Raw genomic sequence first — 56881 nt, 5'->3', positions numbered from 1 at the left:
CCGCTGATCGTCAAGGCAAACCGCATCGCCAACGTCCACCGACGCGTACCGCTTGACCTGTTCATGGTCCCGCGGATCGAGAACGGCAAGGTCGTCGCGCTCTCGGTTCACGCTGGCGTATGGACCAGCGCTGCGCTTGCGGCGGCGCCCGATCGCATTCCGCGCCTGCGCACACAGCTTGCCGAGCTGATGGACAAGTTCGGCTTCGCTCCCAACGGACATGCCGGCAAGGCGCTTGTTCATGCGCTCACCGCTCTGCCACATGATCTCCTCGTCAGCTTTGACGACGCCGATCTCGAACGCGTGTCGACCGCAATGATGAGCCTGGTCGACCGCCCTCGCCCGCGTCTTGCGCTGGTCGAAGCTCCACTTGCCCGCCACCTGTTTGCCTTCGTCTGGCTTCCGCGCGACGTGCTTTCGACTGAAGTTCGCCTCGCCATCCGCTCGATGCTTGAAGCCGCAGCCGGGGCGCAGGTGATCGACTGGTCGCTGCAGGTGGAAGGCAGCACGCTCGCCATGCTGCGCTTCGTGCTTGATGTGCGCGAACAGGACATCAGGGCCGACGAGGCAGCGCTCGACCAGCAGTTGCAAGGCATGGTCCGGGGATGGGCTGGAGCGGTCGAAACCGAACTCGCCACGACCGAGGAACCCTCGCGAGCAGCCGCGATTGCCGCGCGATATGCCGATGCTTTCCCGATTGCCTACCGTAATGCATCGGGCGCCGCCGAAGCTGCCCGCGATATTCGCGTGCTGCGCACCCTTTCGGGAAGCAACGCCCCGCGTCGTGCCGTCCGTTTGCACCGCAACGCGGGCGAGGCCGCGCTGCGTCTCAAGCTTTACCAGCGCGAAGGGGCGATCGTGCTGTCGGATGCCGTGCCGGTGCTCGAAAACTTCGGCTTCCGTGTGCTTGAAGAAGTGCCCACTCCACTCGACGGCGGCGGCCTTGGCTACATCCACGACTTTCTCGTGGCTCACCCTGAAGACAGCTCTGTCGAAGATCTGTTAGCCCGCGCAGCTTCGATCGAAAGTTCGCTTTCTGCCGTGCTGAACGGCGCGGCCGAAGACGACGCCTTCAACCGGCTGATCGTCGCAACTGGTTTGACTGCCACCGAAGCCAACTGGCTGCGCGCGTTCTATCGCTACTTGCGCCAGGCCGGTTTGACCTTCGGCATCCCCACCGTGGTCGAAGCGCTCAAGAACGCCCCTTTCGTCACGCGCGGGCTGGTTGACGCCTTTGTTGCGCGACACGATCCTGCCTTCGCGGGCAATCGCGAAGGGGCCTTCGTCACAGCCGAAGATCGCATCAAGACTGGCTTGGCCGGCGTTGCCGCGATCAATGACGACCGTCTCCTGCGCAGCTTCCGCGCGCTTGTTGGCGCCATTTTGCGTACCAATGCTTTTGCTCCAGCCGCTGCGGAGGCATTGGCCTTCAAGATCGATTCCGCACTCGTCCCGGGGTTGCCCAAGCCGCTGCCGTGGCGCGAGATCTTCGTCTACAGCCCCCGTGTCGAAGGCATTCACCTGCGCGCCGGCCCGGTAGCTCGCGGCGGGCTGCGCTGGTCCGACCGGCGCGACGACTTCCGCACTGAAGTACTGGGCCTGATGAAGGCGCAGCGCGTCAAGAATGCCGTCATCGTGCCTACAGGCGCCAAGGGCGGATTCTATCCCAAGCACTTGCCCGATCCCGTCAAGGATCGCGAAGGCTGGCTGGCTGAAGGAAAGGCCAGCTATCAGGTCTTCATCCGCACGCTGCTGTCGATCACCGACAACATCGTGGAGGGCAAGGTCGTCCATCCCGCAGATGTCGTGATCCGTGATGGCGAGGACCCCTATTTCGTCGTTGCCGCCGACAAGGGTACGGCCACCTTCTCCGACGTTGCCAATGCCATCGCAGAATCGAAGGACTTCTGGCTCGACGATGCTTTCGCCAGTGGCGGATCGAAGGGCTACGACCACAAGGCGATGGGAATCACTGCCAAGGGTGCCTGGCTCTCGGTGCGCCGCCACTTCATCGAGATGGGCGTGGACGTGCAGACGCAACCCGTCCGTGTGGCAGGATGCGGCGACATGTCGGGCGACGTGTTCGGCAACGGCATGCTCCTGTCGAAGGCGCTCAAGGTCGTCGCGGCGTTTGACCACCGCCATATCTTCCTCGATCCCGATCCCGATCCGGCAAGGAGCTGGGACGAACGCAACCGCATGTTCGCCTTGCCACGCTCCAGCTGGGACGATTACGACAAGAGCCTGATTTCCACCGGCGGCGGCGTCTTCCCGCGCGCGATGAAGTCCATTCCGCTTTCGGCCGAAGTGCAGGCGATGCTGGGCGTCGAGTTGCCGGAGATCGACCCGGATTCGCTGATCTCGCTGATCCTACAAAGCCCGGTCGACTTGCTGTGGTTTGGCGGCATTGGCACTTATGTGAAGGCTTCGACGCAGAACAACGTCGATGTCGGTGACCCATCGAACGATTCGGTGCGCGTCTCGGCTAACGAAGTCCGCGCGAAGGTCATCGGCGAAGGCGCCAACCTTGGCACCACGCAGGCCGCGCGCATCGAGTTCTCCCTCCACGGGGGAAGGATCAACACCGACTTCATCGACAATTCCGCTGGCGTCGATTGTTCGGACAACGAGGTCAATATCAAGATTGCGCTTGCCGCGGCCAAGCGCTCGGGCAAGCTGACCGAGGACGCCCGCGTCGAATTGCTGGCAGCAATGACCGACGAAGTCGCCCACCTGGTGCTCGAGGACAACCGCCTGCAGGCGCTGGCGCTTTCGATCGCCGAACGTGGCGGTGCCGCCGCCATGCCGGCTTGGTCGCGTCTTATCGATGTGCTCGAGGAAGGCGGAGACCTGGATCGCAAAACCGAAGGCCTTGCCGGTGCCGAGGATCTCGCCCGTCGCGCCGCTGCCGGGCAGGGGCTTACCCGCCCCGAACTTGCAGTGCTGCTGTCGAGCAGCAAGCTCGTCCTCCAGCGCGCGCTTGAGGAAAGCAGCGTGGTCGATGATCCTGTGCTCGAAGAGGAACTCGTTGCCGCTTTCCCGCAGCAGATGCGCGAAGCCTTCGAAACGGAGATCGTTCACCACCGCCTGCGTCGCGAGATCATCGCCACGAAGCTTGCCAACCGCATAATCAATCGCATGGGGCCAGTGATCCCGTTCGAACTGTGCGAAGAGGAGGGCGTTTCGCTGGCTCAGGTGGCGGCAGCGTTCGTCGCGGCAGAGCGCCTGCTCGATCTGCGCAAGACCTGGAACTTGCTCGACACCGCAGACATGCCCGAAACCCTGCGGCTCGACCTGTTCGACCGCATTGCGCAAGGACTGCGCGGCCACGTTGCCGATGTCCTGCGCGCCGGTCGGGGCACGCAATCGCCCGATGACCTGATCGAGGACCTGTTCGGCGGCGTTGCGCTGCTTTCACACACGACTGCAGAACTGCTGCGCGGTGCGGCGCAGGCGCAGGCGCGCCGGATGGCCGACGATCTTGCGACAAGCGGAGTCCCCGCCGAGATCGCCGCGCGGCTGGTGCATCTGTACGACATGGACGGCGCAATCGGTCTTGCCCACCTTGCCGGGGAGCTGAATGTCGATGCTGCGGCGCTCACCGGTGCCTTCGCCGATCTTGGCGCGGCCTTGGGCATTGACTGGGCGCAGCAGGCGGCGCGGCGGATGAATCCGTCTGACCCCTGGGAGCGTCTGCTCGTGGCCGGTCTTGCTCGCGATTTCCAGCAGATGCGCCTGGATTTCCTCGCACGCTCCAAGGGTGGTTCACCTGATGCCTTCGTCAGCGAATGGCTCAACGCAAATGCCGTCGCCGTGCGCCAGTTCCGCAGCCTTGTCGCCCGCGCGCAGGCGGCGCCAGCCGTTGCCCCTGCCATGCTCGCGCAGGTTGCCAGCCAGGCAAGGACATTGCTCGGTCGCTGAATCCCGAGACCGCGATTGCCCGAGCGGCATCATGGTATATACAGCCGAACATAGCTTGTTCCGGAACCATGATGCCGCAGACTCTGCTTCGTGCCATTCTCGCTCTGCTGATCGCGCTGGCTGTAGCACCGCCGGCGCTGGCTCAGGACAGGGGGCCGCTGGTGCTCGCTGCCGCAAGCCTGCAGGAAGCGATGACCGACGCTGCGGATGCCTGGGCCAGAAAGGGCCATGCCCGTCCAGTCCTGTCGTTTGCCGCATCCTCGGCATTGGCGCGCCAGGCCGAGGCAGGCGCGCGTGCCGATCTCTTCGCCTCCGCCGATGAAGAGTGGATGAATTACCTTCAGGGCAAGTCGCTGCTAAAATCGGGGAGTCGCGCCCGTCTCACCGAGAACAGCCTTGTCCTCGTCGGCCCCGCGCGAAGCCGGCTGACCATGCAGATCCACCGCAACTTTCCGCTTGCTGCGGTGCTCGGCAATGGCCGCGTTGCCATGGCCGATCCTGCTGCGGTCCCCGCGGGTCGCTATGGCCGCGAGGCGCTAACCCGGCTCGGCGTATGGCATCGCGTCTCCGGCAAGGTTGCCGCTGCCGAGAATGTGCGCGCGGCCCTTGCGCTGGTCGAGCGGGGCGCAGCGCCGCTTGGCATCGTCTATGCAACTGACGCCTTGGCTTCGCGCGGCGTGCGCGTTGTCGGCAGGTTTCCGCCTGCCAGCCATCAACCGATCACTTATCCGGTCGCCCTACTGGCCACCTCGCGCCACCGTGACGCCGAAGCTTTCCGCCGATTCCTGATCTCGCGCGAGGGCCGCGCCATTTTCCTCAAGCGCGGCTTCGGCCAGCATCGATGAGCGCAGATGAGTGGGAGATCATCCGGCTTTCCCTCAAGGTCGGTGCCGTCGCCGTCATGGCATGCCTGCCGATCGCGTTCGCACTGGCATGGGCGCTCGCCCGCGGCCGCTTTCCCGGCAAGCTTTTGCTCGATGCGCTGATTCACCTGCCCTTGGTTCTTCCGCCGGTCGTGACGGGCTGGCTGCTGCTTCTTGCCTTCGGCCCTGCAGGTCCGGCAGGCGCTTGGCTCGAACGCGCGCTCGGCATCACTTTCATGTTCCGCTGGACCGGCGCCGCGCTCGCCGCAGCGGTCATGGCCCTGCCGTTGATGGTCCGCGCCATGCGCCTGTCGATCGAGGCGGTCGACCGGCGTCTTGAAGCCGCTGCGATGACGCTGGGCGCGTCTCGCTGGCGGGTATTCCGCACGATCACGGTCCCTCTTGCGCTTCCCGGCGTGATCGCGGGAACAGTCTTGGGTTTCGCCCGCTCGCTCGGCGAATTTGGCGCGACAATCACCTTCGTCAGCAACATTCCCGGCGAAACGCAGACGCTGCCGCTGGCCATCTACAGCGCTTTGCAGATTCCCGGCGGGGAAAGCGCAGTGGCCCGTCTCGCCATCGTTTCGGTAGTGCTTTCGGTGGCTGCACTGGTCATCTCGGAAATGCTTGCCCGCCGCATGGGGAGGGGCGCCCATGTCCTTTGAGGTGGCCGTCTCGCGCATGATCGGCGATACGCACATCACTTGCAGCTTCACCGCAAAACCCGGACTGACCGCACTCTATGGTCCCTCGGGCGCCGGCAAGACTTCGATCCTCAACATGGTTTCCGGACTGCTCAAGCCGGATAGGGGCCGGATCGTTGTTGGTGGTGAAGTTCTGTTCGACAGTGAAGCCGGGACCGATGTGCCAGTCCAGCTTCGCCGGGCAGGGTACGTGTTTCAGGACGCTCGCCTTTTTCCGCACCTGCGCGTTCGTGCCAACCTCGCATATGGCCTGCGCCAAGGCGGGCTCATGTCATTGGACGATGTTGTCGCGTTCCTCGGCATTGGCCATCTGCTTGACCGCTGGCCACGGTCCCTGTCCGGCGGAGAGGCGCAGCGCGTCGCCATTGGCCGCGCTCTGCTGTCGGACCCTCGTTTCCTGCTCATGGATGAGCCCCTGTCATCGCTCGATCGCGCTCGCCGGGAAGAAGTGATGCGCACGATCGAACGCCTGCGTGACGAATTGTGCCTGCCCGTTCTCTACGTCAGCCACGAACGTTCCGAAGTCGAACGTCTCGCCGGGACGATCATAGAAATCTGACGCTCGCCCGCATCGGTCTTTTTGAAGACGTTCTGTTGACGCTCGGGCGATTTTGGCCAAACGCCCGTGCAACGATCGGGAGGATTCGAGCATGGAGCACGCAGACGTCATCATCGTGGGTGCCGGGCACGGCGGGGCACAGGCCGCGATCGCGCTGCGGCAGAACGGCTTCGAGGGCCGCATCCTGGTGATCGGCCGTGAGCCGGAAATCCCTTACGAGCGTCCGCCGCTGTCCAAGGAATATCTCGCCCGCGACAAGACGTTCGATCGCATCTGCATCCGCCCGGCGCAGTTCTGGGAAGACAAGGCTGTCGAGATGAAGCTCGGCGCCGAAGTCGTCTCGCTCGATCCTGCCGCGCACACGGTGAAGCTCGGTGACGGCTCGGAGATCGGCTACGGCAAGCTTATCTGGGCCACCGGCGGCGATCCGCGCCGCCTTTCGTGCATGGGCGCTGATCTCAAGGGGGTCCACGCCGTCCGCACCAGGGAAGACGCCGACCGGCTGATGGCCGAACTCGATGCCCTTGATGCAATTGGGGGTGCAAAGCGCGCCGTGGTCGTCGGCGGTGGCTACATCGGCTTGGAAGCCGCTGCCGTGCTGACCAAGTTCGACGTCTCGGTCACCCTGCTCGAAGCCCTGCCGCGTGTGCTGGCCCGCGTTGCCGGTGAAGCCTTGTCCGAATTCTATCAGGCCGAACATCGCGCGCACGGCGTCGATCTGCGCACTGGCGCTGCGATGGATTGCATCGAGGGTGATGGCGTCAAGGTGGCCGGCGTCAAGATGCAGGACGGCTCGGTCATCCCGGCCGACATCGTGATCGTCGGCATCGGCATCGTACCCTGCGTCGGCCCGCTGCTCTCTGCAGGCGCCGCGGGCGGCAATGGCGTCGACGTCGACGAACTGTGCCGCACGTCGCTGCCCGATGTCTATGCGATCGGCGATTGCGCGGCCCACTCGAACGACTTCGCCAACGGCGCGGTGATCCGCCTCGAGTCCGTCCAGAACGCCAATGACATGGCGACCACGGCTGCCAAGTGCATCTGCGGCACCGAAGCGCCCTACAAGGCGACGCCGTGGTTCTGGTCCAACCAGTACGACCTGCGCCTGCAGACCGTCGGTCTCTCGACAGGGCATGACAGCGCCGTGCTGCGCGGCGACCCGGCCACGCGCTCGTTCTCGGTGGTTTACCTCAAGAACGGCAAGGTCATTGCGCTCGATTGCGTGAACATGGTCAAGGACTATGTGCAAGGCAAGAAACTGGTCGAAGCCCGCGCCCAGATCGCGCCTGAGCAGCTCGCCGACGCTACTGTGCCGCTCAAGGAGATGATGGCCTAGGCCAGCCGCGCGGCGGCCCAGCGGGCGGCATCTGCCACCGCAGGATCAGCGTCATCGCAAAGGCCTTGCACCACTGGCAAAAGCGCCTGGCTTCCGCTGTTTCCGGCAGCATAGAGACAATTGCGCACCATCCGGTCCCGCCCGATTCGCTTGATCGGGCTGCCGCTGAACACTTGCCGGAAGGTGGCATCGTCCAGCGCCAGTAGTTCGGCCAGTCTCGGCGCGGTCAACTCGGCGCGCGGAAGGAATGCCCGATTGGCCTGCGCGGCCTGCGCAAAGCTGTTCCACGGGCAGGCCGCCAGGCAATCGTCGCAGCCATAGATCCGGTTGCCCAAGGCGGCGCGAAACTCCTCCGCTACCGGGCCTTTGTGCTCGATCGTGAGGTAGGAGATGCAACGCCGCGCATCCAGCTGATATGGCTTGGGAAAAGCATTTGTGGGACATGCCGTCTGGCATGCGGTGCATGATCCGCAGCGGTCGGCATGTGGAGTGTCCGAGATCAGGTCCAGTGTCGTGTAGATAGCCCCGAGGAACAGCCATGAGCCATGGCTCCGGCTCACCAGATTGGTGTGCTTGCCCTGCCAACCGATTCCGGCCGCTTGCCCCAGCGGTTTTTCCATCACGGGCGCCGTATCGACGAAGACCTTGACCTCAGCCCCCGGCACTTCGGCTACGAGCCAGCGCGCCAGCGCCTTGAGATTTCGTTTCACGACATCGTGATAATCGCCGCCCTGGGCATAGACGGAGATGCGGCCTCGCTCCGGGTGCGCTTCCAGTGCGCGTGGATCTGCCGCCGGAGCGTAGCTCATCCCCAGCGCTATAACGCTTCGTGCATCGGGCCAGAGCGACTGCGGACCGCGGCGGTGATGCAGACGCGTCTCCATCCACTCCATCGTGCCGTGGCATTCCTCGCCCAGCCATTGCTCCAGGCGCTGGGCGCGAACCGGGTCGTCGACTGCAGGCGCAATGCCACAGGCGGCGAAACCGAGGCGGAAAGCCTCAGCCTTTAGCCGTTCATTGACAGTACCTGCGCCGTGATTAACCAAACTTGCTGTCCCGCTCGTTCATCGACTATCGCTTAGCGCATGTTCCATGAAGATCGAGCTAGGGGAATGGCCCGTGACAGGCAACGTTTCGGGCAGGGGCAGTGTGACAGGAAGCCCTGAACTGGCCATAGACGCACGTGGTCTGGTGAAGCGCTTTGACGGCTTTACTGCCGTCGATGGCGTGGACATCGCCGTGCCCAAGGGTTCGATCTATGGCATCCTCGGCCCCAACGGTGCAGGCAAGACCACGACGCTGCGCATGCTGCTCGGCATCATCGATCCCGATGCTGGCTACCGGCGGGTGCTGGGTCATGAACGGCCGACGGAAGTCGCGCGCCGGATCGGATACCTGCCCGAAGAGCGCGGGCTCTACCCGGCGATGAAGGCTTACGAGGCAATCGGCTTCCTTGCCGCCCTGCGCGGTGTTCCGCTGAAGGAAGGGCGGCGTCGCGGGCGCGAACTGCTTGAAGAGCATGGGCTTGGCTACGCGGCAGACCGCCAGATCAGGCAAATGTCGAAAGGCATGGCGCAAACGGTGCAGCTTCTCGGAACCCTCGTGCACCAGCCGGATCTCGTCGTCTTCGACGAACCGTTTTCCGGGCTTGATGCGTTAAACCAGGGCAAGCTCGAACGCATGATTCGCGCGCTTGCGGCGAGCGGCACGACGGTGATCTTTTCCACCCACGTCATCGCTCACGCTGAGCGCCTGTGCGATCAGGTGGCGATCATCGCCGGGGGGAAGGTGCCCTTCGCCGGGCCGGTGGACCTTGCGAGGGACCGCCTGCGTCCGCAAGTCCGCCTCGAAACGCGCGCGCAGGACGGACCATGGCGTGGCGCGCTTCCCGACGATGTCCGGCACGAAGGCGCCTTCTGGCACTTTACCCTGCCCGAGACCGGCGTGGAGCCGCTGCTGCGCGCCTTGATCGAAGGCAATGCCGGCATTCTCAGCCTGTCGATCGAGCGGGCGGGTTTGCACGATGCCTTTGTCGCGATTGCCGGCGAGGCTGCCGCCAAGGCGCTTGAGGAAAGCGAAGGAGAGCCGCGATGACCGGATTTGCCGAGAAGCTGCGCGCTGCTCTTGTCATCGCGCGGCGCGATTTTGTCGCGGTGGTCTTTTCAAAGACATTCATCTTCTTTCTGATCGGCCCGGCCTTTCCGGTGATAGTCGGAGGACTGGCAGGAAACATCGGCGCCAAGGTCCAGCAGAACGTCGAGAAGCCCACCATCGGCCTTGCCATGAGCGCTGCCGATAACAAGCGCATGATCGCCGCGCGCGAGGAACTGGACGGGCGCGTGGCGGGCGGCTTGCCCGACATGATCCAGCTTGCAACGCCAGGGCAGGGCCAAGCCTTCGATGCCAGGGCTGCGCTTTCCAACGCCGACCGCGAGGTTACCGCAGTCGTTGGCGGCACGCTTGCGGCGCCGACCCTGACCGCCACCGCCGATCGTGCGCGGCAGTGGGTCGGTCTTGTCTCGAACCTTGCCGCGCGCGCCCGTGCCGATACGCCGACGGCTTACCCGGACGTGCAGGTGGAAGAGGTCAACACCTCTATCGCCAAGGTCCGTACCGGCCAGGCCTATACCGCGCAGGGCAGTCAGGTCCTGCTGTTCCTCCTCACCATGCTTCTGGCCGGGATGGTTTTGTCCAATCTTGTCGAGGAGAAGGGCAACAAGATCATCGAGGTGCTTGCGGCAGCCGTGCCGATGGACGCGATGTTCATGGGCAAGCTCTTTGCGATGCTCGCCGTCAGTCTGGTTGGCATTGCCGTGTGGGGCACGGCGATTGGCCTTATCGTGCTTGCAGGCGCCAAGAGCATGCCGCCGCTTTCGGCGCCCGCGGTCGGCTGGCCTCTCTTCCTGACGCTGGGCTTCCTTTATTTCGCCATGGCCTATCTGCTGATGGGATCGCTGTTCCTGTCGATCGGGGGCATGGCCGCAACAGTGCGCGAGGTGCAGACGCTGTCGATGCCGGTCTCGATGTTCCAGCTCATGGTGTTCTTCTTTTCTAGCTACGCGCTGAGCATGCCGGGCTCGTGGGTCGAATGGCTTTCGGTGATATTCCCGGTCAGTTCGCCCTACGCGATGCTGGCCCGCGCCGCACAGCAGCCCGAGGTTTGGCCGCACATCCTCGCGCTGGCCTGGCAGGCATTGTGGGTGGTGGTTATCGTGCGGGCAGGAGCGCAACTGTTTCGGCGGACCGTGATGAAATCCGGCCCTGCACGAGGCAAGACCAAGCGTTCCCTGTTCAGGCGCAAAGCTTATTGACACCTATGTAGGTTGTGGCAAGCTACCAAAGTGACGAGGACCGTGCGGGCAACGTGCGGCCTTTCCGGAGGATAGCCATGGCCACGCAGCTTGCACCCGAAGCCCCGCAGTTCACCTACCGCAGCTCTCCCACCGCGATCGAGGCGTTCAGCGCCTGGCTCAGGGACAATCCCCAGGCCTTCCCGGCGCACACGCACAAGTGGGACGTGAGCCGCTCCGACATCTACGTCGAAGACCGCTGGCAGCCGATCTTTGCCGAGATGCGGCGCGAAGCCCCGGTGAACTTCGTCCCGGAATCGCCTTATGGTGCCTACTGGAATGTGGTGAACCACAAGGCGATCCAGCACGTCGAATCGCTCCCGGAACTGTTCTCCTCATCCTGGCAATACGGTGGCATCACCATTGGCGACCCGCCGGCCGATACCGATCCGGCCCTGCTGGCCGAGCGCCAGTTGCCGATGTTCATCGCGATGGACCGGCCGCAACACACCGGCCAGCGCCGTACGGTCGCTCCTGCCTTCACGCCCGCCAAGATGGTCGAGATGGAGCGGGAAATCCGCCAACGCACCGGCGAGGTGCTCGATTCGCTGCCTTGGGGCGAAAAGTTCGATTGGGTCGACAAGGTCTCGATCGAGCTTACCACCGGCATGCTCGCGCTGCTTTTCGGTTTCCCCTGGCCTGACCGGCGCCTCCTGACGTTCTGGTCGGACTGGGCCGGAGACGTGGAACTTGTCCTGGCACGCGAACTGTCGGACATGCGCTTCGGCTTCCTCGGCGAAATGGCGCACTATTTCCAGCGCCTCTGGGGCGAACGCATGCGCAGCGGCCCTTCGGGCGATCTCATTTCGATGATGATCCATTCCGAAGCGATGAACCACATGAGCCCGCAGGAGTTCATGGGCAATCTCGTGCTGCTTATCGTGGGCGGCAATGACACCACCCGCAACACCATGTCGGGCATCGTCCACGCGCTCGACCAGTTCCCGGACCAGCGCGATCTGCTGGCCCGCGATCCTTCGCTTATCCCGAATGCTGTGCAGGAATGCATCCGCTATGTAACACCGCTTGCGCACATGCGCCGGACGGCCACTGCCGACGCGGAACTTTTCGGTCAGGAGATCAAGGCCGGCGAAAAGCTGATCCTTTGGTACATCTCGGCCAACCGGGACGAAAGTGTGTTCGAGAACGCCGACAAGCTTATCGTCGATCGCGACAATGCGCGGCGTCACCTTTCGTTCGGCTATGGCGTGCATCGCTGCGTCGGCGCACGCCTTGCCGAACTGCAACTGCGCATCTTGCTCGAGGAAATGCACGAGCGGCGAATGCAGGTGCGCGTGGTGGGGGAAGTCGAGCGCGTGCGCGCGAACTTCGTCCACGGCTTCCGCAAGCTCGAAACCGTGATCGAAAAGCGGTAATCCTGGCGACAGGATAACATGCTATGATCTTCGTCACGATGGAACCGGCAGGACTGGACTAGATCGAGTCATGTCCTGCCGGCGGGCAATCCGCCCCCCTCGAGGTCCATCCTCCGCCCACCGGCAGGACACCGAAAGGCTCTGGCATGTCTGCTTCTTCCCCTGATCGTCGTCGCTTCCTTGCTCTGCTTGGCGCTGGTGCGGCCTTGCCCTTCGCCTCGGCTTGCACCGCAAAGCCTGCTGCCAAGGGCCGCTTTCCGGTCATGAAGACCGAGGCCGAATGGCGGCGAACCCTCACCGCCGAGCAATTCTATATCCTGCGCGAGGAGGGCACCGAGCGTCCGTTCACCTCACCTCTGCTCAAGGAACACCGCAAGGGCACCTTCACCTGTGCGGCGGATGGCACGGCCTTGTTTGCCTCGTCTACGAAGTTCGATAGCGGCACTGGCTGGCCCAGTTTCTGGAAGCCGCTGCCCAAGGCTGTCGGAACCAGCAGCGACCGTTCGCTTGGAATGTCGCGCACGGAGGTGCACTGCAGCCAGTGCGGCGGGCACCTCGGACATGTGTTTGATGATGGTCCGGCACCGACGGGCTTGCGCTATTGCATAAATGGCGATGCGCTGAAGTTCCGGCCTGCCTGATCATTACTTCGTGCCGTCGGTAACCATGTTTGCCGATTGACGGGCAGGGGCAATCCGATAACGGCGCTGACGTGCGCCGTGCCCTCCCCATCGTTGTCCTGCTCCTGCCGCTGCTGTTCCTTGTCTGGAGTACGGCGCGCGTAGATCCGCTCAGCTTCAATCCTTGGATCGACGTAGCGGACATGACAGCGTCGGTTCCACCGGCTGAACGCCGCGCATTGGGACCGTTCGCTCTTGAAAAGGCGTGGCGCCTGACTGGGCCTGACCAGCGCTTCGGCGGCTATTCGGCCCTTGTCCTGCAGCAAGGCGGCCTCCTAGCCATCAGCGACCGCAACCGTGCGCTGCCACTGCGCTTGCCGATCGAGCCGGGAGCGATGAAGCTGCAGATGCCGCGCCTCATTTCGCAGCACTGGCCGGACGGGCGGGGTTATGTTGGTTTCGATACCGAATCCGCGGTGCGGGACCCATCGGACGGCAGCCTGTGGATCGGCCTGGAAGATGATCCACGCGTGGTACGGGCCGATGCCCGCAGCGGCACCGCGCGCCTTCTGATCGTGCCGGAAACGCGTGATTGGCCAGCCAACGGCGGGGTGGAGGCGATGGCGCGTCTGAACGATGGGCGCTGGATCATGCTGTGCGAATCATGCGGCACGGGGGCTGGCGGACTTCACCTCGGGCTGCTGTTCGCAAGTCAGCCGGCGCGTTCGCGGGCACAGAAGTTTGGCATCACCGTGCCTGCCGGCTTCGATCCGGTAGATGCAGCCACGCTTCCCGACGGACGCGTGCTTATTCTTGTGCGCCGGCTGGCGCTGTTCCCTCCGCATTTCGAGGCCCGCCTGGTCTTGGCAGACTTCGCCGCTTTCGATCCGCGCCGTCCGTTGGCAACCCGGGAGCTGGGGCGCATCGACGGACCCGTCCTGCGCGAGAATTGGGAGGGCATGGTTCTGGCCCCGGCAGGAGATCATCTCGATCTCTGGCTTGTCAGCGATGCGAACGACGCTGCGCTGCAGGAAACGCGCCTGCTCCAGCTTCGCCTTGAGCCGGCAGCATTACCAGCGCCGTAATGCCCGGAGGCAGGCGCAACAAAAGCCCCCGATCCGCTGAGGATGGGGGCCTTGCTGTTTCAACCCTTGCGGGCAGAAGATTAGGCGGCGTTCGCCTTGACCAGCTCGCGCTTCACCTTGAGGGCGCGCGTCGAAAGCTTGGTGTCCGACTGCTTGAGCAGCCAGTTGTCGAGGCCACCGTTATGCTCGACAGAGCGCAGACCGTGCGTCGAAACGCGGAACTTGAAGCTGCGGTCCAGCTTCTCGCTCATCAGCGTGACGTTCTGGAGATTGGGCAGGAACAGACGCTTGGTCTTGTTGTTGGCGTGGCTTACGTTGTGACCGACTTGGCGGCCCTTACCGGTCAGTTCGCAGATACGCGACATGGCTAAAACTCGCTTGTGTTCGATAATACCTATCGGGAAGGCGCGGCTCTTATCGATTCACGGGGCGAAGTCAAGGATTCGGAGTTTGAAAGCGTCAATCCGCTCCTTATACCCCGCATCATGACCCGCTGGCCTCTTCCCGAACCGATGCGACTGGCCTTGGATCAAGCCCGAACCGCTGCCGGTGAAGGCGAAGTGCCCATTGGCGCGGTCATCGTCAAGGACGGAACGCTCATAGCCGCCGCGCACAACCAGCCGCGGACATTGTGCGATCCCACAGCCCACGCCGAAGTGCTGGCGATTCGCGCTGCCGCCGCAGCTTTGGGGCAGGAGCGCCTTGAAGGCTGCGACTTGTGGGTCAGCCTGGAACCTTGCGCGATGTGCGCTGGTGCCATCGCCCATGCCCGCATCGCCCGTGTCTATTACGCCGCCAGCGATCCCAAGGGCGGCGCGGTTGAGCATGGTGCGCGCGTGTTCGACCAGGCCACTTGCCTGCACCGACCCGAGGTCTATTCGGGCATGGGCGAATCGGAATCTGGCGAATTGCTGCGCGGCTTCTTCCGCGAGCGACGTTAGAACGCGAGCCTCAAAAGGAGCGCCAGATCTTCACCGGCACCGTGTCCGGCGGACCGCTATTGCCGATGGGGCAGCGTGCCGGCTTCAGCTTGCGCGAATGGCACAGGTGAATCTCGCGCAGCCAGCCGTCGCGGCCGAGCAGCAGGCGGATCATTTCCGGGCGGAGACGCGGGTTGGCAAGGACCAGCGCCTGCTTGACCTTGCCCACGTCCAGTCCTTCGGTGCGCGACAGGCGCGCCATGTCGCGGAACTCGAAGCTCTGGAAAAGCGCGCGACCCTTGGCGAAGTAGTCGGCCGGGCTGATGCCCATGCAGGTGCCGTGCTTGGCCCATTCATGCATCATCAGGTCAGCCGACGGCGTGGTGCAGAAGTTGCGGCGCAGCGTCGTCGCATCGGGCAGCAGGCGAGACGGGCAGTACTGCGGGAACTTGCCGCCTTGGCCATCGGGCCAAAGGCCGTGGAGTACGAAGCCGAACCTTCCCAGACGGCCTGAACATTGCGTGGCGTGTGCAGGATCGTCCCTGCGCGTGCGGCAGAACTCGGGCGACCAGCTTATTGCCAACGTATAGCCGGTCGTCGGGACGATGCGTGGGGGCGCGTCGGGCGCGGGCGAGGGTGGCACGTTGATCTGCGGCGGCACGTTGCATTGCCACCCCTTCGCCAGGGCCGGGGTTGCCGCCAGCAGTCCAACGGCGATCAGCGTGCCGCGCACCCTCAGTCAGCCTTGCCCTGCTTGAGCCACGCCGTCGAGGCAGGCAGGAACATCAGCACGCCTGCCGCAATCATCAGCAGGATGGCGATCACCGAGAATATGGCGAACGGAATGCCGATCATCGTTGCCACTGCAGGAACGCCGCCGAGACCAAGCACGTCGAGTGCTATCACCGCAACGAGGAACCAGCGCGCTATTGCAAATCGCCCGCGCGACACCGCGAGCGCGAGACCGATGGCAACCAGAGCATTGACGAACGGGCCGATCAGCAGCTCGTTGCGGCCGACTTCCAGCGCAGCCGCCATCGCCCCGGCATTGGCGACGATGTTGACGATGCGGATCAACTGGCTGGCGATCACGCTGATTTCAAAGGCTCGGATAGTGGCGGGACGCATCTTGGGTTTCCGTTCAGGCGATTGGCGTGAAGTCGAGGCCGATATCGGCCGCAGGCGCGCTTTGCGTCAGGCGGCCAACCGAAACGTAGTCCACGCCCGAAGCGGCAATCGCGCCTATCGTATCCAGACGGACGCCGCCCGAGGCCTCGCAAGGCACTCGGCCCGCCACGAGCGCAACGGCCTCGCGCAAAAGGTCTGGCCCCATATTGTCGAGAAGGAGCCGCGTTGCCCCGGCTTCGAGTGCGGGCAGGATCTGGTCGATATGGTCGACCTCGCAGATCACGTCCTTCACCCCTGCGGCCAACGCGCGGCGGACGGCCTCGGCCACACCGCCCGCTACCAACACGTGATTGTCCTTGATCATCGCTGCGTCCCACAGGCCCATGCGGTGATTGGTGCCGCCACCCGTACGCACGGCGTACTTCTCGAGATGGCGCAGGCCGGGGATAGTTTTGCGTGTGTCCAGCAGGCGCGCGTCTGTCTCACCCATCGCGTCCACATATTGGCGCGTAAGCGTGGCCACGCCCGACAGGTGCTGCACCGTGTTCAGCGCGCTGCGCTCGGCCGTGAGCATCGCGCGGGCATTGCCCTCCAGTCGCATGAGGTCGGACCCCGGCGGGACCTGCGCGCCCTCATCAACCAGAATATCGATTTTCATGGCGGGATCGAGCGCGCGGAAGAACGCGGCTGCAATCGGCAGGCCGCAGACCGATATGGCATCGCGGCTGTCCATCACGCCCGAAAAACGGGCGTCTGCCGGGATCACGCTGTCGCTGGTCACATCGTATCCGCCGCCGGGCAGACCCTCTCCAAGGTCCTCGGCCAGCGTTGCGGTGACGAAAGCTTCCAGATCGAAGCCGGGAATGGAGAAACTGCTCATGCGGAGCGCAATACCATTCCCGGCCTTTCTGTCGAGTTCAGTGAACGAAGCGCGCCACCACGTCACGGTACGAACGCGATACCTTCACTTCCGCGCCGCTTTCCAGCACCAGGAAGCATTCGCCATTGGTATGCGGTTTTACCTGGCGCACCTGATCGAGGTTGACGATCTTTGAACGGTGCACGCGCTGGAACACGCGCGGATCAAGGCGGCGTTCGAGATCCTTCATCGTCTCGCGCAGGATCAGAGAATTGTCGCCGGTGTAGATGCACATGTAATCGCCAGCAGCTTCGATGCGCTCGATCGTGTCGACATCGACGCGGAAGATCTTGCCGCGATCCTTGATGTTGATGAGCTTTTCGAAACGTCCAGCCACCGGTTCACCCTCATCCTCGATCTCGGGCAGGGCATCGGGTGCCACTTCGGCAAGGACGTTCTTGAGCTTGTCGGCTTCTTCGCGGCCACGCTTTTCCGAAAGGCGGGTACGGGCGCGGTCGAGCGCGTCGGCAAGGCGGTCTTCCTCAACCGGCTTTAGCAGGTAGTCGACCGCGTTGGCCTCGAACGCCTTGATCGCGTGCTCGGAATAGGCGGTCACGAAAACGAACAGGGGCGGATCGATCTCCATCACGCCCTTGACGACCGAGAAGCCATCGAAGCCGGGCATCTGGATGTCGCAGAACACCAGGTCGGGTTTCTCGGTCTTGATCTTGCGGATGGCCTCACGGCCATTCGAACAGGTGTCGATCACTTCGACATCGGGGAAGGCCTGAAGGCGGAGCTGGAGCCCCTGAATGGCCAGTTTCTCGTCGTCGACGAGGATCGTGCGGATCGTCATGCGGTTCCCTTGGGTCTTGTCCAGACTTGGATCACGTTGCGCCCCCGAAACGGTCCCCCCGTTGGAGTGTGGCTGATGACAGGACGATGAATAGGGCAGTCGGTTCCCGCGATCATGCGCCAACCCCTGCCGGGCGTCGGGCAGGAATTGCCTGAACCGGTTCTGGCTTTGCCTCGAACGGCAGTTCGAGCACGACCTGAAATCCTCCTTCGGGACGGTTTGAAATATCGAATCGCTGGTTCTCGCCATAGGCCTGAACCAAACGATCGCGGATGTTGGCAAGGCCTATGCCGGTGCTGTCACTGCTCACGCCGAACACGCTTGAAGGATCGGTGCCCGGTGACAAGCCCGGTCCGGTGTCGGACACGGTAACCCGCAGCATCGGACCGACGAGTTGCGCTTCAACCGTGATTTCCGCTCCATATTCCAGAGGGCTGACAGCGTACTTGATGGCGTTTTCGACCAGCGGTTGCAGGAGCAGCGAGGGCATCAGGCCACTGCGCACGGCATCGTCTATCCGAAAATCGGTGCGCAGCCGCTCCTCGAAACGCATGCGCTCGATGTCGAGATAAAGCTTCAGCGTCTCGATCTCCTGCGCCACCGTCACCCGTGCAGTTGGTTCGTTGACCAACGTATAGCGCAGGAATGACGACAGACGCGAAAGCATCGCGTTGGCCGGTTCCGTCTGCTTGAGCAGGACCAGCGTCGAGATGGAATTGAGCGTATTGAACAGGAAATGCGGGTTGAGCTGGTAGCGCAGCATGGCCAGCTGGGCCGAGGTCGCCTGCGCTTCCAGCCGCATCAGCTGGTCGTTCTGTTCTTCAACCTGCAGGAAGAAATTGATCGCGTAATAAAGGCCGGTCCACGATATGACGAGCGTGAGATCAAGGTAGAACACGCCGAGGAACAGCTGCGCAAAGCTGGCGTCGCCACCCTGCCGGTAAAGACTGATTACCCACGAGTCGATGAAAGCATACAGGCCCACGGCGACCGACATGGTCACTGCGGTTACGCCCCACGTCACGATTGGCCGCCGGTTGATCAGCGCGCGGTAGATCACCGACAAGATCAGCGAGATCGAGAAGCCGGTGATTGTGGCAATGACGACGATGACCAGGAATGACCATGGCTGCGCATTGGCGATGGACGACATCGCCCGCAGCAGCATCGCGCCGCCCCAGCCAAGGAACTGCAGGCGCCAGAAGGCGCGGTTCTTGTTGCCGAAGAACGGCGTGGGTCTGAACGGCAGCGCTGCCATGAAACGGTTTGTAACCTTTAGCGGTGGGTTAGGCTAGCCTTGCAGGCTTTGGTCCGCAAAGGCCATGATCCACGTGACAGCAACGGGCTGCAACGCAATTGGTGCCAGCACGCCGGAAATCGGCGATCAGCGCTTGCGGGCAGCGTCGATTGCGGCCTGAAGGTCTTCCTGCGGTACTGCGCCGTGGACCAGCTGTTCGCCGATGACCCATGCCGGCGTACCGTTGATGCCGAGCTGGCGCGCCATCTGCAGATTGCGCTTGAGCTCCTCTTCCACATCGGGCCGCGCGGCAAAGCTGCGGGCCGAGGCAAGATCGAGGCCTGCTGCCGTGGCCGCAGCCGTTATGCTGGCGTCGGACGGGCGGGGGCCTTCGAACATTGCCTTGTGATAAGCGGGGTACTTGCCCTGCTCTGCCGCTGCCAGCGCCATCCGGGCTGCCGGCGCGCTTTCGGGTGCAATGATCGGCAACTCGCGCACGACCACGCGCAGATCCGGGTTCTTGGCCACCAGGGCGTCGATCGCCTTCACGCTCTGCCGGCAATAGGTACAAGCAAAATCGGTAAATTCGACCAGCGTCACCTTGCCGTTGGGGTTGCCGAGCACGGCACCCGGGAATGCGGTTTCCAGCGCGCCGCGCATGGGCGCGATCTGTGCCGATGCCTCACGCTGCTGCAACCGCTCCATCGCCTCGGGCAGGACTTCGGGGTGTTCGAGAATGTAGGTGCGGATCAGCCCTTCGATTGCGGCCCGCTCCTTGCCGTCGATGCCTGCGCTCGAAAGCGAAGCCTCCAGCTGCTGGTCACCCTCGGCGGGACGGGATTGCGAATGGGCATACCACCAGCCAGCGCCCGCACCCCCTGCGGCAAAGAGCAGGGCAAGGGCAGCAAATGCTCCGAAGCGGCGAGGTGTTTGATCAGCCATGAATGCGTGCCTAGCGCGATTTCTTCTGGCGTTCCATGGTGGCGCGTGCCGACATCGCGATATCCTGCGCCCGCAGCCAATCCGGCGTGCCCTTGGGCAAGGCTGCCTCTGCCGCTTCGGCACTGCGCACAGCTTCGCCCAGTTGCATGTTCATGAGCTGCTGTTCGGCACTGGCGAGGCGGGCGCGCGGAATATCGCCCTTGGCTTCGTAGATCACGCCAAGCTGGTACCAGGTGAAGGGGTTTTCCTTGTCGCGCGCCACCGAGGTCCTGAGCACTTTCTCGGCTTCGGCAAAGTTGGCCTTGTCCTCGGTTGCGATCAGCGCGTGGCCAAAGGTCGTGGCGATCAAGGGTTCGTTGCCGGTCAGCGCCGTCGCCTCGCGCAACGGCTCCAGCGCTTCCTGCGGGCGTCCGGACTCCAGCAGGATCTGTCCTTCAAGTTCCTTGAAGTAGGGGTTCTTCGGATCGCTGGCGATCAGGGCCTTGGTTTCGTCCAACGCCTTGTCGACAAAGGCTTCCTTGTGGAACGCATAAGCGCGGGCGTATCGGGCGGGCACGTCGGTCAGATATTCGGGATAGGCGCGCAGCGTGTCCTGCGGCTCGGCAAGATAGCCATAAAGCTTGGCCTTCACCCGCAGGAAGCGCGCCTGGAGTTCGGCAGGAGGCGGGGTGTTCCAAGCCGGGTCCTTCTCGAACGCATCCTGCAGTGTTGTCAGGCGGTCTGCAGTCATCGGGTGGGTGCTGTAGAACTCGGCATCGGGGTTGCCGCGCGAGCTGTAGCCGTAACGGAACTCGAGGTTCTGCAGCTTCTTGAAGAACTCGACCGATCCGCGCCCGGAAATGCCGGCTTTCGTCAGAAACTGTACGCTGGCGGCATCGGCTGAACTTTCCTGCGTGCGGCTGAAGGAGAGGAACTTGCCCAATGCCGCCTGCTGACCGGCCATGAACACGCCCAGCGCTGCGTCCGGCGATCCCGCCGCCGCGGCAAGGCCGCCAAGGAGCAGTGAAAGCACGGTTATGCCGGTCGCCGGCTTCATCCCTTCACTGAACCGCACCACGTGGCCTCCGGTGATGTGGCCGAGTTCGTGGGCGATAACGCCTTGCAGTTCATTGACGCTGTCCGCCGCACCGATCAGCCCGGAGTGAATGTAGATCGCCTGCCCGCCGGCAACGAAAGCGTTGATCGAGCCATCGTTGAGCAGGACCAGGTCGATTGCCTTCGGATTGAACCCGGCGGCGGCAAAGATCGGGGCCGATGCATCGCGGAACAGCGCCTCGGTCTCGGCATCGCGCAGCACCGATTGCGCTGCAGCAGGCTGAATGCAAAGGCTGGCCGCCGCGATCAACGCAGCAAGCCGGGCGAAGAGCAGGGCGGGGAGTCTTCGGATCACGCCACGGGACTAACCGCCCGGCGGCTGAACCGCAACTGAAGCGGGAGCGGTCCTACTTGTGATCGTCTTCCCAACGTCGCAGCACGCGGCGCTCCACTGCGCGAAACAGGGCGTCGAGATCATCGGGCTCGACGTCGAGCGCCTCATCCCAATCGGCGAGCACCGCGTCGAGGTCGGCGCGGTCATAGGTCACGGTATGGATAGGGGCAGGTGAGGGCAAGGTCGCGGGGATATGCGGCCAGGCATGGCCGGTCATCGCGTTATAAATCCAGCCCGCCAAGGCAATGCCTGCCACGTTGAGCGCGAGCGGCGTCAGCGGCCCTGGAAAATGGGTGGCGGGTGCGATCCCCGCCATGGCACCCAGGATCGCCGCTGCGCCCCCAGGCGGGTGGGTGCAGCGCGCCATGCCCATGACGGCAATCGCACTTCCCACGGCAATCGCGACGGCAACCGGCGCGCCCATGCCCGCGATGGCGCACAACTTGCCTATCGCAAGGCCCACTCCCATCGACAGGAGGTTTCCGCCGACCAGCGGCCAAGGCTGCGCAAGCGGGCTGGCCGGGACGGCAAAGACCAGAACTGCCGAGGCACCGACTGGCGCGACGATCCACGGCAGACCCCCACCTGCTGGAACGAGATGGCCAAGGCCAGCGGCGAGTGCGATGCCGATGAAGGCGCCAACGGCGCCGCGCGGCCAACCCATGCGGAACCAGTCGGCGCGAGAGGCGGCAGCCCTGGCTGTCGATGCGCTTGCAGGCATTGTCGTTCGATCCCCTCGCCACCGGCGTTTCTTGCAGGCATGTCCATGGCGGGCTACCCCCCAGCCATGCAAGTCCCTGATTTCGGTAAGATCGTCTCGAGCGCAAGCCTTCCTGCAATGCGCGCCCGAATCGCAGCGCTGGCGGGGGCTATCGTCCTGAGCGTCGTTGCAGTCCTGTTCGCGCGAGCAGGCGAATGGGCGCAGACGATATTTTCAGTATTCTATCGTGCAGTCCCGCTGTCCCCGCTTGTCGTCACACCGTTGGTGTTCGCGGGAGTGGTCTGGGCAACGCGACGCTGGTTTCCCGCAGCGCGTGGCTCGGGCATTCCCCAGGTCATGGCAGCGGGGCACAACTCCTCCGTTGCCGCCCACGGCCCCCTGGTTTCGATGAGAAGTGCTTTCGGCAAGCTCTTCGGCACGACCGCACTGCTGCTGGTCGGGGGATCCGCAGGCCGCGAGGGGCCGACCGTGCAGGTCAGCGCTGCCCTGATGGTCGCAGTGCATCGCTGGCTGCGCGTGCCGGTGACGGCAGGCGTGATCATCGCCGGCGGCGCCGCAGGCGTGGCGGCGGCGTTCAATACGCCGCTTGCCGGAGTGGCCTTTGCGATCGAGGAGCTGGCGTCGGCCTTTGAGCAGCGCTTGGCGGTGCTGGTCATGGCCGTGGTGATGATAGCCGGCGTGGTCAGCCTCGGGCTATCGGGAGACTATGTCTACTTCGGCGCGATGGCGCAGCGCCTGCCCTTGAGCGACATCTTCGTGCTTGCGCCGGTTGCGGGGCTCGTCGGCGGGGTGGCCGGGGGCTTGTTCTCGCGCGCATTGATCGGGATGGCCTTCTCCGCGCGCCCACTTGTCGTACGGATGCGCGCAAGGCCCGTGCTGCTGGCGCTGGCGTGCGGGCTGGTCGTGGCTCTCACCGGCCTTGCCACCGAGGGTTCAAGCTGGGGGACCGGCTATGACACGACCAAGCTGCTGCTTGCGGGCGGGGATGCCTCGCTGCTGTTCGGACCGGGGAAGTTCATTTCGACGCTGGCAACTGCGCTGAGTGGCGCTCCGGGCGGCATTTTCGCGCCATCGCTATCGGTCGGTGCCGGTGTCGGGCAGTTGCTCGCAGCAGGTTTCCCGGGCGAGGCGCCGGGAGCAATCGTCGTGCTCGGCATGATCGGTTATTTCACGGGCGTAGTACGCGCTCCGCTGACCGCTTCGATCATCATCATGGAGATGACGGCGGACCGCACCATGGTCCTGCCGCTGTTCGCCACCGCGCTGATTGCCGACTGGGCCAGCGCCAAGGTGTGCAAGCCCAAGCTTTACCACACGCTGGCCAAGCAGTTCGCACCAGCCGATTGATGGCCATGAAAAAAGGGGCCGGTCCGAAGACCAGCCCCTGATTTCGTTCAGCCTTGCAGCAAGAAGCGCGATTGGCGCTTCGAGAACTGCCAGCCGAAGCGCGATTAGCGCTTCGAGAACTGGAAGCTGCGGCGTGCCTTGGCCTTGCCGTACTTCTTACGCTCGACGACGCGCGGGTCGCGGGTGAGGAAGCCGGCAGCCTTCACGGCGCTGCGCAGTTCGGGTTCGAACTTCGACAGGGCCTGGGCGATGCCGTGCTTGACCGCGCCGGCCTGGCCCGAGAGGCCACCACCCTTGACGGTGCAGACGATGTCGTACTGGCCTTCGCGACCGGCGACTTCGAACGGCTGGTTGATCACTAGACGCAGGGTCGGACGGGCGAAGTAGACTTCCTGATCACGGCCGTTGACGGTGACCTTGCCCGAGCCGGGCTTGAGCCACACGCGGGCCACGGCGTCCTTGCGGCGGCCGGTGGCGTACGAACGGCCCTGCGCATCGACTTCGCGAGCGCGGATCACGGCAGCGGGGCCGGTGCGGACGGGAGCGGCGACTTCACCACCTTCGGACGGAGCAGCAGCCACGGGAGCGGAAGCGGTCAGGTCCTTGAGGTCGGCGAGGCTCGACACGGTGTTTTCGGTTTCGGCCATGATTATGCACCCACCTTGTTCTTGCGGTTCATCGAAGCGACGTCGAGCGCCACCGGCTGGGTGCCGCCATGCGGGTGCTCGGCACCGGCATAGAGGTGAAGGGCGCGCATCTGCGCACGGCCGAGCGGGCCGCGGGGGATCATGCGCTCAACTGCCTTTTCAAGCACGCGCTCGGGGAAGCGACCACCGAGGACCTTGTCCGCGGTGACTTCCTTGATGCCGCCGGCATAGCCGGTGTGCTTGTAGTAGGTCTTGTTCTTCAGCTTGTTGCCGGTGAACTTGACCTTGTCGGCGTTGATCACGACAACGTGATCGCCGCAATCGACGTGCGGGGTGAAGCTCGGCTTGTGCTTGCCGCGCAGATGGTTGGCGATGACGACGGCGAGACGGCCGACGACCATGCCTTCGGCATCGATCAGATGCCAGTTCTTCTCCACCTCGGCCGGCTTGATCGACCGGGTGACCTTGCTGAGAGCCTTCATGGCTACGGGTTCCCTGAATTCGGTGCGTCGATCCAAGCGGGAATCCGCTGCTTCACGACGAAGGAAGCGCGCCTTTGTTGCAAATGCCCGCCAGAGTCAAGCAAACTGCGGGTTTTGGTAGAGGTAAAATAATACCGTTAGAACTTGGAGGGGCCGCAGTCGGCTTCGATCCAGCCAAGAGTTGCCGCTCCCGCCGCGTCGCAGCGCCAGCCGGAGATCGCCGGGGCGTCATACGGGTGGAGCGCTTCGAGGCGGGCGATGGCGCCGTCCAACAGGTCCACGCGGGTCTTGAACAGGACGGCGACTTCGCTGCCCTCGCCGCGCTCGCCGTTCCAGCGATAGAGCGAGCGGACGGCGGGGAGGATGTTGGCGCAGGCGATCAGGCGTTCTTCGAGCAGCGTGTCTGCCACGGCCTCGGCGCTTTGGATGTCGCCAAAGGTGGACCAGATCAGCGCGGCAGTCATTGCTGGCGGTGTCTCGGGCTGCCGAGGATGTGGGCGGACCATACCGTTGCTGCCACGAGCAGCGCGCCGACCAATTGGTGCAGCACGCCGAGCCAGATGGCGACGCCGCTCCACACGGTGAGGATGCCGAGCAGGACTTGCGTGCCGAACACGGAGTGGAGGACGACCGAGGCCTTGCGGTCAGTCCGGCGCAGCTTGCGTGCGACGACCACCAGCACGGCCACTACGGCCCAGGCCCACCAGCGGTGAATGAAGTGGACGAGGAATGGATCGGACAGCAGGGCATGGGCAGTACCCATCGCCCAGTCGACGCCATCGGGATAGACCTTGCCCTGCATCAGCGGCCAAGCGTCCCAGTTGAACCAGCCGCCGCCCGCCGAGGTGCCGGCGCGAAGCCCGGCCACAATCGCGCCGTAGAACAGCTGGAACACCAGCATGGCAAGGGCAAGCAGGCCGAGGCCCCGCAGTCTCGAGCGCCCCTCGCCATTGGCCAGTGCGATCAGGTCGAGCGCGGTCCAGACGAGGCCGGCCAGCGTGAACAGCGCGACCAGCAGGTGCGTGGCGAGGCGGAAGTGGCTGACCTTGACGTCATTGACGATGCCGGACTTGACCATCCACCAGCCGACCGCGCCCTGCAGCGCGCCCAGAGCCAGCAGCGCGAGCAGGCGGGGCTTGTAGCCCTCGGGAATCCTGCCCTTGATCCAGAACCATGCCAGAGGCGCTGCAAAGACGAGGCCGATGGTGCGGGCGAGCAGGCGGTGGACCCACTCCCAGAAGAAGATGAACTTGTAGGTGGAGAGCGTCATGCCCGCCGGGCCGTTGACCAGCTGGTACTGCGGCGTGGCGCGGTAGGCGTCGAATTCGGCCTGCCACTGCGCTTCGGTGATCGGCGGTAGGGTGCCACTCACCGGCTTCCATTCGGTGATCGAAACGCCCGATTCAGTAAGGCGGGTGATGCCGCCGACCACGACGATGGCGAGGACCATGAAGGCGACGACGAACAGCCAGCGCGACAGGGCGGTGGCGTCACTGCGAAGCTTGGGCGAGACGCTGTTGCTCATGGCGCTGCCCCTGCTCCTGCCCTCGCAGAATCGCAAGAGCGATTGTCGGGCAGCGCTGTGGCCCTTTGGGCAGGAGAGATTTTCCGGCGCCCACCTTGTGCGATGTTACATTATAACATATATGCTCAAGCGATGAGTGATGCCCTGCTTGCCTTGCGTGCCCGGCTTGACCGGATCGGCGTGCTCCTTTCGGGGCTGTGCCTGATTCATTGCGTTGCGGGGCTGTTCCTAGTCGGCATGCTCGGCGTGGGTGGCGGTGTGCTGCTCAATCCCGACATCCACCGCTGGGGCCTTGCCTTTGCGCTGGTGATCGGCGCGGCGACGATCGGCATTGGCGCATTGCGCCACGGGCGGTTCCTGCCGCTGGCAATCGGCGGCACCGGCCTGGCGCTGATGGGCGCAGCGGTGGCCGTGGGCCATGGCGATGCCGAAGTAGCGCTGACAGTGGGTGGCGTGATCCTTGTCGCAACCGCGCACTTCATCAATATCCGGCATTCTCACTAAGGCCATATCACCAAGGCCATACTTGCACCCCGGCCCTGCCTCGCTAAAGCGGGCCGCATGACTGGAATGCTCTCCCTTACCGTCAACGGCGAACCTCGCCGCGCCGCGCCCGGATCGATTGCCGAACTGGTGCGCAGCCTCGAACTCGAACCGACCAAGGTCGCGGTCGAGCGCAATGGCGAGATCGTGCCCCGCTCGACGTTGGCGGACGTGGCGATTGCCGAGGGTGACGTTCTGGAGATCGTGCATTTCGTAGGCGGAGGACAAAGCGACGTGGTCGAGACGAATGATACCTGGACCGTTGCCGGACGTACCTTCCGCTCGCGCCTGATTGTCGGCACCGGCAAGTACAAGGACTTCGAGCAGAACGCCGCGGCAGTAGAGGCTTCCGGTGCGGAGATCGTCACCGTTGCGGTGCGCCGCGTGAACGTGTCGGACCCCAAGGCGCCGATGCTGACGGACTATATCGACCCCAAGAAGATCACCTATCTGCCCAACACCGCAGGCTGCTTCGATGCCGAAAGCGCGATCCGCACATTGCGCCTGGCGCGCGAGGCCGGTGGCTGGGATCTGGTGAAGCTCGAAGTGCTGGGCGAGGCGCGCACGCTCTATCCCAACATGATCGAGACGATCCGCGCGACCGAAGTGCTGGCCAAGGAGGGCTTCCTGCCGATGGTCTACTGCGTGGACGATCCGATTGCGGCCAAGCAGCTCGAGGATGCGGGCGCGGTGGCCGTGATGCCGTTGGGCGCGCCGATCGGTTCGGGCCTTGGCATCCAGAACAAGGTGACGGTGCGACTGATCGTCGAGGGTGCCAAGGTGCCGGTGCTGGTCGATGCGGGCGTGGGCACGGCATCAGAAGCGGCCGTCGCGATGGAACTCGGCTGCGATGGCGTGCTGATGAACACCGCGATTGCAGAAGCCAAGGACCCGATCCGCATGGCCCGTGCAATGAAGCTTGCGGTAGAGGCCGGGCGCGATGCCTATCTCGCCGGGCGGATGCAGACGCGAAAGTACGCCGATCCAAGCAGTCCGCTGGCGGGTCTGATCTGACCTCTCCCGCACATCGAACCGCTTGATTTCTGAGGTGTTGCCGCCCCCGTTTGCGCAGGGGCGGCGTATTTTATCAGCCTACCACGCCTGCGGCAGCCAGCACGGCCAGCGTCAGGATATCGGGCGCGAGCGAGGTCATCGGGGCGATCTGTACCGGCTTTTCCATACCGATCAGCATCGGGCCGATTACGGCGTTGCCTGCCAGTTCGCGCAGCAGTTTGGCCGAAATGTTGGCCGATTGCAGGCCCGGCATGATCAGCACGTTGGCTGGGCCCGAGAGGCGGCTGAACGGGTAGTTGGCCATCACCTTCGGGTTGAGCGCTGCGTCTGGTGCCATTTCGCCTTCGTATTCGAAGCCCGGGTCTTCCGCGTCGAGGATCGACACTGCACCGCGAATGGATTCGAGCCAGCGGCCATAGGGGTTGCCGAACGTCGAGTATGACAGAAACGCCACGCGCGGTTCGTGACCCATGCGGCGGGCGACGGCAGCAGTCTCGCGGGCGATCTGGGCAAGGTCCTCGGCCGAGGGGCGTTCATTCACGGTCGTGTCGGCGAGGAACACGGTATAGTTCTTCGCGACCATCAGGTGAATGCCGAAGGGCAGGTGGCCGGGCTTGGGATCAAGCACGCGGCGCACTTCCTTCATGGACTGCGCGAAGGTGCGCGTCATGCCGGTGATCAGCGCATCGCCATGGCCCAGTGCGACGAGCAGCGAGGCGAAGACGTTGCGGTCCTGGTTGACCATGCGCTTGACGTCGCGCTCCATGTAACCGCGGCGCTTCAGGCGTTTGTAGAGATACTCGACCATGCTCGGGACGAGTGGCGAGACGGCGGAGTTATGGATTTCGTAAGCCGCAGGATCGCTGACGCCGAGTTCGGTCAGCTTGTCGATGACTCCCTGCGTACGGCCGACCAGCACCGGCGTGCCATAGCCAAAATCCTTGAACTGGATCGCGGCACGCAGCACGACCTCGTTTTCGGCCTCGGCAAAGACGACGCGTTTGGGGTTGCTCTTGGCCTGGGCGAAGACATTGGTGAGCACCGACGTGGTCGGGTTCAGGCGTGCCTTCAGGCTGTTGCGATAGGCGTCAAAGTCCTCGATCGGCTTTTGCGCCACGCCCGAATCCATTGCCGCCTTGGCAACGGCAGATGACACCACTTCCATCAGACGCGGATCGAATGGTGCAGGGATGATGTAATCAAGGCCGAAAGTGTGGTTGATGCCATAAGCGGCCGCCACTTCTTCGGGCACAGCCTCACGCGCAAGCTGGGCGATCGCCTCGGCTGCGGCAATCTTCATCTCTTCGTTGATCGCGGTCGCCTGAACGTCGAGCGCGCCACGGAAGATGAACGGGAAGCCGAGCACGTTGTTTACCTGGTTCGGATAGTCCGAACGGCCCGTGGCCACGATGCAGTCCGGGCGCACCGCCTTGGCCTCGGGCGGGGTGATCTCCGGGTCAGGATTGGCCATCGCGAAGATGATCGGCTGCGGCGCCATCCTGGCCATCCAGTCGGCCTTCAGGGCACCGGCTGCAGAGAGGCCGAGGAAGATGTCTGCGCCGACCAGCGCATCTTCGAGACTGCGGGCCGAAGTGTCGACCGCGTGCGCGCTCTTCCACTGGTCCATGCTGTCTTCGCGGCCGCGATAGATCACGCCCGAACGGTCGCACATGATCACGTTGTTGTGGCGCACGCCCATTGCCTTGATCAGTGCAGTGCAGGCAATGGCAGCAGCACCTGCGCCGTTGACGACGACCTTGACGTCTTCGAGCTTGCGTCCAGTCAGGTGGCAGGCGTTGAGCAGGCCGGCGGCGGAAATGATCGCGGTGCCATGCTGGTCATCGTGCATGACCGGGATCTTCAACCGGTCCTTGAGGGCCTGCTCGATGATGAAGCATTCCGGGGCCTTGATGTCCTCAAGGTTGATGCCACCGAACGAGGGCTCCATCAGGGCGACGGCTTCGATGAACGCATCCGGGTCTTCGGTCGCCAGTTCGATGTCGATCGAATCGACGTCGGCAAAGCGCTTGAACAGCACGGCCTTGCCCTCCATCACCGGCTTGGATGCCAGCGCGCCAAGATTGCCGAGGCCAAGGATGGCCGTGCCGTTGGAAATCACCGCCACAAGATTGCCCTTGGCGGTATAGTCGTAGGCGGTCGCCGGATCTTCGGCGATGGCGCGAACCGGCACTGCAACGCCGGGAGAGTAGGCCAGCGACAGGTCGCGCTGCGTGGCCATCGGCTTGCTGGCGATGATCTCGATCTTACCGGGGCGGATCGTGTTGTGGTAGAAAAGCGCCTCGCGCTCGGTGAAGCGGACGTTGCTTTCCTCGGACATGGTTCCCCCAAGTTTAGTCGGATAATAGGCAACGGCAGTGTCTGACCTTTGACGTTACGTCAAGGCGCGCAAGCGCCATGGTCACGATGCAGATCTACCGAAAGTGTCAGCGCCCTTGTTCGATATTCCTAGAAGTCGCGCGGCTTCCAGGTGGGAATGCCCAGGCGGCGAACCTTGAACAGCAGGCTGCGACCTTCCTGCCAAACCAGTTGCAGGCGCGGGTCGGCGCGGCGCGGCAAGCCGGTATCGATCAGCCAGACGTAATCGACCCGCTCGATCGGGGCGTACTTCAATGCGCTGTCGACATTGCGGCGCCAGCCGCCCGAGCAACGACGCGACCATACGAACTCGGAAGGGTCCGCCGTGAAGTTGCGGCCAGGACGGAAGCGCGGCACTACCATGTGCAGGCCCGGAACGGCCCAATTGTCGTTCACCCAGGCTTGCCGGTACAGACTGGCAAGGCTGGCAAGGTGATCGCGCCGGGTATTGCGCCACGATTCATCCAGACACGAGTGCTCGACAAAGGCGAGAACACGGCTTCCGGCTTCGACGTGAGTCAGCGCCGACAGCTGCTTGCGATAGTCTTCGGCGTAGCTGTTGAAGCTCAAGGCGGTGACAGTCAGGCGGACGGCCAGAACTGCCATGCCGACATAAGCCACTGCCCGCGCCCATTCCATGCGCCGCGCGCCGCTCCAGTCCTGAAGGCCGAGGCCAAGCATGGCGGCAACGGGCAGAAGGCGGATGTCCACGAAGGATGAGCCGTTGATATCGCTCGGGATGGCGAGGAACAGCAGGAAGACGGTAAGCGCAGGCAGTCCCTGCCGCCAGCGCCACTTCGCGCCGAGGAACGGGCCGACAAGGACCAGCAGGCCGGCAATGATCGACGTGCCGAAATCAAGCAGCTTGGACTGATCGCGCAGCGTGAGCACGAAAGACCAGGCTTTCTGGTCCCAGCGCCACACGTTCATGCTCTTGGCGGGGGGCGAGAACAGCTTCCACAGCAGGATCGTCACGACGGTGGCGAGCAGCGGCCAGCAGGCCTGCCACAGTCGCAGGCCGATGGCCTTCCAGTCAAGCGTCGCCAGCCAGCGGCGATCGGCAAGATCGCGCCAACGCCATCCGGCAGGGAGTTCGTCCATGGCGCGGCCAAAGGCATGGGCACCGACCAGCAAGGCCAGCAGCAGGCCGCCGATGGCGTGGCACAACATGGCAACGGGCTGGGCGATGATCAACATGATCGCCCGCGCCTTGGGATTCTTCTGCTCCAGCCACAGCGAAGCGCCGAAGGCCGTCAGCGAGAGGCCAGTGGCGAGAATGTAGTTGAGAAAGCCGGTGAGCAGCGGGAAGCTGAACACGAACATCAGCGACCATGCCGCCGCGTGACCGCCCTTGGGGTTAAGCATGCGGATGGTCCACAGGCAGCCGCCTGCGAAAAGGCCGGTCGCCAGAACGGTGCTCCACCAGCCGGCTGCGAGGATGCCGAACTGCGCACCCAGCACCTTCATCAGGACGCCGCCGCCAATGTTCAGGGTGAACACCCACTTCCAGGTGAAGTACTTTTCCAGCGGATTGCCAGGGCCTGCCGCTTCGATTGCGGCAGCGCCCATGTGGCCGGGCACGTCGATCAGCGGCGGCACATCGACCAGCGCGAACGGGAGGCAGACCAGGAGGATGCCGACGATGATGCCGGGGCCGGACAGCCATGGCAGCGCGCTGGCACGCGCCCACATCGCCCTTGCGTCCTGAAGACGCTCTTGCAGCCAATCCTTTTCGCGGACTTGCGTCAAACCGTACGTACCCCCACAAGACCGGAACCGTCTCCATGCTGCCTGCACTCGACAGAGTGGCATTGGAGTTGCGGATATCCCGGTGTCGATGGTTTGAGAAACACGTCGCGCTCGTCTAGCCACGTGCGCGTGACGCCTAATGCCCCAACTCCGATGATGGCGCAATATCTTGCGCTTAAAGAACAGGCCGCCGATTGCCTGCTGTTCTACCGCATGGGCGACTTCTTCGAGCTGTTTTTCGACGACGCCAAGATCGCGGCGCAGGTGCTCGACATTGCGCTGACCAGCCGGGGAGAGCACGGTGGCGCGCCGATTCCGATGTGCGGCGTCCCGGTTCATTCAGCCGAAGGTTACCTTGCCCGATTGATCAAGGCCGGGTGCCGCGTGGCCATCGCCGAACAGGTCGAGACGCCCGAGGAAGCGAAGAGACGCGGCGGTTCGAAGGCATTGGTTGCACGCGACATTGTCCGATTCGTCACGGCAGGCACATTGACCGAGGAGGCCCTGCTCGAACCCCGCCGGGCCAACGTGCTTGCTGCGGTGTGCGAGGTCCGTGGGGCCATCGGCATAGCCGCCTGCGACATTTCCACCGGTCGCATGGAGCTTGAGGAATGTGCGCCCGACCAGATGAGCGCAGCGCTTGCGCGGCTGGGCGCAAGCGAAGTGGTAGCGCCCGACACGTGGGACCATGCGCCGGGCGAATGCGTGCCGCGGCCGAATCGGTCGTTCGGCAGCGATGAAGGCGAAGTGCGTCTGAAGGCCGTGCACGGCGTGTCGACACTCGACGGATTCGGCCAGTTCACGCGGGCCATGCTCGCCGCGGCGGGTGGTCTGGTCACCTACCTTGACCATGTCGGACGGGGCGCGTTGCCTTTGCTCCTGCCTCCCGTAGCGCGCGAGGCAGGCACGCACATGGCAATGGACGAGGCGACGCGCAGCAGCCTTGAAATCCTCGTAAGTTCAGGCGGCGCGCGGAGGGGCTCGCTGGTCGAATCCATCGATCGCTGCGTGACCGGGGCAGGCGCCCGCCAACTGGCCGAGGACCTCTCGGCGCCGCTCACCGATGCGCGCGCAATCAATCGGCGTCTTGAACTGGTCAGCTGGCTCCATGACGATCCGCTGCTGCGCGGTGACATTCGTGGCATCCTGCGCGCCTTGCCCGATGTCGGCCGAGCGCTGGGCCGCGTGGTAGCGGGCCGTGGTTCTCCGCGCGATCTCGGGCAGTTGCGTGACGGGCTTTCAGAAGCGCGGCGCCTCCACGATCTGCTGCGTGGCCGCAGCGACCGACCTGAGCCCCTCGATGCCATGCTGCCATCCCTTGCCGGGCACGGCGCATTGTGTGACCTCTACTCGCGTGCGCTGGTGCCCGCGCCGCCGACCGAACGCTCGCAGGGCGGCTACATCGCAGAGGGCTACGACGCCTCTCTGGACGAGTTGCGCCGCGTATCGGGCAACGCCCGCCGCGCCATTGCCGCGCTCGAGGCGAAGTATCGCGACGACACTGGCATTGCTGCGCTCAAGATCCGCCACAATGGCGTGCTTGGCTACTTCATCGAAGTTCCTGCAAAGCACGCGGATCGGCTGATGGCTCCGGAATCGGGCTTCACCCATCGCCAGACCATGGCCGGGGCAGTGCGGTTCAATGCGCTCGCGCTGCATGAGGAAGCAAGCCGGATCGCCGAAAGCGGAGGCCACTCCCTCGCGGCAGAGGAAGCGCATTTCGAGGAGCTGGTCGCACACGCCGTGCGCGCCAAGGAAGCAATTGCCGCGACGGCCGCAGCGCTTGCCCGCATAGACGTGGCCGCGGGCCAGGCTGAGCGCGCTGCCGAGGGCGGATGGGCGCTGCCCCGCGTGGTCGACGAACCCTGTCTCGAGATCATCGGTGGACGGCATCCGGTGGTGGAAGCCGCACTGGCGGCCAAGGGCGAGAGGTTCGTGGCCAACGATTGCGCGCTTGGTCCACAGGACCGGTTGTGGCTGGTCGGCGGGCCGAACATGGGCGGTAAGTCAACCTTCCTGCGTCAGAACGCGCTGATCGTGCTGCTCGTTCAGGCAGGCGGCTTCGTTCCGGCGCAGAGTGCCAAGATCGGGCTGGTCGACCGGCTGTTCAGTCGCGTCGGAGCGGCAGACAACCTGGCCCGGGGCCGCTCGACTTTCATGGTCGAGATGGTTGAGACCGCAGCGATCCTCTCGCAGGCAACGGAGCGCAGCTTCGTGATCCTCGATGAGGTAGGCCGTGGCACTTCGACATATGATGGCCTGTCACTGGCGTGGGCGGTGGCTGAGGCGATCCATTCGATCAACAAGTGTCGGTGCCTGTTCGCCACGCACTATCACGAACTCTCGCGCCTCGCTGAGGCTTGCGACTCGCTAAGTCTCCACCACGTCCGCGCGCGGGAGTGGAAGGGCGATCTGGTGCTGCTGCACGAACTTGCGGAAGGTCCGGCAGACAAGTCCTATGGCCTTGCCGTGGCGCGGCTGGCAGGCGTGCCCGCGCCGGTAATCAAGCGTGCGAAATCGGTCCTGGAGAAGCTGGAAAAAGGCCGTGCCGCCACTGGCGGACTCGCGGCGGGGCTGGATGACCTGCCGCTGTTCGCCGCCGCGATCGAGGCGGCCGAGGAAAAGGTCGATGCCTTGCGGGAGCGGCTCAATGGCCTCGATATCGACGCGCTGTCGCCACGAGAGGCATTGGACTTGCTCTATCAGTTGAAGGCCCAGGCCAATGGTTGAACTGACGTCTCTCGGCAGCAAGCGCGCCCTTTTCGTGATGGCGGCAGAGCCGGAATACGGCCCGCACCTGCGCGCGCGCTTCGCGCCGCTGATCACCGGAATCGGCCCGGTAGAGGCGGCGCTGCATGTGGGGATAGCGCTGGCGCGGCTGGAAGCTTCGGGCAACTTGCCGGATTTGATAGTGTGCCTCGGCTCGGCGGGGTCGCGGCGCTGCGCACTGGGTTCCGTCTACCAGATCAGCAGCGTTTCGTGGCGCGACATCGACGCCTCGGCGCTCGGCGTGGAGCCGGGCGTGGTGCCCTATCTCGACGAGCCCAGGGATCTGCCGCTCGAAACGCCGCTGGATCTGCCCGTCGCCACACTATCGAGCGGGGGCGATGTGGTCAGCGGCGATCACTGGAACCGGGTAAGCGCCGACATGGTCGATATGGAGACATATGCCGTCGCCCGCGCCGCCCGAACCTTCGGCGTGCCGCTCATCGGTTTGCGCGGCGTGTCAGACGGACCCGGCGAACTCGCTGGCGCGCATGACTGGCACAAGCTGCTGGGCTACCTTGATGGGGAACTTGCGAAGGCCGTGGACAGGCTGGCGGAACGCTACGCCTGCCTTCATCTCTGACCGTCCGCACTCGATCCGGGCAGGGCATCTCCGGCAGGCTCAAAACAGCGACCCAAAGGCCCGGAACTTGTCCGGGCCAGCGATATCTTGACGCTGGGCTCGCTCAAAGGCTGAGGAACAAACCCGCCAGCGCTGCGCTCATCAAGTTGCTCAAAGCGCCTGCCACCAGTGCCCGAATGCCAAGCTTGGCGATGACCGGGCGCTGGTTGGGGGCGAGGCCACCAGTGACGGCCATCTGGATCGCGATCGAGCTGAAGTTGGCAAAGCCGCACAACGCGAAGGTGACCACCGCGATCATATGCGGCGGCAAGGCTGTGTCCTTGCTCAGGTCAATGAAAGAGACGAACTCGTTGAGGACCAGCTTGGTGCCGAAATAGCCGCCCGCATGGATCGCCTCTGCCCAGCCATCGGCACCAAGCAGATAGAAGATTGGCGCGAAGACATAGCCTAGGACAATCTCGAACGAGAGGTCGGGCGCGCCGAACCAGCTGCCGACCCAGCCGAGCATGCCGTTGGCGAGCGCAACGAGTGCGACGAAGGCAAGCACCATCGCACCCACCGCTACGGCAAGCTTCACACCAGTCTGTGCGCCCTGGCTGGCGGCCATGATGATGTTGGCGGGGCGCTCTTCCTCGTCCGACGCCAGGCTGGGCTTGACGTGCGGGTTGGGCAGCGCCTCATCCGCGACCTCGACCGGGACGGGAGGTTCGTCGGGCATCATCAGCTTGGCCATGAGGATGCCCCCCGGCGCCGACATGAAGGCTGCAGCCACAAGATAATCGATACGGATGCCCATGCTGGCATAGGCCGCGAGGATCGTGCCCGCCACGCCAGCCATGCCTACCGTCATGACGCAGAACAGCTGACTGGGATTGAGACCTGCCAGATAGGGCCGGATCACCAGAGGCGATTCGCTTTGGCCAACGAAGATGTTGCTGGCCGCGCATAGTGATTCGACCTTGCTGATGCCAGTCACCTTTTCGAGTGCACCGCCGATCCAGCGAATGACCAGTTGCATCACGCCGAGGTAGTACAGGATGGAAATCAGCGCGGCGAAGAACACGATCACCGGCAGCGCCGATATGGCAAAGCTGGTGCCGCCGATGGCGGGGTCAGCCAGTGGGCCGAACAGGAACTGCACGCCCGCGCGGGCGAAGCCGAGCAGGCCTTCCACGCCGCCTGCAGCGCCTTGCAGCAGCCGGTTGCCGATTGGCACATAGAGCACGAGCGCAGCGAAACCGGCTTGCAGCGCAAAGGCTGCGGCGACAACGCGCAAGCGAATTGCGCGACGGTTCGAGGAAAGCAGAAAGGCGAGGGCGAGGATGAGCACCATCCCGAGAAGACTGGAAGCGACACGCATCGGGAAAGGCTTTGCTCCGCAAGGCAGATTGGTTGCAGCGGTTTCTAATAGCGAATTGGCGCGGGCTGAAAAGCGCGCTATCGGCCCGAAATGCACGATGATGCCAACCCAACCTCCGCAATCCCCCGTTCCCTGTTCGCATTTTCCCTCCTTTACGGCGGCATGTGCGTCCTTGCAGGCGTCCTTGGCGTAAAGCTGGCCTCGCTGGGTTCATGGCCCGTGCTCGGCGATCTTGCCGTCGAATCGGGAATTTTCGCGTTTTTGCTGCTCGTCGTCATGGCCAGCGCGGTTGCCGAACTGTTCGGCCAGGATACTGCAAACCGGCTGGTGCGATTCGGATTCGTGCCGCTGATCGTGTCGATGATCCTGCTGACCACGGTGATCCACGTCGTGCCGCCGGCACCCTTCTGGAATGATCAGGATGCGTTTGCCCGTCTGCTGGGGCAGGGCGCCCGCATGCAATTTGCCGGGCTGATCTCCTACGGCACGTCACAGACGCTCAACGTCTATCTCTTCTCGCGGATCGCCGGAGGACGCGGCAAGATGCTCATGCTGCGCGCATGGCTTGCCTCGATGCTGAGCCAGGTGGTCGACACCATCCTGTTCATCACCATCTCCTTCTACGGACAGGATCTGCCGCTGCTCTCGATCATGGAAGGCCAGATCATTTCGAAGCTGGTGCTTTCGACGATAATGGTCCCGCCGCTGATCTGGGTGTTCGTGCAGCTCGGCAAGTGGCTCGACCGCGAAGCCTGATTGGCCGGCACAAGCTGCCGTTTGCGCGGCAACGCCAATATTGGATTCCGCAGGCTTTGCGCGTAAGGGCGCGCGCATGAGCCAGAACCACGACCCCGCGATGCTTGCCAAGGCAGAGACCCTGACCGAGGCGCTGCCCTATCTCCAGCGCTATGCCGGCAAGACTTTTGTCGTGAAGTACGGCGGCCACGCCATGGGCGATCCCGAACTGGCGCAGGATTTTGCCGAGGACATCGTGCTGCTGAAGGCGGTGGGGATCAATCCGGTCGTCGTCCACGGTGGCGGCCCGCAGATCGGGCGGATGCTCAAGGCGCTCGGCATCGAATCGCAGTTCGTCGACGGTCTGCGCGTGACCGACAAGCAGACCGCAGAAGTCGCAGAAATGGTGCTTGCGGGCGCGATCAACAAGGAACTGGTAAGCTGGATCGCCCGCGCGGGTGGCAAGGCAATCGGCATCTCGGGCAAGGACGGCGGGATGGTCATTGCGCGCAAGGTCGAGGCGAAGAAGTCGCCCAAGGCCGTTGCCGGCGAGGATGGCGATCCGATCGTGGTTGATCTCGGCTTCGTCGGCGAGCCCGACCGGATCGACACGACGGTGATCGACACCATCGTCAATGCCGGGATGATCCCGGTGATCGCACCGATCGGAGTTGGGCCCGACGGCGAGACCTACAACATCAACGCCGATACCATGGCAGGTGCAATTGCCGCAGCGCTTGGCGCCTCGCGCCTGTTTCTGCTTACCGACGTTCCTGGCGTGCTCGACAAGGAAAAGAACCTGCTGACCGACCTTCGCCCCGCCGATATCGCGCGGCTGGCCGAGGATGGGACGATCAGCGGCGGCATGATCCCCAAGCTCGAAACCTGCGTCCATGCGGTTGAAGCCGGTTGCGAGGCAACCGTAGTCCTCGACGGTCGCGTGCCGCATGCCATGCTGCTCGAAATCTTCACGGCGCGCGGCGCTGGAACCTTGATCCGCGCCTGAACGGGGCATTTAAAAGGATTAACGCTGGAACCCCCGCTGCGTTCGTGCGTCAGGGCGGAATGATCCGCACCGCACTCGCAACTGCCGCCGCGTCCGCGCTGGTCTTCCATCTTGGAGGTTGCCAGAGGGGCCCTGCCGCACCCACCGATGGCGCTGCGGCCTCGACCTTTGTCGATGGCAGCGCGACGCGGGCGAGCGCTGGAAATATCGATACCGGCACTGCGCCTGGGGCAGGCGCTTCGGCCACGAGCTTTTCTGATCCCGGCTTCGTGCAGTTGCTATACTCGCGCGATCCGATGCGCGTGACAGATGCCTTGATAGCGACCATAGAGGCCCGCGAATGGCAGCGGCTCAGGGCTTTCTGGGGTGATCGCGGGGAGCGAAGCGGCCTGACCCCGCAAGCCTTTGCCAAGCGTTGGGACCGACTTTCCTCACCCGTGGTGACGACTGGCGAGGCGCGGATGGAGGGCGCCGCAGGCTCCTTGTTCTACACGGTGCCCGTCACGATTGACGACGGCGCGCGGACGATTTCGGGAGAGATCGTGCTCCGCAGGGCAAATGATGTGCCCGGAGCGACGCGCGAGCAGCTCCGTTGGCACGTCGAAAGCACCACCATCGAGCCCTGAACGAATTCCTGCACTTGTAGCGTATGGAGCGGGTCGGCTAGGAGCATTCCGACGGGCGGCGGTTTCCGCAGCGCCCCATCGATTGCAGGAAGCAGGCAGACATGTTGCTCTATACTCTGATCGCGATGATCAACTACCTGGTTAACATCATTGTCGTGGTGGTGATCGTGCAGTTTGTGCTCGGCCTGCTGATCTCGTTTAACGTAGTCAACATGCACAACAATGCCGTGGCGGCCATCTGGAAAGCGCTGAATGCCATTCTCGAGCCGTTGCTTCGCCCGATCCGGCGCATAATGCCAGATACAGGCGCGATCGATTTCTCGCCGATGGTGCTGATCATCGGCCTCAACTTGCTCATGATTCTGCTAAGCGGTATTGCCTCGTCGACGGCAGGTGCGTGACTTCAATCGGGAATTGCTGACATGACTGCTGCCGTGATCGACGGAAAGGCCTTTGCGGCCGATCTTCGTGCCCGCGTGGGCGAACTTGCTGTCGCGTTCGAGGCAAAGGCCGGGCGCAAGGCCGGTCTCGCCGTAGTGCTGGTTGGCGAAGATCCTGCCAGCCAGGTCTATGTCCGTTCAAAGGGCAAGAGCACGGTCGAGGCCGGAATGAACAGCTTCGAGCACAAGCTGCCCGCTGATACGTCCGAAACCGACCTGCTTGCCGTGGTTGAACAACTGAATGCCGATCCGGCGGTTGATGGCATTCTTGTGCAGCTTCCCCTGCCCAGACACATCGACGAGCAAAAGGTTATCGCCGCGATCAATCCGGACAAGGACGTCGACGGCTTTCACGTGACCAATGCCGGCCGGCTTGCCGTAGGCCAGCCCGGTTTCGTGCCTTGCACGCCGCTGGGCTGCCTGATGCTGCTCAAGGACAGGCTGGGCGATCTTTCTGGACTGGATGCCGTTGTTATCGGCCGGTCCAACATCGTCGGCAAGCCGATGGCCCAATTGCTGATCGCCGAAAGCTGCACGGTAACGGTCGCCCATAGCCGGACGAAGAATTTGCCCGAAGTGGTGAAGCGCGCCGACATTGTCGTGGCTGCTGTAGGCAGCCCGGAGATGGTCAAGGGTGACTGGATCAAACCAGGCGCCACGGTGATCGATGTGGGCATCAACCGAGTGGCCGCGGCAGAAGCTGGCAAGACACGGTTGGTCGGCGATGTGGACTATGCTTCAGCGGCGCAGGTCGCCTCTGCAATTACGCCAGTGCCTGGGGGCGTGGGCCCGATGACAATTGCCGTGCTGCTGCGCAACGCGCTCGTGGCGGCCTATCGCAGTGCCGGGTTGGAGCTTGCCGCAGACGCCATCTGATCGATCCGAAGCGGGGTGGGCACGGCGCAACGCATCCGCTAGGCTGATGCGATGAAGCGCCTGATCCCCCTCGCATTCCTCGTTCTTGCCTGCCCCGCTGTCGCCCAATCTTCCCCCGATCCGCGCGGATCCGGCCGCCCGCAGCGCGCCTACGCCAATCCCTCGGCCCTGATCGCTGCCGATCTCGCCTTTTCCCGTCTTGCGCGCGAGAAGGGGCAGTGGACCGCTTTCCGCGAGACTGCTGGCGAAGCCGCGGAAATGTTCGAGGGCGGGCGCAAGCAGGTCAAGGCGTTGCTCAAGGATCGCAAGGACCCACCTTTGCCGGTCAGTTGGGCACCACATCTGGCTTGGATAAGTTGCGATGGATCGGCTGGTTTGACGTTTGGTGCCTGGCAGGGAGCCGCCGGCAGCGACGGCGAATATGTCACTGTCTGGCAGCGCCAGTTCAAGGGCAAGGTCGACTGGAAGTGGGTGCTCGACGACAGGCAGGATCTGGCGGCGCCCTTGCGCGAGGTGGACTGGGCCGAGGGCAAGGTCGCCGATTGTCCTGCACGCCAGCGTCCCGCAGGCGATCCGCCCCCGCAGCCCGGCAGCAAGCGGGGGCGCAAGGAGGGCAGCAAGCTGCCGCCGATGCGGCCACTCGCCGGAGCGATTCCGGCATCGCCAAGGGGTGATAGCAAGGACGGCCAGTCGCGCGACGGCAGCCTCGCCTGGCGCTCCACGGTCATGCCCGATGGCAGCCGCCGCTTCACGGCATGGATCTGGAAAGACGGCGCGATGAGCGAAGTGATCGCGCGCAGTTTCAAAGCGAACGGAATCTGAGGCGATGTGGCAACTTTTCCTCTCCGCCTTCGTGACGCTGTTCGTGGTGATCGACCCGCCCGGTTGCGCGCCGATCTACGCCGGCCTTACGGCCAATGCGACATCCAAGCAGGCCTTCTCCATGGCTCTGCGGGCCTGTCTGATCGCAACTGGCATCCTGCTGGTCTTCGCGCTGTTTGGCGAGGACCTTCTCGGCGCGCTGCACATCGAACTCGATAGCTTCCGCATCGCCGGCGGCATCATGCTGTTCCTGATCGCGCTCGACATGGTGTTCGAAAAGCGTACCGAACGACGCGAGGAGCGTGCCGAGAAAGTGCGTACGGCGCAGCCGCAGGTCGAGGACGTCTCTGTATTCCCCATGGCCATGCCGATGCTCGCAGGCCCGGGCTCGATTGCTTCGGTGATGTTGCTTACAGCCCGCGCCAACGGCACGCAGGAAACAGTCGTCATTCTTGGCGCGCTTGTGGTCGTGATGGTCCTGAGCTTTGTGGCGCTCGTCGCCGCCAGGCCTCTGATCCGCGCGCTGGGATCGCAGGTCGAGGCAGTCATCACCCGGCTGCTAGGCGTGCTGCTGGCAGCGCTTGCGGCGCAGTTCGTGATTGACGGGATCCAGGCGCAGTTCTGAAGGCTCTCGGATTGCGCGCTGCTATTGCAGGGTAACACGCCCGCCGTCGTCGCTGTCGCGCTTGCCGAAGAACTGCATGAGCTGAACGAGCAGTTCGCACCGCGCAGCCAGCGAATCAGCCTCGAGCAACGCCTGCTTGGCAGCGGCGTCAAATGGAGCGATCTGTGACACGCCATTGATCAGCGACATGTCGTCCAGGCGGCCAACCGAGTCCCAGTCGACCGCATAGCCCTGGGCATCGGCAAAGCGTCGCGCCTCGATTTCGAATGAGGCGCGTTCGACTGCGCTCAACGCCTCCGCCATGTCATCGGCGATCAATTCTGCCTCGATCTGGCGGAAGGGCGTAGTGACATCGAGCTCGCGGATCACGCGAAACCGCGAGATGCCTTCAAGAACGAGGTTGAAGCGGCCATCTTCCGACGCTTCGACGTCAACGATCTTGCCCACGCAACCTATGGCAAACAGCGGTGCGCCTTCAGCGGGCGATTGCGGCTGGATCATGGCGATGCGGCGGTCGCGCGCCAGCGAATCGCTCACCATAGCGCGGTAACGTGGCTCGAAGATGTGCAGTGGCAATTGCAGACCGGGATAAAGCACTGCGCCTGTCAGCGGGAAGATCGACAGGCGCGTGTAAGTGCTGCTCGCGCCCATGCCGATCAGCCGAACAGCACGGTTGAAAGCTTGCGGCGCGTCGCCGACACCCATGGATCTTCAAGGCCAGTTGCCTCGAAAATCTGCAGAAGCCGGGTCTTGGCAGCGCCATCGTTCCATTCACGATCGGATGCGATCATGGCCAGGAGCTTTGCAGCTGCTTCGTCACGTTGGCCTGCGGCATAAAGACCGTTGGCGAAGGCCAGCTGGGCGTCCATGTCGGCAGGCCGCTCAGCTGCTGCTGCGCGCAGGGCGGCGAGTTCACCTTCTTCTGGGGCATCTCCGGCGAGAGCCAAGGCCGAACGGGCCTGAGCCAGCGCTGGATCGGCTGCCAGCGTGGTATCGAGCGAATCAAGCACGGCCTGCGCCTCATCCTTTCGACCTGCCAAAATCAGCGCCCGTACAAGCCCGGCGTGCGCCTGCGCGTTATCGGGCGCGATCTCGACAATCTGGGCGAAAATGCTTGCAGCACGATCTCCGTCGCCTTCGACGAGCACTTCCTCGCCCATGGCAAGCAAGGGCGTCACGTCCTGCACCGGCTCGTCGCCCTGTACGGGCAGCTTGCCGAGGATCTGGTCGAGGTATTGCTTGAGCTGAGATTCGGTGCGGGCAGGGGTCAGATCAGCGACAGGTTGCCCCTGAAACATTGCATAGACCGTGGGGATCGAGCGCACCTGGAACTGCGCGGCGATGAACTGCTCTTCGTCGACATTGACCTTGGCCAAGACAACGCCCTTGTCGGCATACTCGGCCGCAACCTTTTCAAGCACCGGGTTCAGCGCCTTGCACGGCCCGCACCACTCCGCCCAGAAATCGAGGATGACGAGCTTCGTCATCGAAGGCTCGACCACGTCCTTGCGGAATCGGTCCACTGCCTTCTGTTCTTCGAGATTGAGCCCCATGCTGGCCAAAATGTGTCTCCGCTCGGATGTTTTCAGGTTTGTCGCACAATGTGGGAAAGCTTCGCGCTTCGACAAGGGGAATCGGGGGTTTTGCGAAAGACTTCACACAAGATGCATTTTTGGTGTTGCGCTCTTTCCGACTCACCGTTAGAGGCCCCCACACCCCAGCCGGACGGGGCACTTCCCACCGGCCAGAAACGCACGAGCGGGCGTAGCTCAGGGGTAGAGCACAACCTTGCCAAGGTTGGGGTCGAGGGTTCGAATCCCTTCGCCCGCTCCAGTTTTCGTCAGAAACTTCAACGGGTTACTCGCCTGTGACCACGTTTCTAGCTGGTTACAAACCGGCGTGACTATACCGTTGTAATCATGCTGTAAGCTCGACGAAGTGTTGTTGGTTCGCGGCAGGCTGATGTCGTTCTCCGACCCTATGGGATATTCGCGGCTGGTTCGCGCGGCAATTGTGGGTGAACGGTATTCACCGCATGTTTGCCTTGGGCTGTGATGCAGCGTCGTTTAGGCAGTTCATGCCCTCCTACCACCGTCATTCTTGCGAGTGTTTCTTCACCCGCAAGGCCGCTGCAGAAACTTCGAAATGATCTGCAGGACGGAATGAGCGGAACGACCGTTCCATTTCTGATGGTTTATGACTACATGCGTTGGAGTCTTACCGCTCAAATTGGGCGGCGAAGCATCGCAGGTGAAATGTGTGGAGTGGATCGAGGTTATCTATGGGAAAATTGACTGGAAGAGTCGCGGTTGTAACGGGCGCTGCTGGCGGAATCGGTAAGGCCTCGGCAAGGCTGTTCGCGTCTGAAGGGGCAGCCGTTGTCCTGCTGGACCTCGCGGAGTCCGTGGAAGAAACTGCCGCGCTGATTTGTCGTGAGGGCGGCGAGGCACGGGCCTGTTGCGTCGACTCCTCGCGCGAACAGATCGTCGCCGGAGTGATCTCTGACGTAATCAAGGACTACGGCAGGTTGGATGTTGTTCTCGCGAATGCGGGAATTTCCGGAGGTCTGAAATCGCTTTTCGAGCAAGATGAAGATGACTGGGCGCAGTTGCTGCGAATCAATCTGACCGGAACGTTCCTGGCGATCAAGCACGGCGCCAAGGCGATGGCCGAAGGCATGGGCGGATCCATTATCTGCACGGCGAGCATCGCTGGCTTGCGATCGGGCGCAGGCGGCCCTGCCTACTCGGCGTCAAAGGCCGGTGTGATCAATCTTGTGCAGGTTGCGGCGCAGCAGCTTTCCGGCAGCAATGTCCGCGTTAATGCGATTTGTCCGGGTTTGGTCGAGACCGGAATGACGAGCATGATTTTTGATGCGGCGCGAGACGCGGGCAAGGAGGGCCGACTTGGGCGCCTCAACCCGCTGCGAAGAGCAGGATCGGCGGACGAGATTGCGCGCGCGGCGCTCTTCCTGGCCTCTGACGACTCCAGCTATGTCAACGGTCATGCGCTCGTCGTTGATGGGGGCCTGTCCACATCGCATCCGGTCTCGCGTCAGGAATTTGGCGCAACGGCGTGCTGAAGCAATCCGTTCAGTAGGCGATGCCGCCAGCCACTTCGATGCACTGTCCTGTGATGTAGCTCGCTTCGGGCAGGCAGAAGATGAATGCCCCGCCGGCGGCTTCTTCCGCCGAGGCTGCGCGGGCGAGCGGGATGCTGCGGATTAACGCGTCTCGCTGATTCGGAAGAAAACCCACGCGGCGTTTTTCACCTTCAATCTTGATGACGCCCGTCCCGTCTTCGGTTGTGGCGGTCAGACGCGTATCAACCAGTCCGAAAGCCACGCAGTTTACGGTGATGTTCATTGATCCCCATTCCTTCGCCAACGATCGCGTCAGGCCAAACAACCCGGCCTTTGCAGAGGAATAGGCGACTTGCCCTGCGGTGCCGCGTGTGGCGGCGATCGACGCCACATTCACGATCCTGCGGCTCGCCAACTTGCCTTCGGTGCGCTCGGCATCCACTCGCTCTCGCAGGAGGGGATGGAATGCCCTGATGATCCTGAACGGCGCGGTCAGGTGAATGGCCTGCATCGCCTCCCACTGTTCGTCTGTGGTTCGGTGTACTGGTTCGTTCCACACATACCCGGCATTGTTGACGATGATATGCACATCGCCGAATGTTTCCTTGGTAAACTCCGCCAATTCTTCAGCGAAGTTCAAGCTTGTCACACTCCTGGGGAACGCGGACGCACATGCGCCCATGGCCACGATTGTTGCCTGCGTTTCAGCTGCAGCGTCAGGATCGAGGTCATTTACGACTACTTTCGCCCCTTCCTTCGCCAGTAGGAATGCGAGTTCCCGTCCGATCCCCCGCCCCGAGCCGGTGACCACCGCCACACTGTTTTCAAGCTTCCGCATTGTAGGGGATCCTCATGACTGAACAGACGCCGGCGACAACGAAGCGGCGGGTATCCGGCGTAAGCGCATCAAGGTCGTTCGAGCTGAAGGCAGGACTGCTGAAAGTCTCGACCCGACCTGTTCTGGCCAGCATGAAGATGACCGGCCCGACGATGAGTAGGGAGGCGGCTTGGCATTGGAACTCCGTTGCTTCCGGGAACCTGTCCTTTAGCCCCGCAACAAATTTCTCGGCCGGCGCATTGAAATAGCGGGCCATGATCTCCGCCGGCCAAAGCCGTGAAAAGGTTATATGGCCAATCAGCTGGAAGAAATTGCGCCAACCCGGGCCACCGTGGATGCTGCGCTCCATCGCTGGCATCATGTAGGCGTTGACCAGTGCCTCAACGAATTTTGCGCCAGAGAGGTCCGAGGTGATGGCTGCATCCATCGCCTCGATGCGCGCAGCCGCAAGAACCTCGGCTCGCCGCCTCAAGACTTCGAAGTATAGGTTCTGCTTGCTTCCAAAATAGTAGTTGACGTTGCCAAGCCGCGTTTCTGCCATGTCGGTAACGTCGCGGATCGAGACACCCGTGTAGCTCCATCTTGAGAATAGGAGTTCCGCAACGTCGAGAATTCGCTCACGAATCTTGGATGAGCGCTCCGTTACAGATGGTAAAGGAACGGTAGATGTGACCAATTCCGGTCCAGCTATAACCTCATGGCTGTCAACGCCATCTACATTCTCTAGGGTGGGAACGGGATACTCCTTCCCGAGCAACCTACGCGCCCGCCGCTGGAGCATGCGATGTTCAGCTGACTCCTCAATCGCTGGTTTCTTCTTAATTACCAACTTGCTCTCCACACCACCGCCATACCCGGATTGCGACTATCTTCCGTATCGGCAAACACAACAGGGAGCAACCGATACGGTCGTTACATTTTTGAGTTGGAACGATCGTATCATTTTGCTATGAGCTCGCCACCTGCGGTTTTCAGCAGGAATAAAGGGAGGGGTTCATGAAAACGGGAAATGTTCGCTTTTTTGCGCTTGTTTGCTACCTGCTAGCGACTACTGCTGTTGCAGAGGCCGCCAAAGCTCAGGTTGCTGACAACCAAGAAGATGAAGTTGGAAGGCGATCGGGAAGCGGTTCCGATGAAGTCGCCGAAATCGTGGTTACGGCGCAAAAGCGGTCCGAAAACCTCTCTGACGTCCCTATGTCAATCACAGCACTTTCTGGTGACTCACTGCTGCAGCGGGGAGTGCAGAGCGTTCAGGATCTTACGAAATTTACACCGGGTCTTTCTTATGTGGAGAGCGGTTCATCAGCTCCGGTATATTCCCTGCGTGGCGTTGGATTTTTTGACACGACGATCGGCGCGCGACCAGCGGTTAGCGTTTACGTTGACGAGGTGCCTTTGCCCTTCTCAATCATGGCGCAGGGCGCTGCCTTTGACCTGGAGCGCGTCGAAGTTCTTAAGGGGCCTCAAGGTACACTTTTTGGTCAAAATTCAACTGGCGGCGCGATCAACTATATCGCTTCTAAACCAGGCAGGAGCTTCAAAGCTGGCGTTGAAGCAAGCTACTCCAGCTTCAATACGATTGACTTGCAAGGATTCGTCAGCGTTCCGCTTGGTGAAACACTGGGCGTTCGAGTGGCAGGGCGCTTGCTTCGAGGCGACGAATGGCAGCGCAGTTACACGCGGACAGACGAACTCGGCGACCGCGACCTCCTACAAGGCCGTCTTATCGTGGACTGGCGCCCAGCAGATGGGGCCAAGCTAACATTAAACATCAATGGGTTCCGAGACAGATCAGACACGCAGGCTGCGCAACTTATTGCATTCATTCCGAGCAGCCTGCGACTCGCGCCTCAAGTTCCTGCGCTGGCCACATATCCGACTGCGCCGCAAAATAATCGAGATGCCGACTGGGATGCCGGAATTCCATTGGTCAAAGACAATTCCTTTTATCAAATGTCGCTAAGAGGAGACTTTGATCTGAGCGATGCCATCACGCTAACGTCGATTACCGCCTATTCTCGCTTCGACGTTGATCAGGTAACGGATCAAGATGGGACTTCATACAATAACGTGAGAACCACGGGGGGCGGTTTCAACGATTCTTTCTCTCAAGAGGTTCGAGTATCCGCAGAACTGGGGCCCATTCGGTTCATGGTGGGAGGAAATTATGCGCATGATCGCGCGATTGAGCTCAATCGTGTGGACCTTGCGTATTCGACGACGAATTTCGTCACGCAACCGTACGGTGTTCTGCCCGCCACGCTCCAGTCCTATCGCCAAATCTTCGATACAAAGGCTCTGTTCGGGAACGTAGATTGGGAAATATCGCCCACCGTTCGCGTCCATGGCGGCTTGCGATATACAGACGTCAAACTCGACTATAGCGGATGTACGAAAACCGCTGAAGCAACCGGAGCCGCAGCAATAACGGGGTTGTACAACGCCCTGCGGTCCGCACGCGGGCTAACTCCCCTCGCAACAATTCCTGTTGGTAGTTGCCTCATGGTCGATGGCGGCCTGAATCCGGGAGAAGCCACCGGGACACTGTCACAAGACAATATCTCCTGGCGCGTCGGGTTGGACTGGAAGCCCAGTCCACGAACATTGATTTATGCGAATGTGAGCCGTGGCTATAAAGCAGGCAGCGCACCGACCATTAATGGCTTGGCAATAGCGCAAGTCGTGCCTGCAGTTCAGGAATCAGTCCTAGCATACGAGGTGGGCGCCAAATTCAGTGTGCTCGACGGTGCGGCGGACATTTCTGCGGCCGCTTTCTATTATGACTACACCGACAAGCAAGTGAGAGGCCGGACTCTTGTCCAGCCCGCTTTGCTTGGTCCGCTGGAAACTCTTGTCAATATCCCCAGATCAAAAATTCGAGGGGCTGAAGCGCAGATTAACCTTCGGCCAATGGCAGGATTAAATGTAACAATTGCGGGAACCTATCTGGATAGCGAGGTGACAAGTGATTTTAGTAACTACAATATTTTAGGGGCACTTCAGCAATTTAAAGGAAATTCATTCCCATACACTCCTAAATATCAAGTCATTCTAGATTCAAGCTACGCTTGGTCAGTTTCTGAATCGGTCGATGCATTCATTGGCGGAAATGTAAATTACAGAAGCGCGACTGTTGCGGGATTTGGCAGCAACACACTGCTCGATATTGATTCATATGCACTGGTGGATCTACGTATTGGCCTTGAATCAAAGAACAAACGCTGGCGAGCTCAAGTTTTTGGTAAGAATATTTTTGATCAGTACTACTGGTCAAATGTGGCAAAATTCGTCGACAATGTTCGCCGTTATTCCGGTAGTCCAGCGACTTTTGGGGTCTCGTTGAGCTTTAGGCCCTGATCGTCTGGGTAATTCCACCGAGTATCGCTGCCCGCTCCGACTGCTTTCAGGCACCCGTCAGGCGAATAAAAATGATACGGTCGTTACACTTTTGAGTTGGAACGACCGTATCATTCTGGTAGTCATATGCGACTCGGCATAGACGCGAGAAATTTTTAGGAGAGGGAAATGAGGCAATATCACGCCTGGCAACTGGCTTTTGCGACGACGCTTCTGGCTGGGGCTTCCATTCCCGCCCAGGCGTGGGCACAGGATGCCGCTATTCAACCGCAAGCAGATCAAACTGCGGATGAGGACGCGCCGGTTGGCGAGATTGTTGTGACGGCGCAGCGCCGTTCAGAATCGCTCATGTCGGTGCCGCTGGCGGTCAGCGCGCTGTCTGGCGATGCGCTTTCAAGTCGCGGCATCGCTCAGCCGACTGCGCTTGGGTCTATCGTGCCCAACCTTCAGGTCAACGATTCCACTGGCGGTGCCGAACCGAACTTTACGCTCCGCGGTGTCGGGCTTGGCAACGATTATTCGTCGAACCAGGCGTCTCCGGTCGGTGTTTATGCTGATGACACCTATATGGCATTTCGTGCCACGCACGGCGGGCAGATGTTCGATCTGGAGCGCGTCGAGGTGTTGCGCGGCCCGCAAGGCACACTCTTTGGACGCAATACGACCGGCGGCGCGATCAATTTCATTACCCGAAAGCCGAGCCTGTCCAGCGCAAATGGCTATGTCGAATTGGGTTATGGCAATTACAACGATTTCCGTGCTGAAGGGGCCGTTGAGGGAACGCTTGTCGAAGACAAAGTCGGCATCCGGGCCGCTGTTAGCTACGATCGCCATGATGGTTACGTTGACAACGTCTTTCCGGGCGCGAAAGACCTTGCGTCGGCAGACAATCTGCGAAGCCGACTTTCGATCAGGCTGAAGCCATCGGAGAATCTGGATATCAACCTGCGCCTGTTCGCAAACCGGGCGCGACAGATCCAGCCAGGCATTATCGCCATCGGCACGGGAGCGAATGGTGCAAACCCGATCAGCGGCTATGCCAGGGGAAATCTCGGCTTCTACCAGATCAGTTCTGACAATCCGCACCAGAACAGCTCGAATACCGAAGGTGCTGCGCTCTCTATCAAGCTTGGCTTGTCCGACTCGTTGACGCTGCAATCGCTGACGTCCTACGACACTGCCAAGTCATTGTTCGGCCAGGACGTTGATGGCTCGCCGGTGAAGCTCCTTGAGACGGTTTTCGATAGCAAGTACAAGGAATTCAATCAGGAGCTACGGCTCGTTTACGACAGCGGAGCGGTCCAAGCGCAGGGCGGCGTTTTTTATGGGCGCGACCGCGTGTCGATCAACAACAAGTACATCCTGTTGGCGTTTCTTGGCGATCTTGGCGTTCCGGCCGATCCGAACCTTGTCGCAGGCGGTGCGACTATCGATCAGGGCTACACGCAAGTCCGCATCTCCAAAGCGGCTTTCGGTCAGTTTGACTGGAAAGCTACGCCATCGCTGACGATCACACTTGGCGCGCGATACACCGAGGACATTGCCAAGTATGAAAATGGCACCTCGGTTGTTGGAGACTATGACTTCACTCCGATCGTTCAGGTTATCGGCGCGCCGGGCGCGCCACTCGAACGCAGGGGGAGCAACCGGGCTTTGACCGGTCGGGCTGCGATCAGCTACAAGTTTGACGGCGGACCGTTGGTCTATGCCAGCTACAGCCGCGGGTATCGTGCGGGGACTTTTAACGGATCGGGTTACCTGAGCCCGACCCAGATCGACTTTGTCGCGCCGGAAAAGGTCAACGCCTACGAAGCTGGCATCAAGGGGCGCTTCCTTGATGGAGCCCTCAGCCTTGCGGCAGCCGGTTTCTACTACGACTACACCAACCAGCAAATTCAGGACCAGATCGGGCCTGTGGCGTTCCTGCGAAGCGCTGGCGCATCAACGCTGAAGGGTTTCGAAATCGAAACAACGATGCGTTTCTCGCCGCAGGTGTCATTTACGGGCAGTGTCGGATATACGGACAGCAAGTATGATCGGTTGACCCTGCAGAGCACGGTGCTTGACGGGAACAAGTTGCCGTTCGCTCCGTCCGTGACGGCCACCGGCCGGTTTGACTTTGTCGTCGGCGGAATTGCTGGCGGCGAGCTCACCATCAGTCCCGGCGTGACCTATACAAGCAGTCAGTGGTTTACGCCTTACAATGACGCCCTCAACTATGGCATTCTGCGTCAAGGTTCGTATGCCCTTTTCGATGCGACCGTGGAATGGAAGAACGGACCTTGGTCAGTTCGGGCATGGGGCAAGAACCTGAGCAATGAGAACGTCTATTCCTACGGCGTAAATCTGTCATCGTTCGGGATTCAATACTTCAATGTCAATCAACCACGCACTTATGGGATCGCGGTTCGTCGGACATTCTAAGCTGGCCGGCGGCGATGGACTTCAGTTTTCTGGTTCAAGTCCTTCGCCGCCAGCCGTGATTTTCGAACAGCAGCGCAGTGTCGGCCCCGCACCAGGAAGATGGATCTTTTCGACCATCGGGAAGGATTAATGGCGACAGGCACCGTGCCAGTCCACTGGAGTAGTGACATGACGGAGTTCTCGGGCGCGCGAAGTCTGCGCGAGCGTGTCGATATGGTAGCGGAATCGCTGAGCAAGACAATTGCGATTACCTTTTCCGAGAATTGTGACGCGCCCGAGACCCAAATTACCTTCCGCTCGTTCGCAGTCGACGTCAGAAATAGGACCTCTGCGCTTCTGCGCAGCGGGGTTGCACCGGGTGATGTCATCGGGGCATTCATGCCGTTGACCCCGGTATCCTACCAGACTTTGCTGGCGGCCATGGTCGTTGGGACCGTTGCCCCGCTCAATTACCTGTTGGAAGCGGAAGCACTCATAGATCTTCTTCGGCAGGTCAAGGCGTCTGTCCTTCTGACATCGGCGACCGCAGCCGAGGATCCGACCTTTCCGGGCAAAGTTGCCATAATCCGCAACGCTTTGCCCGACCTTAAGGTTGTCGTGTTCGGCGATGCTCAGATAGCTCCCGGAACGGTCGAACTCGACGCACTCATGTCGGAAACTGGTGAGGACTGGCCTGATGGTCTGCCCAACGATACCTGCCGCAATATGGTCCTGATGCTGACCGGTGGCACCACCGGAAAGCCCAAGATCGTCCCGCATACTGAAGCGATGTACCTGGCGCTTCTCGAAGCGGGTGCCCATGCACAAGGCGCCCTCAAGGGCGAGCGAATGCTCAGCGCCCTGCCACTTTTCCATACGAGCGGCACACTCAATGCCGGACTGATTCCGCTGATGGCGGGAGCATCTATCTTCATCCCATCGGCGAGAGGATACCGTGATCCTGACGTAGCAAAGCGTTTTTGGGAGCTCGTGGAACGCTATCGCATTACGCTGGGCGCAGCTGTCCCCACCGCACTTGCCGCCATAGCGTCGAATCCGCCGACCGGGCCAGTGTCTGGATTCAAGCACATTCTGACCGGCGGTGCGCCACTACCGCAGGCAACTGCCGAGGCGATCAGGGAAAGCACAGGGGCCTTCGTTGTCAATGGCTGGGGCATGACGGAAACCTGCGGGTTTTCCGTCCTCAATCCTGTCGACAATCCCCGCATTGAGACCGTCGGGGTTCCGTTCGACTGTATTCAGGCAGAGGTAAGGCTGCCTGCTGCGGACGGCAATTTGACTGTCCAGGCCGGAACCGACCAGATCGGAGAACTGGTTGTTCGTGGTGCGACCGTCATTACGCACTATCTCGATGATTACCCCGATGCATTTACGCCCGATCGGTGGCTCCGTACCGGCGATCTGGCCCGCATTGACGCTAATGGGCATCTGACGATTACCGGACGACAGAAAGACATCATCATCCGTGGTGGCCACAATATCGATCCCGAAATCATCGAGGGTCCGGCCTACCGTCATCCGGCTGTCGAACTTGCTGCCGCGGTCGGTCGGCCTGACAGCTACGCTGGGGAAGTGCCAATCCTGTTCGTGCAACTGAAGCCGGATGTCCGACTGGAAGAGAGCGAGTTGCTCGAATTCGTTCGGCCATTGATTGTCGAGCGCGCGGCGATCCCCAAGTCCGTCCATATTCTGGGCGTCATGCCTTTGAGCGGTCCGGGAAAGATCTCCAAACTTATCTTGCGACGGGAGGCTGCCCGGCAAGTATTTCAGCATGAAGCCGACGCGATAGCGGGCAGTGGCAAGATCGCCGTTTCGGTCCACGACGACGCGCGTCATGGCATCGTCGCGGAATTGCGCGGAGTGAACGAGATTCCCGAATCCGTTCGCAAGGACATTGACGAAAAGTTGAAGCAATATTCCATCGCAGCGCGCTGGGCAGAGGGAGTGACATCATGAACATTGCCGAATTCAAGCTGTCGGATCAGGATTTCGGAACCTATGGACAGGGGTTGCAACGTCCCGAATGCGTCTGGATCGACAGGGACGGCATTTGGGTTTCCGATGCGCGCGGAGGCGTCGCTAATGTGCCGGAGCAAGGAGAGCCGCAGCTATTGGGACACGGCATCCTTGAGCCCAATGGCTACAGCCGCAGGCCTGACGGTAGCTTCGTGGTTGCCGGACTAGCCGACGGCGCTCTGCACCTGATTTCAGCCAGCGGTTCGACCCGCACTCTGCTCGACAGCTATCAGGGCAATTCTCTTGGCACTGTCAATTGTGCCTGGGCGGACGGTCCTGATCGAATTTGGCTTTCGGTGATGTCACGCAGTCTGCCTTGGCACTCTGCTTTGGCGCGCGATCAGAAAGATGGCTACATCCTTCGCGTTGAAGACAACGGGAAGCGTTGCGAGATCGTCGCTGATGGTCTGGACCTGACAAACGAAATCAAGGTCTCGCCGGACGGATACCATCTTTATGCGGCCGAATCACTGGGCTGCAGAATTGTCCGCTTCCCGATCAGGTCCGATGGTTCACTTGGGGACAAAGAGATTGTCGGCCCGGACAGCCTGGGCTGGGGCGCATTCCCCGATGGGTTCGCATTCGATCCTTTCGGAAACATCTGGGTGACGATCGTAAGTCAAAACGGTCTGTCAGCGATCGACCAGAACGGCGATCTTCACGTAATTTATCGCGATGCGAACGAGGAGGCTGTAAACGTCATGGCCGAAGGAGTTGCGCAGCGAAATGGCCATGTCGAGCAGTTCGCTGCCTGTGCCGCTGTTTCCGGGCCGTTGAAGCTGCCAACCAGCCTGGCGTTCGGTGGGCCGGACGGCAGGACCGGTTTCATAGGCTCGCTGCCGATGCCGCACCTGGCAACGTTTCGTTTGCCAGAAAGCCTGACCTGATCCTCCATCGACGCGGCATTGCCTTGCCCCATCTTGCGCAACAGGAGCAATAGACTTGAGTATTATCACGCGATCTGGACTGCCTTTGAAAGATTTTTACGGGGCCGATGATGGCAAGTCGGAGAGGCCGGGGCAGTTCCCTTTCACAAGGGGGCGCATGGCGAATGCTCACGCAACCGGAACCTGGATTCAGCGAGAACTGAGTGGTGAAGGCGACGGACGGCGTTCGAACGAACAGATCCATTACCTCCTCGAACATGGCCAGACTGGCATTGATGTGATCGGGGATGCACCGACGCAGTCGATGCTCGATCCAGACAATCCCCTCGCGCGTGCAGCGGTGGGAACCCAGGGCGTGTCTTTATGCCGCAAGCAGGACTATATCGACCTGTTCAAGGGCGTGCCCTTCGCTAGCACTTCGATCTCCAGCTCTGTTCCGGCGATCATGTCATTGTCGGGATTGGTCCTTGCCGCGCGGGAGGCCGACTTTCCAATCGACAAGCTGCGCGGCTCGGTTCTGCAACCGCCACTGTATGTTGAGGACTGTTCCTACGCATTCCATCTGCCGGTCGAGTTCCGGGTCCGGCTATCATTGGATTGCATGGAATACTGCGCGCTGCACATGCCCAAGTTCCACTCCTACATCGAGGACACTTACTTCTTTAGCGAGTCCGGCCTTTACCCCGTCGAGGAAATGGCGCTGGGCTTCCTCCAGATCAGGCATCTTACGCGATTGTTGATTGAGCGCGGCGTGCCAGTGGACTCCTTCGCTCCGCGTATCGCCATCCTCGTGAATTGCGGGATGGATTTCTTCGAGGAAATTGCAAAGGTTCGCGCCACTCGCCGCCTTTATGCGAAAATGATGCGCGATGAATTCGGGGCCGCGAACGAGCGATCTCTCTCTGTCGCGATCAGCAGCCATACTTCCGGCCTTTCGTTAACCGCCCAGCAGCCTGTGAACAACATCGTGCGCGGCACGCTTCAGGCGATGTCGCTGGTGCTTGCCGGCGTCCAGGCTTTGGAAATTTCGGCCTTTGACGAGGCCTACCGCACGCCCAGCAAGGAAGCTCATCTCGTCGGGCTGAGGACACAGCAGATAATCGATCTGGAAACGGGCGCAGCACGCATTTCTGATCCTCTGGGTGGTTCCTATTTCGTCGAGCAACTGACGGATGAAATGGAACGCCGGATCGTCGAAAAGGTCGCGGAACTCGAAGCACTCGGCGATCCAAATGCACTGGCGAGCGGCGGGTATTTCCGTCAGCTCTTCCACGATGCCATGGAGCGCGGACAGCGGCGTGTCGAGACAGGCGAATTGCCTGTTGTCGGTCTCAACCTGCTGCAGATTCCTGATGAAGATGACACGCTTCTCAAGGAAGTCACCACCAGCAAGATCGAGACCTGGCACAGTCAGACTGAGCGCATTGAGCAATTCAAGATCACCCGGAATATCGCCGGCGCGAAGGCTGCGATGGAACGGGTAACTGCAGCAGTTGGAACTGGTGAAAATCTCGTTCCGGTGGTCATCGCCGCGCTCGACGCCGACGCGACGGTTGGAGAGATCGTTACAACTATGCGTCGCGCACTCAACATGGCGCCCGACATTTTCGATTCCCCCTTGCCCTGAAGGTCTGATGCAATGGCGCAGGAAAAAATCTCCCTTGCCGTGATGGGCATGGATCAACACGAAAACGGCGTTATCGCTGTCGGCCGCATCCTGCGCGAAGCGCAGATGAGTACGGCCTATCTCGGCAAGCTGCTAAGTCCAGGACAGGTTGTCGATGGCGCGCTCAGTCACGGAGCGGACGTTATCGGCATTAGCTGTCATTCGTGGGAATATCTCACACTGGTTCCGCAGCTGGTCGAGGAGTTGCGCAGCCGAAATCTGAACATTCCAGTCATGATCGGCGGTTCGGTCGTCACCGCTGACGATGCCGTAAAGATGAAGAATCTCGGCGTTGCCGCAGTCTTTGGTGCAGGGGCACGCGATGACGAAATCGTCGATGCAGTCAGGAGCCTGGCCAGAAAGACCTGAGGCGGAGCTCGCTACTCCACTTCTGAAAAAATGGACCACTAGCCCAATAAGTCCGCCGGGAAAGAGGATCGAATCATGAGCAGATTTAAGGATGAGAATTTCCTCACCCGGCTGGTGCAGGCAGTCAACGCGGACGCTCAGTTCGGCGCTGCCACCGAATGGTTTGACGGTTCCGTATTGCTCGACGACGGCAGCGCGAACTGCTGGCTAAAGATCTACAATGGGGCGATCATCGACCGTCGGCCTCACATGCCGCCCATCGGGTACACCTTCAAGATTTCCGCGCCGGGCTGGGCCTGGGATGAACTGGTCGGCGGAACACCCTTTACCGACCTACTGATGGGCGGCAAGCGACGGTTCGCGAGCCCGGAAGACATTGTCGACGGCGCCAACATGACCCCGGGTATCTTCGCTATAGAGGGTGACATGATGACGGCTTTCCGGGTGATCGAAGCGATCTACCTGATGACGGACCACTACCGGGAAACTGCAAGATCACTGGAGGCCGCGTCATGAAGTCCACCGAAGACATCGTCGGCCGCTATCTCCGCGTAGACGGCACCAGGGTTCATTATGACGAGCTAGGCGAAGGAACGCCGCTCGTCCTGATCCACACGCTTTATGCCTGTTCGCTCGAATGGACCAGAATCATGCCGATGTTGGCCGAGCGCGGCTTTCACTGCGTGGCGCTTGATCTACCGGGGAATTCAAGGTCCTATTGTAGATTTCCGCTGAGAATTGACCCGGTAGGGGCATAAATTTCCACTGAGAATTGACCCATGTTTGAACCCGCCCCTGGCTGACCAGTCTGGGG

53 protein-coding genes and 2 tRNA genes (1 of these 55 cut by a window edge) are annotated in these 56881 nt (G+C 62.1%); 34 read left to right on the top strand and 21 right to left on the bottom strand.

All coding sequences use genetic code 11. The features are described 5' to 3' along the window. From B9A23_RS13645 to B9A23_RS13625, 5 genes are all read left to right on the top strand, one after another. On the top strand, window positions 1-3921 hold the 3' portion of the coding sequence (locus B9A23_RS13645; RefSeq protein WP_084279640.1) for an NAD-glutamate dehydrogenase. Its footprint begins 777 nt before the window's first position; 3921 of the gene's 4698 nt are visible here — the last part of the coding sequence; the start codon falls outside the window, past its left edge; it ends in the stop codon at window positions 3919-3921. Between the two features lie 71 nt (window positions 3922-3992). Then, a complete protein-coding gene (gene modA / locus B9A23_RS13640) occupies window positions 3993-4766 on the top strand; it encodes a molybdate ABC transporter substrate-binding protein (protein ID WP_084279797.1) in 774 nt (257 codons plus the stop codon). After that, complete coding sequence (gene modB / locus B9A23_RS13635; RefSeq protein WP_084279639.1) at window positions 4763-5449, top strand: molybdate ABC transporter permease subunit; 687 nt, start codon at window positions 4763-4765, stop codon at window positions 5447-5449. Before modA ends, modB begins: the two co-directional genes overlap by 4 nt. Beyond that, window positions 5439-6047 (top strand): ATP-binding cassette domain-containing protein, encoded by a 609-nt coding sequence (locus B9A23_RS13630; RefSeq protein WP_084279638.1) that lies wholly within the window; start codon window positions 5439-5441, stop codon window positions 6045-6047. The genes modB and B9A23_RS13630 overlap by 11 nt, the downstream gene beginning before the upstream one ends. 91 nt (window positions 6048-6138) lie before the next feature. Continuing rightward, entirely contained in the window at window positions 6139-7383 is a 1245-nt protein-coding gene (locus tag B9A23_RS13625) for an NAD(P)/FAD-dependent oxidoreductase (protein ID WP_084279637.1), read from the top strand. On the opposite strand, the gene queG is transcribed toward B9A23_RS13625, so the two are convergent. After that, window positions 7380-8429 carry a tRNA epoxyqueuosine(34) reductase QueG gene (gene queG / locus B9A23_RS13620; protein ID WP_084279636.1) on the bottom strand — a complete coding sequence of 350 codons (1050 nt, stop codon included), beginning with the start codon at window positions 8427-8429 and terminating at the stop codon, window positions 7380-7382. The two genes, B9A23_RS13625 and queG, sit on opposite strands and share 4 nt — an antisense overlap. Before the next feature lie 46 nt (window positions 8430-8475). Here queG and B9A23_RS13615 point away from each other — a divergent pair, with 46 nt between their 5' ends. The 5 genes from B9A23_RS13615 (at window position 8476) to B9A23_RS13595 (ending at window position 13814) form a co-directional block, all read left to right on the top strand. Beyond that, window positions 8476-9477 (top strand): ABC transporter ATP-binding protein, encoded by a 1002-nt coding sequence (locus B9A23_RS13615; RefSeq protein ID WP_084279635.1) that lies wholly within the window; start codon window positions 8476-8478, stop codon window positions 9475-9477. Beyond that, window positions 9474-10694: an ABC transporter permease gene (locus B9A23_RS13610; RefSeq protein WP_084279634.1), complete on the top strand. Its 1221-nt coding sequence runs from the start codon at window positions 9474-9476 to the stop codon at window positions 10692-10694. The genes B9A23_RS13615 and B9A23_RS13610 overlap by 4 nt, the downstream gene beginning before the upstream one ends. A 77-nt stretch (window positions 10695-10771) precedes the next feature. Continuing rightward, entirely contained in the window at window positions 10772-12109 is a 1338-nt protein-coding gene (locus tag B9A23_RS13605; protein ID WP_084279633.1) for a cytochrome P450, read from the top strand. 146 nt (window positions 12110-12255) lie between these two features. Next, complete coding sequence (msrB, locus tag B9A23_RS13600; RefSeq protein WP_084279632.1) at window positions 12256-12750, top strand: peptide-methionine (R)-S-oxide reductase MsrB; 495 nt, start codon at window positions 12256-12258, stop codon at window positions 12748-12750. 71 nt (window positions 12751-12821) lie between these two features. Continuing rightward, complete coding sequence (locus B9A23_RS13595) at window positions 12822-13814, top strand: esterase-like activity of phytase family protein (RefSeq protein ID WP_139797474.1); 993 nt, start codon at window positions 12822-12824, stop codon at window positions 13812-13814. Between the two features lie 80 nt (window positions 13815-13894). Here B9A23_RS13595 and rpmB read toward each other — a convergent pair whose 3' ends face one another. Next, window positions 13895-14179, bottom strand: coding sequence for a 50S ribosomal protein L28 (rpmB, locus tag B9A23_RS13590; protein ID WP_084279630.1), 285 nt, complete (start codon window positions 14177-14179; stop codon window positions 13895-13897). A gap of 120 nt (window positions 14180-14299) precedes the next feature. Between rpmB and B9A23_RS13585 the strand changes: the two genes are divergently transcribed. Further along, window positions 14300-14755: a nucleoside deaminase gene (locus B9A23_RS13585; RefSeq protein ID WP_084279796.1), complete on the top strand. Its 456-nt coding sequence runs from the start codon at window positions 14300-14302 to the stop codon at window positions 14753-14755. Between the two features lie 10 nt (window positions 14756-14765). Here the strand turns inward: B9A23_RS13585 and B9A23_RS13580 are convergent, their stop codons facing one another. The 8 genes from B9A23_RS13580 to B9A23_RS22825 all read right to left on the bottom strand — a co-directional run bounded on the left by B9A23_RS13580 (window position 14766) and on the right by B9A23_RS22825 (window position 21426). Continuing rightward, window positions 14766-15467 carry a ribonuclease T2 gene (locus B9A23_RS13580; RefSeq protein WP_084279629.1) on the bottom strand — a complete coding sequence of 234 codons (702 nt, stop codon included), beginning with the start codon at window positions 15465-15467 and terminating at the stop codon, window positions 14766-14768. Between the two features lie 2 nt (window positions 15468-15469). Next, window positions 15470-15862, bottom strand: a complete 393-nt coding sequence (locus B9A23_RS13575; RefSeq protein ID WP_084279628.1) for a hypothetical protein — start codon at window positions 15860-15862, stop codon at window positions 15470-15472. A gap of 13 nt (window positions 15863-15875) precedes the next feature. Beyond that, a complete protein-coding gene (gene nadC / locus B9A23_RS13570; RefSeq protein ID WP_176217993.1) occupies window positions 15876-16742 on the bottom strand; it encodes a carboxylating nicotinate-nucleotide diphosphorylase in 867 nt (288 codons plus the stop codon). Window positions 16743-16779: 37 nt separating this feature from the next. Further along, window positions 16780-17577 carry a LytR/AlgR family response regulator transcription factor gene (locus B9A23_RS13565; protein ID WP_084279627.1) on the bottom strand — a complete coding sequence of 266 codons (798 nt, stop codon included), beginning with the start codon at window positions 17575-17577 and terminating at the stop codon, window positions 16780-16782. 112 nt (window positions 17578-17689) lie between these two features. Further along, window positions 17690-18835, bottom strand: a complete 1146-nt coding sequence (locus B9A23_RS13560) for a sensor histidine kinase (RefSeq protein ID WP_084279626.1) — start codon at window positions 18833-18835, stop codon at window positions 17690-17692. A 126-nt stretch (window positions 18836-18961) separates the two neighbouring features. Continuing rightward, complete coding sequence (locus B9A23_RS13555; protein ID WP_084279625.1) at window positions 18962-19756, bottom strand: DsbA family protein; 795 nt, start codon at window positions 19754-19756, stop codon at window positions 18962-18964. 10 nt (window positions 19757-19766) lie between these two features. Beyond that, complete coding sequence (locus B9A23_RS13550; protein WP_084279624.1) at window positions 19767-21146, bottom strand: M48 family metalloprotease; 1380 nt, start codon at window positions 21144-21146, stop codon at window positions 19767-19769. Between the two features lie 52 nt (window positions 21147-21198). Beyond that, window positions 21199-21426 carry a hypothetical protein gene (locus B9A23_RS22825; protein ID WP_176217992.1) on the bottom strand — a complete coding sequence of 76 codons (228 nt, stop codon included), beginning with the start codon at window positions 21424-21426 and terminating at the stop codon, window positions 21199-21201. 9 nt (window positions 21427-21435) lie between these two features. Between B9A23_RS22825 and B9A23_RS22820 the strand changes: the two genes are divergently transcribed. Further along, window positions 21436-21509 (top strand) — tRNA-OTHER (locus B9A23_RS22820). Then, window positions 21475-23253, top strand: coding sequence for a chloride channel protein (locus B9A23_RS13540; RefSeq protein ID WP_368655940.1), 1779 nt, complete (start codon window positions 21475-21477; stop codon window positions 23251-23253). The genes B9A23_RS22820 and B9A23_RS13540 overlap by 35 nt, the downstream gene beginning before the upstream one ends. 104 nt (window positions 23254-23357) lie before the next feature. On the opposite strand, the gene rpsI is transcribed toward B9A23_RS13540, so the two are convergent. The 4 genes from rpsI to B9A23_RS13520 all read right to left on the bottom strand — a co-directional run bounded on the left by rpsI (window position 23358) and on the right by B9A23_RS13520 (window position 25907). Next, window positions 23358-23900 carry a 30S ribosomal protein S9 gene (gene rpsI, locus B9A23_RS13535; RefSeq protein WP_084279621.1) on the bottom strand — a complete coding sequence of 181 codons (543 nt, stop codon included), beginning with the start codon at window positions 23898-23900 and terminating at the stop codon, window positions 23358-23360. 2 nt (window positions 23901-23902) lie between these two features. Then, a complete protein-coding gene (rplM, locus tag B9A23_RS13530) occupies window positions 23903-24382 on the bottom strand; it encodes a 50S ribosomal protein L13 (protein WP_084279620.1) in 480 nt (159 codons plus the stop codon). Between the two features lie 137 nt (window positions 24383-24519). Continuing rightward, the gene (gene cutA / locus B9A23_RS13525; RefSeq protein WP_084279619.1) at window positions 24520-24846 is read right to left on the bottom strand and encodes a divalent-cation tolerance protein CutA; all 327 of its coding nucleotides are present in this window, start codon (window positions 24844-24846) and stop codon (window positions 24520-24522) included. Beyond that, window positions 24843-25907 (bottom strand): COX15/CtaA family protein, encoded by a 1065-nt coding sequence (locus tag B9A23_RS13520; RefSeq protein ID WP_084279618.1) that lies wholly within the window; start codon window positions 25905-25907, stop codon window positions 24843-24845. Before B9A23_RS13520 ends, cutA begins: the two co-directional genes overlap by 4 nt. Before the next feature lie 132 nt (window positions 25908-26039). On the opposite strand from B9A23_RS13520, the gene B9A23_RS13515 reads away from it, so the two are divergent. Both B9A23_RS13515 and thiS read left to right on the top strand, forming a co-directional pair. After that, on the top strand, window positions 26040-26411 hold the full coding sequence (locus tag B9A23_RS13515; RefSeq protein ID WP_084279617.1) for a MerC domain-containing protein: 372 nt from the start codon (window positions 26040-26042) through the stop codon (window positions 26409-26411). A 57-nt stretch (window positions 26412-26468) separates the two neighbouring features. Further along, on the top strand, window positions 26469-27464 hold the full coding sequence (gene thiS / locus B9A23_RS13510) for a sulfur carrier protein ThiS (RefSeq protein WP_084279616.1): 996 nt from the start codon (window positions 26469-26471) through the stop codon (window positions 27462-27464). Window positions 27465-27537: 73 nt separating this feature from the next. On the opposite strand, the gene B9A23_RS13505 is transcribed toward thiS, so the two are convergent. Then, window positions 27538-29802, bottom strand: coding sequence for an NADP-dependent malic enzyme (locus B9A23_RS13505; RefSeq protein ID WP_084279615.1), 2265 nt, complete (start codon window positions 29800-29802; stop codon window positions 27538-27540). Window positions 29803-29930: 128 nt separating this feature from the next. Then, a complete protein-coding gene (locus B9A23_RS13500) occupies window positions 29931-31589 on the bottom strand; it encodes a hypothetical protein (RefSeq protein ID WP_254895115.1) in 1659 nt (552 codons plus the stop codon). 153 nt (window positions 31590-31742) lie between these two features. On the opposite strand from B9A23_RS13500, the gene mutS reads away from it, so the two are divergent. Next, entirely contained in the window at window positions 31743-34319 is a 2577-nt protein-coding gene (gene mutS, locus B9A23_RS13495; RefSeq protein ID WP_084279613.1) for a DNA mismatch repair protein MutS, read from the top strand. After that, entirely contained in the window at window positions 34312-34938 is a 627-nt protein-coding gene (locus B9A23_RS13490) for a 5'-methylthioadenosine/S-adenosylhomocysteine nucleosidase (RefSeq protein WP_084279612.1), read from the top strand. Before mutS ends, B9A23_RS13490 begins: the two co-directional genes overlap by 8 nt. A 103-nt stretch (window positions 34939-35041) precedes the next feature. Here B9A23_RS13490 and B9A23_RS13485 read toward each other — a convergent pair whose 3' ends face one another. Next, complete coding sequence (locus B9A23_RS13485; protein ID WP_084279611.1) at window positions 35042-36298, bottom strand: NupC/NupG family nucleoside CNT transporter; 1257 nt, start codon at window positions 36296-36298, stop codon at window positions 35042-35044. Between the two features lie 90 nt (window positions 36299-36388). Between B9A23_RS13485 and B9A23_RS13480 the strand changes: the two genes are divergently transcribed. The 7 genes from B9A23_RS13480 to B9A23_RS13450 all read left to right on the top strand — a co-directional run bounded on the left by B9A23_RS13480 (window position 36389) and on the right by B9A23_RS13450 (window position 41428). Next, the gene (locus B9A23_RS13480; protein ID WP_084279610.1) at window positions 36389-37054 is read left to right on the top strand and encodes a queuosine precursor transporter; all 666 of its coding nucleotides are present in this window, start codon (window positions 36389-36391) and stop codon (window positions 37052-37054) included. 76 nt (window positions 37055-37130) lie between these two features. After that, a complete protein-coding gene (gene argB, locus B9A23_RS13475; RefSeq protein WP_084279794.1) occupies window positions 37131-38039 on the top strand; it encodes an acetylglutamate kinase in 909 nt (302 codons plus the stop codon). Between the two features lie 44 nt (window positions 38040-38083). Beyond that, on the top strand, window positions 38084-38665 hold the full coding sequence (locus B9A23_RS13470; protein WP_139797471.1) for a hypothetical protein: 582 nt from the start codon (window positions 38084-38086) through the stop codon (window positions 38663-38665). A gap of 101 nt (window positions 38666-38766) precedes the next feature. After that, window positions 38767-39066, top strand: a complete 300-nt coding sequence (locus B9A23_RS13465; protein ID WP_084279608.1) for a YggT family protein — start codon at window positions 38767-38769, stop codon at window positions 39064-39066. A 21-nt stretch (window positions 39067-39087) separates the two neighbouring features. Continuing rightward, the gene (gene folD / locus B9A23_RS13460; protein ID WP_084279607.1) at window positions 39088-39981 is read left to right on the top strand and encodes a bifunctional methylenetetrahydrofolate dehydrogenase/methenyltetrahydrofolate cyclohydrolase FolD; all 894 of its coding nucleotides are present in this window, start codon (window positions 39088-39090) and stop codon (window positions 39979-39981) included. A 51-nt stretch (window positions 39982-40032) separates the two neighbouring features. After that, entirely contained in the window at window positions 40033-40803 is a 771-nt protein-coding gene (locus B9A23_RS13455) for a hypothetical protein (protein WP_084279606.1), read from the top strand. A gap of 4 nt (window positions 40804-40807) precedes the next feature. Beyond that, entirely contained in the window at window positions 40808-41428 is a 621-nt protein-coding gene (locus B9A23_RS13450; protein WP_084279605.1) for a MarC family protein, read from the top strand. A gap of 21 nt (window positions 41429-41449) precedes the next feature. Here the strand turns inward: B9A23_RS13450 and B9A23_RS13445 are convergent, their stop codons facing one another. Both B9A23_RS13445 and B9A23_RS13440 read right to left on the bottom strand, forming a co-directional pair. Beyond that, window positions 41450-42079, bottom strand: a complete 630-nt coding sequence (locus B9A23_RS13445) for an LON peptidase substrate-binding domain-containing protein (RefSeq protein WP_084279793.1) — start codon at window positions 42077-42079, stop codon at window positions 41450-41452. Window positions 42080-42084: 5 nt separating this feature from the next. Then, on the bottom strand, window positions 42085-42981 hold the full coding sequence (locus B9A23_RS13440; protein WP_084279604.1) for a tetratricopeptide repeat protein: 897 nt from the start codon (window positions 42979-42981) through the stop codon (window positions 42085-42087). 205 nt (window positions 42982-43186) lie between these two features. On the opposite strand from B9A23_RS13440, the gene B9A23_RS13435 reads away from it, so the two are divergent. Both B9A23_RS13435 and B9A23_RS13430 read left to right on the top strand, forming a co-directional pair. Next, a tRNA-Gly gene (locus tag B9A23_RS13435) sits at window positions 43187-43261 on the top strand. Between the two features lie 448 nt (window positions 43262-43709). After that, window positions 43710-44510: an SDR family NAD(P)-dependent oxidoreductase gene (locus B9A23_RS13430; RefSeq protein ID WP_084279603.1), complete on the top strand. Its 801-nt coding sequence runs from the start codon at window positions 43710-43712 to the stop codon at window positions 44508-44510. Window positions 44511-44520: 10 nt separating this feature from the next. Here B9A23_RS13430 and B9A23_RS13425 read toward each other — a convergent pair whose 3' ends face one another. Further along, window positions 44521-45348, bottom strand: coding sequence for an SDR family NAD(P)-dependent oxidoreductase (locus B9A23_RS13425; RefSeq protein WP_084279602.1), 828 nt, complete (start codon window positions 45346-45348; stop codon window positions 44521-44523). Then, entirely contained in the window at window positions 45335-46189 is an 855-nt protein-coding gene (locus B9A23_RS13420; protein WP_139797470.1) for a TetR/AcrR family transcriptional regulator, read from the bottom strand. The genes B9A23_RS13425 and B9A23_RS13420 overlap by 14 nt, the downstream gene beginning before the upstream one ends. A 155-nt stretch (window positions 46190-46344) precedes the next feature. Here B9A23_RS13420 and B9A23_RS13415 point away from each other — a divergent pair, with 155 nt between their 5' ends. From B9A23_RS13415 to B9A23_RS13380, 8 genes are all read left to right on the top strand, one after another. Continuing rightward, a complete protein-coding gene (locus B9A23_RS13415; RefSeq protein ID WP_084279600.1) occupies window positions 46345-48705 on the top strand; it encodes a TonB-dependent receptor in 2361 nt (786 codons plus the stop codon). A 168-nt stretch (window positions 48706-48873) separates the two neighbouring features. Then, a complete protein-coding gene (locus B9A23_RS13410) occupies window positions 48874-51129 on the top strand; it encodes a TonB-dependent receptor (RefSeq protein ID WP_084279599.1) in 2256 nt (751 codons plus the stop codon). Between the two features lie 99 nt (window positions 51130-51228). After that, on the top strand, window positions 51229-53085 hold the full coding sequence (locus tag B9A23_RS13405; RefSeq protein WP_084279598.1) for an AMP-binding protein: 1857 nt from the start codon (window positions 51229-51231) through the stop codon (window positions 53083-53085). After that, window positions 53082-54032, top strand: a complete 951-nt coding sequence (locus tag B9A23_RS13400) for an SMP-30/gluconolactonase/LRE family protein (protein WP_084279597.1) — start codon at window positions 53082-53084, stop codon at window positions 54030-54032. Before B9A23_RS13405 ends, B9A23_RS13400 begins: the two co-directional genes overlap by 4 nt. A gap of 55 nt (window positions 54033-54087) precedes the next feature. Continuing rightward, window positions 54088-55659 carry an acyl-CoA mutase large subunit family protein gene (locus B9A23_RS13395; protein WP_176217991.1) on the top strand — a complete coding sequence of 524 codons (1572 nt, stop codon included), beginning with the start codon at window positions 54088-54090 and terminating at the stop codon, window positions 55657-55659. 12 nt (window positions 55660-55671) lie between these two features. Beyond that, window positions 55672-56067 carry a cobalamin B12-binding domain-containing protein gene (locus B9A23_RS13390; RefSeq protein WP_084279595.1) on the top strand — a complete coding sequence of 132 codons (396 nt, stop codon included), beginning with the start codon at window positions 55672-55674 and terminating at the stop codon, window positions 56065-56067. 75 nt (window positions 56068-56142) lie between these two features. Then, window positions 56143-56583 carry a hypothetical protein gene (locus B9A23_RS13385; protein ID WP_084279594.1) on the top strand — a complete coding sequence of 147 codons (441 nt, stop codon included), beginning with the start codon at window positions 56143-56145 and terminating at the stop codon, window positions 56581-56583. Further along, entirely contained in the window at window positions 56580-56825 is a 246-nt protein-coding gene (locus B9A23_RS13380) for an alpha/beta fold hydrolase (protein WP_084279593.1), read from the top strand. The genes B9A23_RS13385 and B9A23_RS13380 overlap by 4 nt, the downstream gene beginning before the upstream one ends. The last annotated feature ends 56 nt before the right edge of the window (window positions 56826-56881 follow it).

Source organism: Novosphingobium sp. B1 (assembly GCF_900176395.1).
In the GTDB taxonomy this organism is placed as follows: domain Bacteria; phylum Pseudomonadota; class Alphaproteobacteria; order Sphingomonadales; family Sphingomonadaceae; genus Novosphingobium.
The sequence above is the reverse complement of the archived record's forward strand: the minus strand, read 5'-3'. Positions and strand labels throughout refer to the sequence as shown.

Bases quoted from the DNA above. Each gene is read 5' to 3' on its own strand.
- B9A23_RS13410 (WP_084279599.1), top strand. From the start codon at position 48,874: ATGAGGCAATATCACGCCTGGCAACTGGCTTTTGCGACGACGCTTCTG.
- modA (WP_084279797.1), top strand. From the start codon at position 3,993: ATGCCGCAGACTCTGCTTCGTGCCATTCTCGCTCTGCTGATCGCGCTG.
- mutS (WP_084279613.1), top strand. From the start codon at position 31,743: ATGATGGCGCAATATCTTGCGCTTAAAGAACAGGCCGCCGATTGCCTG.
- modB (WP_084279639.1), top strand. From the start codon at position 4,763: ATGAGCGCAGATGAGTGGGAGATCATCCGGCTTTCCCTCAAGGTCGGT.
- B9A23_RS13440 (WP_084279604.1), bottom strand. From the start codon at position 42,981: ATGGGGCTCAATCTCGAAGAACAGAAGGCAGTGGACCGATTCCGCAAG.
- B9A23_RS13385 (WP_084279594.1), top strand. From the start codon at position 56,143: ATGAGCAGATTTAAGGATGAGAATTTCCTCACCCGGCTGGTGCAGGCA.
- B9A23_RS13425 (WP_084279602.1), bottom strand. From the start codon at position 45,348: ATGCGGAAGCTTGAAAACAGTGTGGCGGTGGTCACCGGCTCGGGGCGG.
- B9A23_RS13585 (WP_084279796.1), top strand. From the start codon at position 14,300: ATGACCCGCTGGCCTCTTCCCGAACCGATGCGACTGGCCTTGGATCAA.
- B9A23_RS13625 (WP_084279637.1), top strand. From the start codon at position 6,139: ATGGAGCACGCAGACGTCATCATCGTGGGTGCCGGGCACGGCGGGGCA.
- B9A23_RS13490 (WP_084279612.1), top strand. From the start codon at position 34,312: ATGGTTGAACTGACGTCTCTCGGCAGCAAGCGCGCCCTTTTCGTGATG.
- B9A23_RS13400 (WP_084279597.1), top strand. From the start codon at position 53,082: ATGAACATTGCCGAATTCAAGCTGTCGGATCAGGATTTCGGAACCTAT.
- B9A23_RS13630 (WP_084279638.1), top strand. From the start codon at position 5,439: ATGTCCTTTGAGGTGGCCGTCTCGCGCATGATCGGCGATACGCACATC.
- B9A23_RS13505 (WP_084279615.1), bottom strand. From the start codon at position 29,802: ATGTCCGAGGAAAGCAACGTCCGCTTCACCGAGCGCGAGGCGCTTTTC.
- argB (WP_084279794.1), top strand. From the start codon at position 37,131: ATGAGCCAGAACCACGACCCCGCGATGCTTGCCAAGGCAGAGACCCTG.
- rpmB (WP_084279630.1), bottom strand. From the start codon at position 14,179: ATGTCGCGTATCTGCGAACTGACCGGTAAGGGCCGCCAAGTCGGTCAC.
- B9A23_RS13415 (WP_084279600.1), top strand. From the start codon at position 46,345: ATGAAAACGGGAAATGTTCGCTTTTTTGCGCTTGTTTGCTACCTGCTA.
- B9A23_RS13560 (WP_084279626.1), bottom strand. From the start codon at position 18,835: ATGGCAGCGCTGCCGTTCAGACCCACGCCGTTCTTCGGCAACAAGAAC.
- B9A23_RS13485 (WP_084279611.1), bottom strand. From the start codon at position 36,298: ATGCGTGTCGCTTCCAGTCTTCTCGGGATGGTGCTCATCCTCGCCCTC.
- B9A23_RS13615 (WP_084279635.1), top strand. From the start codon at position 8,476: ATGAAGATCGAGCTAGGGGAATGGCCCGTGACAGGCAACGTTTCGGGC.
- B9A23_RS13565 (WP_084279627.1), bottom strand. From the start codon at position 17,577: ATGACGATCCGCACGATCCTCGTCGACGACGAGAAACTGGCCATTCAG.
- rpsI (WP_084279621.1), bottom strand. From the start codon at position 23,900: ATGGCCGAAACCGAAAACACCGTGTCGAGCCTCGCCGACCTCAAGGAC.
- B9A23_RS13390 (WP_084279595.1), top strand. From the start codon at position 55,672: ATGGCGCAGGAAAAAATCTCCCTTGCCGTGATGGGCATGGATCAACAC.
- B9A23_RS13455 (WP_084279606.1), top strand. From the start codon at position 40,033: ATGAAGCGCCTGATCCCCCTCGCATTCCTCGTTCTTGCCTGCCCCGCT.
- thiS (WP_084279616.1), top strand. From the start codon at position 26,469: ATGACTGGAATGCTCTCCCTTACCGTCAACGGCGAACCTCGCCGCGCC.
- folD (WP_084279607.1), top strand. From the start codon at position 39,088: ATGACTGCTGCCGTGATCGACGGAAAGGCCTTTGCGGCCGATCTTCGT.
- B9A23_RS13430 (WP_084279603.1), top strand. From the start codon at position 43,710: ATGGGAAAATTGACTGGAAGAGTCGCGGTTGTAACGGGCGCTGCTGGC.
- B9A23_RS13605 (WP_084279633.1), top strand. From the start codon at position 10,772: ATGGCCACGCAGCTTGCACCCGAAGCCCCGCAGTTCACCTACCGCAGC.
- nadC (WP_176217993.1), bottom strand. From the start codon at position 16,742: ATGAGCAGTTTCTCCATTCCCGGCTTCGATCTGGAAGCTTTCGTCACC.
- B9A23_RS13445 (WP_084279793.1), bottom strand. From the start codon at position 42,079: ATGGGCGCGAGCAGCACTTACACGCGCCTGTCGATCTTCCCGCTGACA.
- cutA (WP_084279619.1), bottom strand. From the start codon at position 24,846: ATGACTGCCGCGCTGATCTGGTCCACCTTTGGCGACATCCAAAGCGCC.
- msrB (WP_084279632.1), top strand. From the start codon at position 12,256: ATGTCTGCTTCTTCCCCTGATCGTCGTCGCTTCCTTGCTCTGCTTGGC.
- B9A23_RS13465 (WP_084279608.1), top strand. From the start codon at position 38,767: ATGTTGCTCTATACTCTGATCGCGATGATCAACTACCTGGTTAACATC.
- B9A23_RS13520 (WP_084279618.1), bottom strand. From the start codon at position 25,907: ATGAGCAACAGCGTCTCGCCCAAGCTTCGCAGTGACGCCACCGCCCTG.
- B9A23_RS13450 (WP_084279605.1), top strand. From the start codon at position 40,808: ATGTGGCAACTTTTCCTCTCCGCCTTCGTGACGCTGTTCGTGGTGATC.
- B9A23_RS13515 (WP_084279617.1), top strand. From the start codon at position 26,040: ATGAGTGATGCCCTGCTTGCCTTGCGTGCCCGGCTTGACCGGATCGGC.
- B9A23_RS13380 (WP_084279593.1), top strand. From the start codon at position 56,580: ATGAAGTCCACCGAAGACATCGTCGGCCGCTATCTCCGCGTAGACGGC.
- B9A23_RS13480 (WP_084279610.1), top strand. From the start codon at position 36,389: ATGCACGATGATGCCAACCCAACCTCCGCAATCCCCCGTTCCCTGTTC.
- B9A23_RS13540 (WP_368655940.1), top strand. From the start codon at position 21,475: ATGGGTGGCGGGTGCGATCCCCGCCATGGCACCCAGGATCGCCGCTGC.
- B9A23_RS13405 (WP_084279598.1), top strand. From the start codon at position 51,229: ATGGATCTTTTCGACCATCGGGAAGGATTAATGGCGACAGGCACCGTG.
- B9A23_RS13575 (WP_084279628.1), bottom strand. From the start codon at position 15,862: ATGCGTCCCGCCACTATCCGAGCCTTTGAAATCAGCGTGATCGCCAGC.
- B9A23_RS13555 (WP_084279625.1), bottom strand. From the start codon at position 19,756: ATGGCTGATCAAACACCTCGCCGCTTCGGAGCATTTGCTGCCCTTGCC.
- B9A23_RS13610 (WP_084279634.1), top strand. From the start codon at position 9,474: ATGACCGGATTTGCCGAGAAGCTGCGCGCTGCTCTTGTCATCGCGCGG.
- rplM (WP_084279620.1), bottom strand. From the start codon at position 24,382: ATGAAGGCTCTCAGCAAGGTCACCCGGTCGATCAAGCCGGCCGAGGTG.